53 protein-coding genes (2 of these 53 cut by a window edge) are annotated in these 56,159 nt (G+C 72.9%); 25 read left to right on the top strand and 28 right to left on the bottom strand.

The annotated features are described in order from the left end of the window. Positions 1–242: the 5' portion of a GlxA family transcriptional regulator gene (locus tag ACFSL2_RS00510; RefSeq protein ID WP_377195994.1), read on the bottom strand. It extends 715 nt beyond the left edge of the window; 242 of the gene's 957 nt are visible here — the first part of the coding sequence; the start codon lies at positions 240–242; its stop codon lies beyond the left edge, outside the window. Between the two features lie 140 nt (positions 243–382). On the opposite strand from ACFSL2_RS00510, the gene ACFSL2_RS00505 reads away from it, so the two are divergent. Next, a complete protein-coding gene (locus ACFSL2_RS00505; protein ID WP_377195993.1) occupies positions 383–838 on the top strand; it encodes a GNAT family N-acetyltransferase in 456 nt (151 codons plus the stop codon). A gap of 98 nt (positions 839–936) precedes the next feature. Next, positions 937–2,127, top strand: coding sequence for an exo-alpha-sialidase (locus ACFSL2_RS00500; protein ID WP_377195992.1), 1,191 nt, complete (start codon positions 937–939; stop codon positions 2,125–2,127). Positions 2,128–2,211: 84 nt separating this feature from the next. Here ACFSL2_RS00500 and ACFSL2_RS00495 read toward each other — a convergent pair whose 3' ends face one another. The 5 genes from ACFSL2_RS00495 to ACFSL2_RS00475 all read right to left on the bottom strand — a co-directional run bounded on the left by ACFSL2_RS00495 (position 2,212) and on the right by ACFSL2_RS00475 (position 7,242). After that, positions 2,212–2,934, bottom strand: coding sequence for a DUF1361 domain-containing protein (locus ACFSL2_RS00495; RefSeq protein WP_377195991.1), 723 nt, complete (start codon positions 2,932–2,934; stop codon positions 2,212–2,214). A 67-nt stretch (positions 2,935–3,001) separates the two neighbouring features. After that, positions 3,002–4,564 carry an AbgT family transporter gene (locus ACFSL2_RS00490; RefSeq protein WP_377195990.1) on the bottom strand — a complete coding sequence of 521 codons (1,563 nt, stop codon included), beginning with the start codon at positions 4,562–4,564 and terminating at the stop codon, positions 3,002–3,004. Next, positions 4,561–5,682: a CE1 family esterase gene (locus tag ACFSL2_RS00485; protein WP_377195989.1), complete on the bottom strand. Its 1,122-nt coding sequence runs from the start codon at positions 5,680–5,682 to the stop codon at positions 4,561–4,563. The genes ACFSL2_RS00490 and ACFSL2_RS00485 overlap by 4 nt, the downstream gene beginning before the upstream one ends. A 106-nt stretch (positions 5,683–5,788) precedes the next feature. Continuing rightward, positions 5,789–6,556, bottom strand: coding sequence for a creatininase family protein (locus tag ACFSL2_RS00480; RefSeq protein WP_377195988.1), 768 nt, complete (start codon positions 6,554–6,556; stop codon positions 5,789–5,791). Continuing rightward, complete coding sequence (locus ACFSL2_RS00475; protein WP_377195987.1) at positions 6,553–7,242, bottom strand: FadR/GntR family transcriptional regulator; 690 nt, start codon at positions 7,240–7,242, stop codon at positions 6,553–6,555. The genes ACFSL2_RS00480 and ACFSL2_RS00475 overlap by 4 nt, the downstream gene beginning before the upstream one ends. 136 nt (positions 7,243–7,378) lie before the next feature. Between ACFSL2_RS00475 and ACFSL2_RS00470 the strand changes: the two genes are divergently transcribed. Further along, complete coding sequence (locus ACFSL2_RS00470; RefSeq protein ID WP_377200748.1) at positions 7,379–7,768, top strand: helix-turn-helix domain-containing protein; 390 nt, start codon at positions 7,379–7,381, stop codon at positions 7,766–7,768. 65 nt (positions 7,769–7,833) lie between these two features. Continuing rightward, positions 7,834–8,304, top strand: a complete 471-nt coding sequence (locus ACFSL2_RS00465) for a VOC family protein (RefSeq protein ID WP_377195986.1) — start codon at positions 7,834–7,836, stop codon at positions 8,302–8,304. Positions 8,305–8,307: 3 nt separating this feature from the next. Here ACFSL2_RS00465 and ACFSL2_RS00460 read toward each other — a convergent pair whose 3' ends face one another. Beyond that, the gene (locus ACFSL2_RS00460) at positions 8,308–9,162 is read right to left on the bottom strand and encodes an LLM class flavin-dependent oxidoreductase (RefSeq protein ID WP_377195985.1); all 855 of its coding nucleotides are present in this window, start codon (positions 9,160–9,162) and stop codon (positions 8,308–8,310) included. 154 nt (positions 9,163–9,316) lie between these two features. On the opposite strand from ACFSL2_RS00460, the gene ACFSL2_RS00455 reads away from it, so the two are divergent. After that, positions 9,317–9,640, top strand: a complete 324-nt coding sequence (locus ACFSL2_RS00455; RefSeq protein ID WP_377195984.1) for a DUF2277 domain-containing protein — start codon at positions 9,317–9,319, stop codon at positions 9,638–9,640. A gap of 22 nt (positions 9,641–9,662) precedes the next feature. Beyond that, positions 9,663–9,938, top strand: coding sequence for a hypothetical protein (locus tag ACFSL2_RS00450; protein ID WP_377195983.1), 276 nt, complete (start codon positions 9,663–9,665; stop codon positions 9,936–9,938). Between the two features lie 126 nt (positions 9,939–10,064). On the opposite strand, the gene ACFSL2_RS00445 is transcribed toward ACFSL2_RS00450, so the two are convergent. Then, on the bottom strand, positions 10,065–10,310 hold the full coding sequence (locus ACFSL2_RS00445; RefSeq protein WP_377195982.1) for a hypothetical protein: 246 nt from the start codon (positions 10,308–10,310) through the stop codon (positions 10,065–10,067). Positions 10,311–10,451: 141 nt separating this feature from the next. Between ACFSL2_RS00445 and glgX the strand changes: the two genes are divergently transcribed. The 3 genes from glgX to ACFSL2_RS00430 all read left to right on the top strand — a co-directional run bounded on the left by glgX (position 10,452) and on the right by ACFSL2_RS00430 (position 15,332). Further along, positions 10,452–12,584 (top strand): glycogen debranching protein GlgX, encoded by a 2,133-nt coding sequence (gene glgX, locus ACFSL2_RS00440; protein WP_377195981.1) that lies wholly within the window; start codon positions 10,452–10,454, stop codon positions 12,582–12,584. A gap of 70 nt (positions 12,585–12,654) precedes the next feature. Next, the gene (locus tag ACFSL2_RS00435) at positions 12,655–14,415 is read left to right on the top strand and encodes a hypothetical protein (RefSeq protein WP_377195980.1); all 1,761 of its coding nucleotides are present in this window, start codon (positions 12,655–12,657) and stop codon (positions 14,413–14,415) included. Positions 14,416–14,471: 56 nt separating this feature from the next. Continuing rightward, positions 14,472–15,332: a PPK2 family polyphosphate kinase gene (locus tag ACFSL2_RS00430; protein ID WP_377195979.1), complete on the top strand. Its 861-nt coding sequence runs from the start codon at positions 14,472–14,474 to the stop codon at positions 15,330–15,332. 7 nt (positions 15,333–15,339) lie between these two features. Here the strand turns inward: ACFSL2_RS00430 and zapE are convergent, their stop codons facing one another. From zapE to gndA, 5 genes are all read right to left on the bottom strand, one after another. Further along, the gene (zapE, locus tag ACFSL2_RS00425; protein WP_377195978.1) at positions 15,340–16,386 is read right to left on the bottom strand and encodes a cell division protein ZapE; all 1,047 of its coding nucleotides are present in this window, start codon (positions 16,384–16,386) and stop codon (positions 15,340–15,342) included. A 53-nt stretch (positions 16,387–16,439) separates the two neighbouring features. Next, the gene (locus ACFSL2_RS00420) at positions 16,440–17,087 is read right to left on the bottom strand and encodes a hypothetical protein (protein ID WP_377195977.1); all 648 of its coding nucleotides are present in this window, start codon (positions 17,085–17,087) and stop codon (positions 16,440–16,442) included. 14 nt (positions 17,088–17,101) lie between these two features. Further along, entirely contained in the window at positions 17,102–17,554 is a 453-nt protein-coding gene (locus tag ACFSL2_RS00415; RefSeq protein ID WP_377195976.1) for a DUF805 domain-containing protein, read from the bottom strand. A 177-nt stretch (positions 17,555–17,731) separates the two neighbouring features. Continuing rightward, complete coding sequence (locus tag ACFSL2_RS00410; protein ID WP_377195975.1) at positions 17,732–19,039, bottom strand: carboxylate--amine ligase; 1,308 nt, start codon at positions 19,037–19,039, stop codon at positions 17,732–17,734. Beyond that, positions 19,036–20,472, bottom strand: coding sequence for an NADP-dependent phosphogluconate dehydrogenase (gene gndA, locus ACFSL2_RS00405; RefSeq protein WP_377195974.1), 1,437 nt, complete (start codon positions 20,470–20,472; stop codon positions 19,036–19,038). Before gndA ends, ACFSL2_RS00410 begins: the two co-directional genes overlap by 4 nt. A 183-nt stretch (positions 20,473–20,655) precedes the next feature. Between gndA and ACFSL2_RS00400 the strand changes: the two genes are divergently transcribed. The 7 genes from ACFSL2_RS00400 (at position 20,656) to ACFSL2_RS00370 (ending at position 30,651) form a co-directional block, all read left to right on the top strand. Then, on the top strand, positions 20,656–21,324 hold the full coding sequence (locus ACFSL2_RS00400) for a DUF3000 domain-containing protein (protein ID WP_377195973.1): 669 nt from the start codon (positions 20,656–20,658) through the stop codon (positions 21,322–21,324). Continuing rightward, a complete protein-coding gene (locus ACFSL2_RS00395) occupies positions 21,321–22,586 on the top strand; it encodes an HRDC domain-containing protein (RefSeq protein ID WP_377195972.1) in 1,266 nt (421 codons plus the stop codon). Before ACFSL2_RS00400 ends, ACFSL2_RS00395 begins: the two co-directional genes overlap by 4 nt. 33 nt (positions 22,587–22,619) lie before the next feature. Further along, positions 22,620–23,675, top strand: coding sequence for a lipid II:glycine glycyltransferase FemX (locus ACFSL2_RS00390; protein ID WP_377195971.1), 1,056 nt, complete (start codon positions 22,620–22,622; stop codon positions 23,673–23,675). A gap of 346 nt (positions 23,676–24,021) precedes the next feature. Next, positions 24,022–25,272, top strand: a complete 1,251-nt coding sequence (locus ACFSL2_RS00385; protein WP_377195970.1) for a thiolase family protein — start codon at positions 24,022–24,024, stop codon at positions 25,270–25,272. 72 nt (positions 25,273–25,344) lie between these two features. Then, the gene (locus ACFSL2_RS00380) at positions 25,345–27,426 is read left to right on the top strand and encodes a 3-hydroxyacyl-CoA dehydrogenase NAD-binding domain-containing protein (protein WP_377200747.1); all 2,082 of its coding nucleotides are present in this window, start codon (positions 25,345–25,347) and stop codon (positions 27,424–27,426) included. A gap of 96 nt (positions 27,427–27,522) precedes the next feature. Beyond that, positions 27,523–29,304 (top strand): NAD-binding protein, encoded by a 1,782-nt coding sequence (locus tag ACFSL2_RS00375; RefSeq protein ID WP_377195969.1) that lies wholly within the window; start codon positions 27,523–27,525, stop codon positions 29,302–29,304. A 48-nt stretch (positions 29,305–29,352) separates the two neighbouring features. Next, complete coding sequence (locus ACFSL2_RS00370) at positions 29,353–30,651, top strand: APC family permease (protein WP_377195968.1); 1,299 nt, start codon at positions 29,353–29,355, stop codon at positions 30,649–30,651. Here the strand turns inward: ACFSL2_RS00370 and pdxR are convergent. After that, a complete protein-coding gene (gene pdxR / locus ACFSL2_RS00365; protein ID WP_377195967.1) occupies positions 30,596–32,026 on the bottom strand; it encodes a MocR-like pyridoxine biosynthesis transcription factor PdxR in 1,431 nt (476 codons plus the stop codon). The two genes, ACFSL2_RS00370 and pdxR, sit on opposite strands and share 56 nt — an antisense overlap. A 73-nt stretch (positions 32,027–32,099) precedes the next feature. On the opposite strand from pdxR, the gene ACFSL2_RS00360 reads away from it, so the two are divergent. Then, positions 32,100–32,732 carry a metallophosphoesterase gene (locus tag ACFSL2_RS00360; protein WP_377195966.1) on the top strand — a complete coding sequence of 211 codons (633 nt, stop codon included), beginning with the start codon at positions 32,100–32,102 and terminating at the stop codon, positions 32,730–32,732. 142 nt (positions 32,733–32,874) lie between these two features. Here ACFSL2_RS00360 and ACFSL2_RS00355 read toward each other — a convergent pair whose 3' ends face one another. Further along, the gene (locus ACFSL2_RS00355; protein WP_377195965.1) at positions 32,875–33,105 is read right to left on the bottom strand and encodes a helix-turn-helix domain-containing protein; all 231 of its coding nucleotides are present in this window, start codon (positions 33,103–33,105) and stop codon (positions 32,875–32,877) included. A 247-nt stretch (positions 33,106–33,352) separates the two neighbouring features. Between ACFSL2_RS00355 and ACFSL2_RS00350 the strand changes: the two genes are divergently transcribed. After that, positions 33,353–34,123: a class I SAM-dependent methyltransferase gene (locus tag ACFSL2_RS00350; RefSeq protein ID WP_377195964.1), complete on the top strand. Its 771-nt coding sequence runs from the start codon at positions 33,353–33,355 to the stop codon at positions 34,121–34,123. Here ACFSL2_RS00350 and ACFSL2_RS00345 read toward each other — a convergent pair whose 3' ends face one another. The 4 genes from ACFSL2_RS00345 to ACFSL2_RS00330 form a co-directional block, all read right to left on the bottom strand. Continuing rightward, on the bottom strand, positions 34,124–34,870 hold the full coding sequence (locus ACFSL2_RS00345) for a metallophosphoesterase family protein (RefSeq protein ID WP_377195963.1): 747 nt from the start codon (positions 34,868–34,870) through the stop codon (positions 34,124–34,126). It lies immediately after the preceding gene. Positions 34,871–34,921: 51 nt separating this feature from the next. After that, positions 34,922–35,755 (bottom strand): hypothetical protein, encoded by an 834-nt coding sequence (locus ACFSL2_RS00340; protein WP_377195962.1) that lies wholly within the window; start codon positions 35,753–35,755, stop codon positions 34,922–34,924. 113 nt (positions 35,756–35,868) lie between these two features. Next, positions 35,869–38,412 (bottom strand): tetratricopeptide repeat protein, encoded by a 2,544-nt coding sequence (locus ACFSL2_RS00335; RefSeq protein ID WP_377195961.1) that lies wholly within the window; start codon positions 38,410–38,412, stop codon positions 35,869–35,871. A 66-nt stretch (positions 38,413–38,478) separates the two neighbouring features. Beyond that, the gene (locus ACFSL2_RS00330) at positions 38,479–40,680 is read right to left on the bottom strand and encodes a DEAD/DEAH box helicase (protein ID WP_377195960.1); all 2,202 of its coding nucleotides are present in this window, start codon (positions 40,678–40,680) and stop codon (positions 38,479–38,481) included. A gap of 97 nt (positions 40,681–40,777) precedes the next feature. On the opposite strand from ACFSL2_RS00330, the gene ACFSL2_RS00325 reads away from it, so the two are divergent. Next, positions 40,778–41,434, top strand: a complete 657-nt coding sequence (locus ACFSL2_RS00325; protein WP_377195959.1) for an MSMEG_1061 family FMN-dependent PPOX-type flavoprotein — start codon at positions 40,778–40,780, stop codon at positions 41,432–41,434. On the opposite strand, the gene ACFSL2_RS00320 is transcribed toward ACFSL2_RS00325, so the two are convergent. Next, on the bottom strand, positions 41,425–41,574 hold the full coding sequence (locus ACFSL2_RS00320; protein WP_377195958.1) for a hypothetical protein: 150 nt from the start codon (positions 41,572–41,574) through the stop codon (positions 41,425–41,427). The two genes, ACFSL2_RS00325 and ACFSL2_RS00320, sit on opposite strands and share 10 nt — an antisense overlap. A 230-nt stretch (positions 41,575–41,804) precedes the next feature. On the opposite strand from ACFSL2_RS00320, the gene ACFSL2_RS00315 reads away from it, so the two are divergent. Further along, positions 41,805–42,170 carry a helix-turn-helix domain-containing protein gene (locus ACFSL2_RS00315; protein ID WP_377195957.1) on the top strand — a complete coding sequence of 122 codons (366 nt, stop codon included), beginning with the start codon at positions 41,805–41,807 and terminating at the stop codon, positions 42,168–42,170. A 31-nt stretch (positions 42,171–42,201) separates the two neighbouring features. Here the strand turns inward: ACFSL2_RS00315 and ACFSL2_RS00310 are convergent, their stop codons facing one another. Next, positions 42,202–43,311 (bottom strand): carboxylate-amine ligase, encoded by a 1,110-nt coding sequence (locus ACFSL2_RS00310; RefSeq protein ID WP_377195956.1) that lies wholly within the window; start codon positions 43,309–43,311, stop codon positions 42,202–42,204. A gap of 36 nt (positions 43,312–43,347) precedes the next feature. Next, complete coding sequence (dxs, locus tag ACFSL2_RS00305) at positions 43,348–45,243, bottom strand: 1-deoxy-D-xylulose-5-phosphate synthase (protein ID WP_377195955.1); 1,896 nt, start codon at positions 45,241–45,243, stop codon at positions 43,348–43,350. A 172-nt stretch (positions 45,244–45,415) separates the two neighbouring features. Here dxs and ACFSL2_RS00300 point away from each other — a divergent pair, with 172 nt between their 5' ends. Further along, a complete protein-coding gene (locus tag ACFSL2_RS00300; RefSeq protein ID WP_377195954.1) occupies positions 45,416–46,867 on the top strand; it encodes a GuaB1 family IMP dehydrogenase-related protein in 1,452 nt (483 codons plus the stop codon). Positions 46,868–46,880: 13 nt separating this feature from the next. On the opposite strand, the gene ACFSL2_RS00295 is transcribed toward ACFSL2_RS00300, so the two are convergent. Beyond that, a complete protein-coding gene (locus ACFSL2_RS00295; RefSeq protein ID WP_377195953.1) occupies positions 46,881–48,920 on the bottom strand; it encodes a HelD family protein in 2,040 nt (679 codons plus the stop codon). A gap of 91 nt (positions 48,921–49,011) precedes the next feature. Continuing rightward, a complete protein-coding gene (locus tag ACFSL2_RS00290) occupies positions 49,012–49,176 on the bottom strand; it encodes a hypothetical protein (RefSeq protein WP_377195952.1) in 165 nt (54 codons plus the stop codon). Positions 49,177–49,293: 117 nt separating this feature from the next. Here ACFSL2_RS00290 and ACFSL2_RS00285 point away from each other — a divergent pair, with 117 nt between their 5' ends. After that, positions 49,294–50,205, top strand: coding sequence for an aminoglycoside phosphotransferase family protein (locus ACFSL2_RS00285; RefSeq protein WP_377195951.1), 912 nt, complete (start codon positions 49,294–49,296; stop codon positions 50,203–50,205). 473 nt (positions 50,206–50,678) lie between these two features. Here ACFSL2_RS00285 and ACFSL2_RS00280 read toward each other — a convergent pair whose 3' ends face one another. From ACFSL2_RS00280 to ACFSL2_RS00265, 4 genes are all read right to left on the bottom strand, one after another. Next, positions 50,679–51,617, bottom strand: coding sequence for a threonine/serine dehydratase (locus ACFSL2_RS00280; RefSeq protein WP_377195950.1), 939 nt, complete (start codon positions 51,615–51,617; stop codon positions 50,679–50,681). Between the two features lie 25 nt (positions 51,618–51,642). Beyond that, positions 51,643–52,329, bottom strand: a complete 687-nt coding sequence (locus tag ACFSL2_RS00275; RefSeq protein WP_377195949.1) for an NUDIX hydrolase — start codon at positions 52,327–52,329, stop codon at positions 51,643–51,645. Between the two features lie 32 nt (positions 52,330–52,361). After that, positions 52,362–53,141 (bottom strand): alpha/beta fold hydrolase, encoded by a 780-nt coding sequence (locus ACFSL2_RS00270; RefSeq protein ID WP_377195948.1) that lies wholly within the window; start codon positions 53,139–53,141, stop codon positions 52,362–52,364. A 66-nt stretch (positions 53,142–53,207) separates the two neighbouring features. Next, positions 53,208–53,840, bottom strand: coding sequence for a TetR/AcrR family transcriptional regulator (locus ACFSL2_RS00265; protein WP_377195947.1), 633 nt, complete (start codon positions 53,838–53,840; stop codon positions 53,208–53,210). Between the two features lie 82 nt (positions 53,841–53,922). Here ACFSL2_RS00265 and ACFSL2_RS00260 point away from each other — a divergent pair, with 82 nt between their 5' ends. From ACFSL2_RS00260 to ACFSL2_RS00250, 3 genes are all read left to right on the top strand, one after another. Continuing rightward, entirely contained in the window at positions 53,923–54,831 is a 909-nt protein-coding gene (locus ACFSL2_RS00260) for an alpha/beta hydrolase (RefSeq protein ID WP_377195946.1), read from the top strand. A gap of 100 nt (positions 54,832–54,931) precedes the next feature. Next, entirely contained in the window at positions 54,932–55,549 is a 618-nt protein-coding gene (locus tag ACFSL2_RS00255; RefSeq protein ID WP_377195945.1) for a hypothetical protein, read from the top strand. Between the two features lie 425 nt (positions 55,550–55,974). After that, positions 55,975–56,159, top strand: the 5' portion of a protein-coding gene (locus ACFSL2_RS00250) for a multicopper oxidase domain-containing protein (protein WP_377195944.1). Its footprint extends 877 nt past the window's final position; only the first 185 of its 1,062 coding nucleotides appear in the window; the start codon lies at positions 55,975–55,977; its stop codon lies off the right edge, out of view.

Here is a 56,159-nt window from a genome sequence, read left to right as displayed (position 1 = left end):
GTCCGGTAGCCGGGGACGAACACCGTGTCGGCGCGCTCCAGCGCGTCGAGCCCCTCCGCCACGTGGTACGAGAGGCCGTCGCCGCCGGTCACTAGCCCCGGCGCGGCACCGCAGACGCGCACCTCGTAGGGCATGCTCGGGCGGTTGGAGAACACCTGCGCGGGGATGCCGACGTCGAGCGGCTTGGCGCCCTCGAGGACCAGCACGGCGATCTGGTGGTTCCTGCGGCGCGACGCGGTCACGCTCACGATCCTATGTGCGCGGCAGAGCCGGAGGTCCGCGCCGGGAACGCGGTGCGGGCTGGACCCCGCGGCGCCGCGACCAGGCCGGATCGCGTGTTCGCACCGGATCTGCGCGCGCGGGCCCGTGCCAGGCTGGCGCCATGCCGACAGACCTCGTGATCAGGACCGCGACGCCCGACGACGCCCGTGCGCTGTCCGCTCTGCGCTGGCGCTGGGCGGTCCCCGACCGGCCGCCGAGCGCGGCGGAGGCCCAGGAGTTCGCCGGTGCGCTGCGGCAGTGGATGGAGGAGCGCGGCGACCGGTCGGTCTGCACGATCGCGGTCCTGGACGCGGAGCTGGTCGGCATGGCCTGGCTGGCGGTGTTCGAGCGGGCGCCCAACCCCGGCGACCTCGTGCGCCGCTCGGGTGACGTGCAGAGCGTCTTCGTGCTCCCGGAGCACCAGGGCAGGGGCATCGGCCGGCGCCTGATGGAGGCGGTCTGCGCCACCGCCGACGCGCTGGGCGTGCGCAAGCTGACGCTGGACGCCAGGGAGACGGCGGTGCCGTTCTACGAGCGCCTGGGGTTCTCGGCCCGGAACACCTTGATGCAACGTTGACTCAACCGTCCGTGGGTCACTACGGTGACGGGCGGTCGGCCGTCACCGCGGCGACCCACCACTGTCCGAGATCAGAGTCGATCCGAGAGGTGATAGGCATGTCCGCTGCACGACGCTTGTTCACGGCCCTCGCACTCGCCGCCCTCACACTGACCACCGCCGTCGTCCCGGCGACCGCCACCGGCGGTGCCGCGCCTCCGCCGGGCGGCGCGGAGAACGGGACCCGGCTGATGGAGGGGCCGGCCCTCTATCCGCGCGCCATCCGGCTGGAGCACTCCGGCGAGGCGAACGGCACCATCATCGCGAGCGCCGTCACCTTCGCCGGCGGCGCCGGGCACGGCGCGATCTTCTCCAGCACCGACGACGGCCGCACGTTCGACCGGGTCGGCACCATCTCCGACCCGGGCGCGGCCGAGGGTCTGTGCTGCTCGACGCTGTACGAGCTGCCGCGCCGGGTGGGCGACCTCGCGGCCGGCACGCTGCTCTGGTCGGCGTCGGTGGGCCAGGAGGCAGACCCGGCCACCCGCCGGATGACGCTGCCGGTCTGGGCCAGCACCGACCAGGGCCGCACCTGGGAGCACGTGTCCACGGCGGCCACCGCCGCGGGCAGCAAGGGGTTGTGGGAGCCGGAGTTCGCCGTCTCCCCCGACGGCGACCTCGTGCTCTACGTCTCGGACGAGAACCAGCAGCCGGTGCACAGCCAGACGATCGTCCAGACGACGTCGGCGGACGGGGTGAACTGGTCCCCACTGGAGAACGTCGTGGCGGCCAAGGACCCGGCGCTGCGCCCCGGGATGCCGGTGGTGCGCCGCCTGCCTGGCGGTACGTACCTGATGAGCTACGAGATCTGCGGCCCGGGCCAGAACTGCCGACACCTGACCCGCCGGTCGCCCGACGCGGTCAGCTGGGGACCGGTCGAGCACCTCGGCAAGCCGGTACGCACCGTCGACGGCACCCACTTCCGGCACGCCCCCACGATCAGCTGGTACAACGATGGCACCGACGACGGGCGGCTGCTCGGCGTCGGGCAGATGCTGTACGGCGCGGACGGGACGGTACAGCCGGGCAACGGGTCGACGATCATGACCAACGACGCGGCGCCGGAGTCCCCCTGGCGCACGGCCGACGCCCCGGTCCGGATCTTCGAGCCGTGGAACAACTACTGCCCCAACTACAGCTCGAGCCTGCTGGCCATGCCCGAGCGGGATGAGCTGCTGGAGCTGGCGACCGGGTACGACGCGGTGGGCGGCACCTGCACCACCTACTTCGCGGTGGGCGACCTGCCTTAAGCCCTGCGGACCGCGCGGACTGCGGCCCTGACTCGGTGTACCCGGTACGCCGGGTCAGGGCCGCAGTCCTCGCACGCCGTCGGCTCACCGGCTCACCGCGGCCGCCGCGGCCACCGCTACCAGCACGGGCGCGACCAGGACCAGGTACAGCAGACCGAAGAACATGGTGTGCACCACGACGAACCCGGCCAGGGTCCGCCGGTGTGCCGCCACCCGGAAGTGTTCGACCAGCTTGCGCACGAACGACCCCGGGTGCAGCAGGTCCCAGGAGTTGAACCGGACGTACCGGCCCAGGTAGATGCCGACCGCCACCAGCACGAGGGTGACCGCCACCAGCAGCCAGGAATCGGGCTGCCGGTACGGGTCGTCGGCGTTGGGCCGGGCGACCAGCACGTACACGAGCTGCACCAGCAGCACGTTGAGCAGCGTGTTCAGCACGCCGGACAGTGCCAGGGCCAGCACCATCACGATGTCGTACCACAGGGGTGCGGGGTCGTCCCGGCGGCGGTGGGAGAAGTTCAGCTCGGTCACCAGGTACGCCGCGTTCGGCAGCAGCAGCACCCAGACCAGGGCCACCAGAGCGGCCACCCCGAGGACGGCGAACCGGGGTGCGGGCACCGTGACGAGTGCCGTCAGCAGTGCCAGACCGATCGCGAGCACCACGGCCGGGGCCACGGACAGCCCCATGTTCAGCACCATCGGCCAGTACACCGGGAGCCGGAACATCGGTGCGCGCAGCAGCACCAGGGCCAGCGCGTAGACGTTGAGCAGGACGATGCCGAGCGGCAGCAGCAGGATGGCGGTCATCACCGCTCATCCTCGCCGGGACCCCGCCGTCACGCGCGACGACGGGGTCCCGGGCGGGGCGGCCAGGTCACCGCACGGGCGCACCCGGGCCGAGCGGGATGCCGAGCCACCACCACGCGAAGAACAGGCACGTCCACGCGATCGTCATGCACACGGCCAGCGGGAGGGTGTACGAGGCGAGCGTGCCGATGCCCGCGTCCTTGCGGTACCGCTGCAGGAAGCCGAGCGCCATGATGAAGTACGGGCTCATCGGCGTGATGGCCGTGGACCCGGAGTCGGCGATGCGGAACAGGGCCTGCGTGGTCTCCGCGGGCACGTCCAGCAGCATGAGCATCGGCACCACGACGGGCGCCGCCATGGCCCACATCGCCGAACCGCTGGTCACCAGCACGTTCACCAGGGACAGCAGCGCCAGGATCCCGAGGAACACGAGCCAGATGGGCACGCCGGTGGTCTCCAGGGCGTTGGCCGAGTTCACGGCGATGACGTCGCCGATGCGGGTCCACTTGAAGTACTGCAGGAACTGGGCGATCGCGAAGAACAGCACCAGGACGGGCGCCATCTGGCGCACGCCCTCGGCCATCAGCCTCGGCACGTCGGCGGCCTGCGCGATCGACCCGGAGCGGACCCCGTAGACCGTACCCACCAGGGCGAACATGACGGCCACGACCGCCGCGATCCCGCCGAGGAACGGTGACTCGGTGAGGCTGCCGTCCTCTCCGCGCAGCGGGGACGACGACGGCAGCACCGCCGCGACGACGGCCGCCAGCGCCACCACACCGGCCAGCACGGCCAGGCGCAGCGCGGACCGGTCACGCGGCGTGAGCTCGAGGCTCGCGACATCGTCCAGGTCGGCGTCCGGGTCGGCGTCGAGATCGGGACGCTTGGCCAGCACCAGGTTGGTGACCAGCGTGATCACCGTCGCCAGCACCAGCGACGACGCGATGTTGAAGAACCAGTTGCTGACCGGCGAGACGTAGGCGCTCGGGTCGATGATCTGCGCGGCCTCCGTGGTGATGCCCGCGAAGATCGCGTCGTTCGGCGTCGGGACCGGGCTCGCGTCGTACCCCGACGCGATGGACGTGTACGCCACGACGACGCCGAGGATCGGCGACTTGCCCACGGCCCGGAACGCGAGCCCGCCCAGCGGCACCAGGATGATGTACGCGGCGGCGCTCGCGACGTGCGACACGGTGCCCGCGAACGCGACGGCGAACACCACCCACGACACGGGGACCCGGGAGACGGAGACCTTCATCGCCGCCGACAGGAAGCCGGTGCGCTCCGCGATCGCGACCCCCATGATGACCGCGACGATGGTGCCCATCGGGCCGAACCCGGCGAAGTTGTCGATGGCCGTCTCCACGGCCATCGCGAGCCCCTCGCCGCTGAGCAGGTTCTCGACCACCACCTCCTCGCCGTCGGCGGGCGAGATCACGGAGACACCGGCGGCCGAGAGGGCGGCGCTGGTCATGCCGAGGATCGCCGCCAGGATCCAGAACAGCCAGAACGGGTGCGGCAGCGCGTTACCCAGGCGTTCGACGACGGCCAGGGCACGCAGGACGCGTGGCAGACGGTCCGGTTCGGTCCCGGCGGCGCCGCCCGTGCCGCGTGCGGAGGTGGCGGTCATGACGTCGCCCCCTGCTCACGCTCGTCGAGGAACCGGACCGGGAGCCGCTCGTTCCGCAGGAACTCCCACATCACCTCGTGGGCCTCGATGCTGTGCGTCGCGTACCCACCGCCGGAATAGCTGTCCTCCCCGGGCCAGGTGTGGCCGCCGCCGAGCACCGCCACGTGCGTGACCTCGGCGCCCGCCGCACAGCCGGTCCACCGGTAGGTGGTCACATCGTCCGCCGTCTCCTCGACGCGTGGCCCGGCGGCGCAGCCGTTGCGGTCCACCCAGCCGCCGGTCCAGTCCAGGATCGCCGGCAGGCCCCGGTCCGTGCTGCCGCCGTACGGGATGGTGGCGTCGGCCGTGCCGTGGAACTCGATGACCGGCACCGGCCGCCGGGGCGCGCAGTCCGGGTGGCCGGTGCCGTAGAACGCTGCGGCGACCGGCGCCACCGCCGCGACCCGGTCCGACAGCTCGCACGCCAGGATGCCGGTGAAGCCCCCGCCGTTGGACTTGCCGGTGGCGTACACGCGCTGCCGGTCCACGCACAGGTCCGACTCCAGCGTGTCCAGCAGATCGTTCGTGTAGGCCACGTCGTCGACCCCCGGCGCGGAGTACGGGGCGCCCTCCCAGGCCTGCCGGTCCCGGTCGCCGGTACCGATCACGCCGTTGCCGTAGGCCACGACCGCCGGCAGCGCGTCCAGCCCCGCGAACGCCTCGGTACCCGCGCCCGTGTTGCCGCGACCGTGGAAGACCAGCACGACCGGCCAGGCGCGGTCGCTGCGGTACTCGTCGGGCAGGTGCAGCTGCACGGTCCGTTCCCGGCCGTCGCTGGTCAGCGTGCGCAGCACGCTGCTCCCGGGCTCCTGGCCCGGATCCGTACCGCACCCGGCGGAATGCCCGGGACGGGCGGCGGCGGGGAGCACGCCGTCGGACGGCGACATGGCGGCAGCGGCCGGCACGGGTACGGGTGCGGCCGGCGCGGGTGCGGCGGACACCGGGGTGGCGCCGAGGGGCCCGGCCAGGCCCGAGACAGCGAGCGCCAGCGCCGTCAGGAGCGCCGCGCGGCGGCCGGGCCGCCGTCGGGCACCCCGGGCGAGAGTGTGGTCAGGAGGTGGTGCTGTCGTCGTTGACATGCGAGTCCTTTCTGCGTGCCTGCCCGCGAAACGGGCATGACGGGATGGACACCTGGCGGGCCAGGTGCGTCGAGTGGTGCGGTATGGGTCGTGGGCGAGGGCCGGCCTAGGCGGCCAGCCACTCCTCGAGGAAGGTCGTGATCCGGCCGACGACGGCCGCCACGATCGCGGCACCGTCCTCGGCGGTGACGCGCCGCGGGTCGCCGAGCACGCCGTTGGGGCTGAGCCGGTCGTACGGCAGGGTGAGCGCCGGCTGCGCGTGGTGGCGCGCGACCCGCGAGACGTCGTCGAGCTGGTCCGGGGTGGTGGTGCCCGGCTCGAGACGGTCGGTGTGCACCAGGTGCGGTGCGAGGTGCAGCATCTGCGCGGTCTCGGCCTCGCCCGAGTGACCATGGACGGCGCTCGGTTCCAGCGCCCCGACGGCGTCGCCCGCCAGCGCGGTCAGGGGCGACCAGGCGAGCTGGATCCCCGGGTGCGAGACGAGCAGGTCCTGCGCCACCGTGGTCAGCGTCGCGTTGTTGCCACCGTGCCCCGTGACGACCAGGAACCGCGTCCAGCCGTGGCTGTGCAGGCTCGTCACGTACTCGCGCACAACGGCGGCGAACGTGCCCGTCGTCAGCGTCACCGTGCCCGGGAACGCCATGTGGTGCGGCGACACCCCGACCGGGATCGACGGTCCGACGACGACCCGCCCGGACAGGCGGGCGGCGACCTGCGCCACCACGGCCTCCGCCCGCACCAGGTCGGTCCCGAGCGCCATGCCCGGGCCGTGCTGCTCCAGCGCACCGGCCGGGATCACCACGATCGTGCCGCGGGCCACCGCCTCGGCAGCCTCCACGGTGGTCATCTCCGCGAGCCGGTCCGGCACGCTCATGGCGTCACCTCGCCGAAGTCCGCGGCCTCCAGCGACTCCCAGATGGTCGTCAGGTGCGCCCGGGTGAGGCGCTCGGCCGCACCCCCGTCGCCGTCACGCACCGCCTCGAGGATCTCGAGGTGCTCGGCGTGGTCCCGGTTGCGGTCGTCGTAGCGGAACCGGATCTCGGTCTGCTCCGACGCCCGCACGTGCAGCAGCGCCTCCACGGTCTCGCGCAGCAGGTTGTTGCCCGACGCCCCCGCCAGCTCCACGTGGAAGTTGAGCGCCGGCCGGAACCCGTGCACCGGCGGCTGCAGCGCCGTGGCCGTCGCGGCCTCCAGGCGCTGCAGCGCCGCGGTGTCGCGGGCGCTCGCGGCCAGCGCGGCGATGCCCGGTTCGATCACCAGACGGGCCTGGACGAGCTCGATCACCGAGGAGCGCGTGATGTGCGGACGGTGCGGGTTGGCGAGCACCGAGCGCTCGATGCCCGGGCCGATGTACGTGCCGGACCCGTGCCGCAGCTCGACCACGCCGGTGGCCTCGAGACGCCGCAGGGCTTCCCGGACGGTCGGGGTGGTGACGGCGAAGCGCTTGGCCAGGTCGCGGGAGGACTCGAGCACGTCGCCCGGTCCGAGGCTCTCGGAGCGGATCAGCTGGACGATGTCGTCTGCGAGCTGTTCCGAGAACGAGGCTCTACCTTGAGTCATGGAAGTGACTAAATCACTTAGTGATTACTCCGTCAAGGCCGCGGGCGCCACCGGCCACGGGCGTCACCCGCCCCGGGCGCCGTAGGCTGGCCGCGTGACTGCCAGCACGGCGAGCCGCCCGAGGGTGGGCCAGGCGATGTCTCCCCGCGAGCGCGACAACCGTCTGCTGCTGCGGGCCCGGGACGCCATCGACCGGGACTACGCCCACCCGCTGGACGTGCCGGCGCTCGCCCGCATCGCGCACGTCTCGCCGTCCCACTTCAGCCGCACCTTCCGGGCCGTCTTCGGGGAGACACCGCACCGCTACCTGCAGCGGCGCCGGATCGAGCGCGCGATGGCGCTGCTGCGCGACACCGCCCACCCGGTGACCGAGGTGGCACTGCTGGTCGGGTCCAACAGCCTCGGCACGTTCAGCCGCACCTTCCGCGACGTCGTCGGCCTCTCGCCGAGCGAGTACCGGCGCCGGTCGCGCCAGTTCTCCGCCCCCGTCTGCTTCACGAAGAGCTGGATGCGACCCGCGAGCTGAGCGGCTCCAGGGCCGAGCAGTTTCGGAGAAGCACGCCGCGCCGGTGCCGCCGTAGCGTGACCAGCATGTTCCAGAACATCTCCATCACCGCCGTCAACGTCATCGACCAGGACGAAGCCCTCGACTTCTACGTCGGCAAGCTCGGGTTCACCGTGAGCAACGACGTCGACCTGGGCTTCATGCGCTGGCTGACCGTCGCCCTCCCGGCCGACCCCGACCGCCACCTGCTCCTCGAGGTACCGGGTCCACCGGCGCTCAGCGAAGACGTCGCAGCCCAGGTCAGGGACCTGCTGACCAAGGGAGCGCTCGGGGTCGCGTGCATCCTCACCACCGACGACTGCCGCCGCACCTACGCCGAGCTGAGCGCCAAGGGCGTCGAGTTCACCGAGGAGCCGGTCGAGCAGCCGTACGGGATCGACTGCGCACTGCGCGACCCGTTCGGCAACCACATCCGGATCACCCAGCCGGCCACCGGCCCGGTGGAGGTGACCGACGAGGACATCGCACGCTGGGGCGGCGCCCCGCAGGACGGCTGAGGCTCACGGCCGCGGCGGTCCGGCCTCGACCCGGCGGAGCACCGGTCCCAGCGAGTGCAGGTCCGGCGACGTGTACAGCCCGCGCTCGTCCCACCAGGTCGCCCCGGCCTCGGCCAGCGGGCCCACGACGTCGTCCGCCAGCTGCGGCGTCGTGGATCCGCCGGCCACGACGTCGAACGGACCGTCGGCCACCCGGTGCTCGGCCACGTACGCCGTGACCTGACGCATCTCGTCCGGCGTCGGCGGCACGCCGTGCTCCGAGGCGAACAGCGGCACCACGCCGTCCCAGCGCGCCGCGCGCCGGAACGGCCGACGGTTGGGCCAGAACCCGCCCACCCACACCGGCGGCCGCGGCCGTTGCACGGTCGCCGGGAGGAGCTCCACGTCGTGCACCCGGTAGTGCGGCCCGTCATGGTCGACGCGCTCCCCCGCCCAGTACCGGGCGAGCAGGCCGAGGCCCTCGTCGAGCCTCGCCGCCAGCACCACCGGGTCGGTCGCGTCGCCGAAGCTGCCGAACTCGTCCTCGACCGGCCCACCGAGCCCCGCACCGAAGGTCACTCGGCCACCGCTGAGCACGTCGAGCGTCGCCACCTGGCGGGCGAGCTGTTCCGGACGCCGCCGGGCCACCGGGGTGACCAGGGTGCCCAGCCGGATCCGGGACGTGGCGAGGGCCGCCGCGGTCAGCAGCATCCACGGGTCACCGAACGGCAGGCCACGGCGCATCGTCTTGCTGTGCACCACGTGGTCCCAGACGAAGAGGCCGTCCCACCCGGCCTCCTCGGCCGCACGGGCCACCCGCGCAACGGTGCGCGGGTCGGCGAAGTCGCCGAAGTTGGGCACGTTCACCGAGTACCGCATCAGGCACCGGGCAGGGCGTCGACAGGTGTGTCCATGTGCCTACCCTGCCGCACGGGCGGGGGCGCCCGCCAAGGCTTTGCCGGCACGCCGACGGACGGGCACGACGGCGGCGGTCCCCCTCCCGCACGGCCGCCGCCCGGCGTACGGTCGGAACATGTGCCGAAACATCACGACGCTCCGCGGGCTCGAACCGCCCGCCACCGACGAGGAGATCACGGCCGCCGCCCTGCAGTTCGTGCGCAAGGTGACCGGCGTGACGAAGGTCAGCGACGCCACCCGTGAACCGGTGGAGCAGGCCACGCAGGAGATCGCCGACATCGTGACGCGCCTGCTCGACACGCTGCCGGAACGGCGCCAGCCACCGAAGACGGTGCCCCCGCTGCGTCGCGCGGAGGTGCAGGAGCGCATCGCGCAGCGCATGAAGGAGCGCGAGGAGCACGAGCGGATGCACGAGCTGGGCATCGCGCACACGCACTGACCGGGCGGCTAACCTGGCCCGCGTGACCGAACATGCTCCCGTGAGCGCCGCGATGCACCGCGCCAAGGCCGATGCCCGCGCCTCCCACGTCACCGTGGGCCTGGCGCGGAACCTCCCGGGCGACCGCGAGGAGATCGACTGCTCGTGCGGCATGACACTGACCAACGGGCCGCAGTGGTCGCTCGACGAGCACATCCGCCTGCACCGGGCCGAGGCCCGCTACCTGGCGCTGAGCCAGGTGGCCCCCGCGGGCATGCCGCGGATCATCCCCGTGGACCCGGGGCGGCTGCCCCGCTGACGAGGCCGGTCGTCGCGCCTGCCCCGTCGTCGCGCCTGCCCCTTCGAGGCCTAACCTAGTTCGCTTTGAGCGGGCTGAAAGCGAATTGGCTTAGGCCTCGAAAGGGGAGCGCGAACCGGTCTGTCGTCAGAGCTCCTCCGGGTCGTCCCACGACACGCCGCTCGAGGCTCCCGAGATGGGGTCGAGCTCGCAGCCGGCAAGGTTGCGCGGTGCCTTGGAGACGTCTCCACCGCCGAGCAGGCCACGGCGGGTCGCGACGCGGCGGACCGCCGGCGGCGCGATGTGGGCGTAAGAAGCATTCGACTCGTCGACCAGATCGGTCGGACCGGAATCGACAGGGTCGCTGGCGGGCTGGGGTTCCCCCGTGATCATGGTCTCATTCTCGCAGAAGTCCGGGGATCGGCACATCCGCTTGGCACATTATTTCTAATCCCCTCGAACCCTCCACGACGACGGCACGCCCAGCACGCAGATCTCCCCCCACCTACCCCGCCGGGGTGTGATGATCGTGCGATGCAGACCTGGCCAGGGCGTCCCTACCCGCTCGGTGCGACCTTCGACGGTACGGGCACCAACTTCACCCTCTACTCCTCGGTGGCCCAACGGGTCGAGCTGTGCCTGGTGGCCGACGACAACAGCGAGACCCGCATCGAGGTGACCGAGACCGACGCGCACGTGTGGCACGTCTATCTGCCCGGCGTCGGCCCCGGCACCCGGTACGGGTACCGCGTGCACGGCCCGTACGACCCGGCGGCCGGCCACCGCTGCAACCCGGCCAAGCTCCTGCTGGACCCCTACGCCAAGGCCGTGGACGGCGAACTCGACGGGGACCCGTCGCTGTTCTCCTACCCGTTCTCGGACGCGGAGCAGGCCACCACCGGCACGACGCCGGACCCCGCCGACTCCCTCGGCCACACCATGGTCTCCGTGGTGGTCAACCCGTTCTTCGACTGGGGCCACGACCGCCCGCCGGCCACGCCGTACCACGAGACCGTGATCTACGAGGCGCACGTCAAGGGCCTCACCATGCGCCACCCGGACGTCCCCGACGAGCTGCGCGGCACCTACGCGGGGCTGGCCCACCCGGCCGTGATCGAGCACCTGACCACGCTGGGCGTCACGGCGATCGAGCTGATGCCGGTGCACCAGTTCGTCACCGACCCGTCGCTGGCGGCCAAGGGCCTGAGCAACTACTGGGGCTACAACACGATCGGGTTCTTCGCCCCGCACAACGGGTACGCCGGGTACGGCAAGCGCGGCGAGCAGGTCATGGAGTTCAAGGCCATGGTCAAGGCGCTGCACCAGGCGGGCATCGAGGTGCTGCTCGACGTGGTCTACAACCACACCGCCGAGGGCAACCACCTGGGCCCCACGCTGGGTTTTCGCGGCATCGACAACGCCGCCTACTACCGGCTGGTCGACGGCGACGAGGCGCACTACTTCGACACCACCGGCACCGGCAACTCGCTGCTCATGCGCTCCCCCGCGGTGCTCCAGCTCATCATGGACTCGCTGCGGTACTGGGTCGAGGAGATGCACGTCGACGGTTTCCGGTTCGATCTGGCGGCCACCCTGGCCCGGCAGTTCCACGAGGTCGACCGGCTGAGCGCCTTCTTCGACATCGTGCACCAGGACCCGGTGATCTCCCAGGTGAAGCTGATCGCGGAGCCGTGGGACCTGGGCGACGGCGGGTACCAGGTGGGCGGGTTCCCGCCGCTGTGGACCGAGTGGAACGGCCGGTACCGGGACACGGTGCGCGACTTCTGGCGGGGCGAGCCGGCCACGCTGCCGGAGTTCGCCTCGCGGCTGACCGGCTCCAGCGACCTGTACGAGGACAGCGGCCGGCTGCCCAGCGCGTCCATCAACTTCGTGACGGCCCACGACGGCTTCACGCTCGCCGACCTGACGACGTACGACGAGAAGCACAACGACGCCAACGGCGAGGACAACAAGGACGGCGAGAGCCACAACCGGTCCTGGAACTGCGGCGTCGAGGGCCCCACCGACGACCCGGAGATCGCCGAGCTGCGCGCCCGGCAGCGCCGCAATCTCCTGGTCACGCTGCTGGTCAGCCAGGGCGTACCGATGATCGCGCACGGCGACGAGCTCGGGCGCACGCAGGACGGCAACAACAACGTCTACTGCCAGGACAACGAGCTCGCCTGGATGGACTGGGAGCTGGACGACGAGCGCACGGCACTGCTGGAGTTCGCCCGCCACGCGGTCCGGCTGCGCCGCGACCACCCGATCCTCCACCGCCGCCGATTCTTCGACGGGCAGATCGACGCCACGGACGGACCGGCCGACATCGAGTGGCTCGATCTCACGGGCGCCCGGATGGACGACACCGACTGGCACCAGTCCTACGCCCGGACGGTGGCGGTCTTCCTCAACGGGGACGCGATCACGGAGACCGACGCGCGGGGCGAGGCGGTGGTCGACGACTCGTTCCTGCTGCTGCTCAACGCCCATTCCGGGGCGCTGGACTTCACTCTGCCACCCGGTGCCTACGGGGAGGCCTGGACCGTGGTGCTCGACACCGACGGCAGCGCCGAGCCGGGAACCGTGCTCGATGCCGGCACCAGCCTCGCCGTGACGGCGCACAGCGTCGTGGTGCTGACTCGCCCATCCGGAACACCGGGCTAGGCTGTCCGCCGTGACCGGACCGAGGAGTGGAACCGGGGGAACCACACCACCGCCCCGACCAGGGCCTGACATGCCTGTTCCAGGGCCCAGACCCGTGGTGTGGGCCCCGCGCGCCCGCATCATCGAAGTACTCGTGCCCTACGACCCGTACGAGGAGCCGGAGCACATGCCGCTGCGCCTCGTGGGCGCGGGCGAGCCCGGGTACTGGGGGGCCGACCGGGTGCTCGGGCACGGCACCGACTACGGCTACTCGATCGACGGTGGTCCCCTGCTGCCCGACCCGCGCAGCGTCTGGCTGCCGCAGGGCATCCACGGCCCCACCCGGGTGTTCGACCCGGCGTTCGAGTGGACCGACGGCTCGTGGTCCCCGCCCGATCTCTCGACGAGCGTCCTCATGCACGTCGACGTCGAGACGTTCACCCCGGCGGGCACGCTCGACGCCGCCGCGGAGCTGCTGCCCACCGTGGCCGGGCTCGGGGTGCACGGCGTCGAGCTCGCCCCCGTCGCCGCGTTCGACCCGGCACTCGGTCCGGCACAGGGTGTGCGCCTGTACTCCGTGCACGAGCCGTACGGCGGCCCGCGCGCGCTCCAGCGCTTCATCGACGCGGCGCACGCCCTGGGCCTCGCCGTCGTGCTGGACATCCCCTACCGCTGGGCGGTGGCCGACGAGCTCGGCCTGGAGGCCTACGGGCCGTACCTCACGGGCGGGAGCGGCCGCACCCGTGCACCGCGTCCGGACGTCGGCGACGCCGGTGAGCACGCGCTGCAGGCCATGCGGCCCCGGACCGGGCAGGTGCCGCTCGACCGGCCTCGCACCGGACCCATCCAGCTCCGCACCGGACAGGTGCCGTCGATCGGTACGCGAGCGGGCAAGGTGCCGTCCGCGCCGACGGTCCGCACCGACTTCGTGGGCGACCGCATCAACCTCGACGGCAGCGGCTCCCGCGGACCCCGCGACTTTCTCGTCGACGACGCGCGCCACTGGCTGCGCGAGTACCACGTGGACGGCCTCGTGCTCGACGTCGACGCGCTCGTGGACCGCTCGCCCACCCCGTTCCTGGGCGAGCTCGCGGACTACGTGGTCGGCATGGGCGAGCAGCTCGACCGGCGGTTCAGCCTGCTGGTCGACGGGCCGGGCAGGAGCGACCGTCTGACGACCATCCTGCTCCGCATCCTGTCCGGCCCCGGCCGGTCGGAGGACATCCAGGCCCTGCAGATGCTCGCCGACCTGGTGCACCCGTCGGTGCGCCGGGCGACCCGCCAGAACAGCGGGCGCCGCAACCGCGTCCGGGCCGGTGCGAGCGTCGTCGAGGACATCACCCGGCTGCCCGCCGCCCAGCTCACGACCCCGTGGTCGGGCGAGGAGAGCCCCGCGACGGCCCTCCTCGGCGTGGACGACGTCGACATCCGGGCCAGCGTGCTCGCCACCGTCCTGCTCGCGGGCAACGCCCTCGTGCTCGACACCGTGCACGTGCCGGTGGTCCCGCGGAACGAGAACGAGCAGCGGCTGGTCCGCTGGGCACGCGACCTCGTGGCGATCCGGCACGCGGTGGCCGACGAGCTGGACCTGCCGCTGGAGATCCGGTCCACGGCCGACCGCTCGGTCATCGCCGTGCTGCGGGGCAGCCTGGCGTTCGTGCTCAACACGGGCCACGGCCTCGCCGCCCTGCGCCTGGGCAGCCTGCTGCGGCCCGCCGAGGGCGCCGGCAAGGCGCCGCTGCCCGCGGCGTTCCGGCTCGCGGCTGCCTGGGAGCCGGGCGCCACCCGCCTGGTCGGCGACACTCTCACGGTGCCGCCGCGGATGACCGCCGTGCTGCGCGCGGACCGCTGACCTGGGAGCCTGGGGCCCTGGGACCGGCGCGTGCCGGTCACCCGAGGGAGGCACCGATGGCGAAGAAGCCTGAGCAGCTGTGGACCACTCCGCCGGAGGACGCCCTGCGCTGGGTGCGCGGCACCGACCTGAGTGCCCTGGACGAGTCCGCCACGCCCGGCTGGGCCGGCAAGCGGCGCGACGGCGAGAAGGCGATGGCCGCCCGCGCCCCGGAGCTCGCCGACCTCCAGGAACGGCTCTTCGCGCACGGCCGCACCGGCGGTGACCGGTCGGTGCTGCTCGTGCTGCAGGGCCTCGACACGGCCGGCAAGGGCGGGATCGTCCGGCACGTCGTCGGCATGGTGGACCCGCAGGGTGTGCAGCACACGGGGTTCGGCGTGCCGACCGAGGAGGAGCGGGAGCACGGGTACCTCTGGCGGATCCGCAACGCCCTCCCCCGCCCCGGCTACCTCGGCGTCTTCGACCGGTCACACCACGAGCAGGTGCTCGTCGTCCGGGTGAACCGCCTCGAACCGCAGAAGACCTGGCGCAAGCACTACCGCGAGCTGAACGAGTTCGAGGCCGAGGTCGCGGCGTCGGGCACCCTGATCGTCAAGGTGGCGCTCTTCGTGTCGGCCGAGGAGCAGAAGGAGCGCCTCGCCGAACGGCTCGACCGGCCGGACAAGCACTGGAAGTACGACCCGGGCGACATCGACGTCCGGTCGAAGCTCCCCGAGTACATCGCGGCGTACCAGGAGATGCTGGACCGCACCTCCACCGACGTGGCGCCCTGGCACGTCGTGCCGGCGAACCGGAAGTGGTACGCGCGCCTGGCGGTCACGGAGCTGCTGACGGGCGCGCTGCGGTCGCTGGACCTGGGCTGGCCCCCGGCCACCTTCGACGTGGAGACGGAAAAGGCCCGCCTGGCGGCGAGCTGACCCCCTGTCAGATGAGCTTGCGGCCCTCTTCCGCCAGGGCGCCCAGGCGGGACAGTGCGCGGTAGTACTTCTTGCGGTAGCCGCCGGCGAGCATCTCGTCCGTGAACAGGCCGCGGGTGTCGCCCGAGCCGCCGAGCAGCACCGGCACGTCCCGGTCGTACAGGCGGTCCACGAGGACCACGAGCCGCAGCGCCACCTCCTGCGCCGTCACGGGGTGCACGCCCGTCAGCGCGACCACGGAGACGCCGTCGAGCAGCGCGCCGTACCGGCTCGGGTGCACCGTGGCGAGGTGCGCCAGCAGGTCGTCGAACCCGTCGAGCGTGACACCGGGGCGGGCCGCCGCGGCGGCGACCTGGTCCTCGGTGAGGGGCTCGGACTCGGTGACGACGTCCCGGTGACGGTAGTCCTCGCCGTCGACCCGCAGGGTCTCGAACCGGTCGGAGAGGGCCTTGATCTCGCGCTGGAAGTCCTGGGCGGCGAAGCGGCCGTCACCGAGCGCGTCGGGCAGCGTGTTCGACGTCGCGGCGAGCGCGACGCCGCGGTCGGCGAGCTCGCGCATGAGGCGGGACATGATGGTCGTGTCGCCGGCGTCGTCGAGCTCGAACTCGTCGATGCAGACCAGCTTCTTCGCCGCCAGCGCCTCGACCGTCGGGAGGAACCCGAGCGCTCCCACGAGGTTCGTGTACTCGACGAACGTGCCGTACGCGGCCTTGTCCGCACCGAGCGCCTCGCCGACGGCGTGGGCGAGCGACGTGAGCAGGTGGGTCTTGCCGACGCCGAAGCCGCCGTCGAGGTAGACCGCGGGGGCCGCCCTGCGGCGGGCGAACAGGCCGCGCTTCGGGGCGACGATCTCCTGGGCGATCTCCTGCAGGCGGGCCAGGGCGCGGCCCTGGCTGGGATGCGCCGCGTTGGCGCGGTAGGTGGCGAACCGGGCGTTCGCGAAGTGGCGCGGCGGGACGAGATCGGTGACGAGCCGGTCGACAGGGACCTGGGGTCGGACGGCGCACAGGGCGGTCGTCACGGTCTGGCTGTCGGTGGTGGTCGCGGTCGTCACGTAGCAAGAGATTACCGGCGGGGCCGCTCAGCAGGGGTGCCGGGAGAGCAACGTCACACGTGCCGCACGGCGGGTGCGCGGGGGTCGTCGAGAAGTTCGCGGAGGGCGTGGACCACCTGGGCCGGGGTGCGGGTCTGTGCGGGGTCCTGGTTGCGGTCGTCGCCGGAGACGGCATGGTCGATGACCAGCTCGTGGAAGCGGGGACCCGTCGTCTCCAGGCGCAGCACCTGGACGAGCATCGCCAGCCCGGCGCCGGTCACGCTGATCGCGCCTGATCCCGCCATCGCCTCGCGGGACGCCGCCCCGTTGAGCACGACGTAGGGGTCGCCCGGCCCGAGCAGCGGGCCGAGGGCGCGTGCGGTGTCGAGGTGGGCGGTGAGGTGGGAGGCCAGCGTCGCGGCCCACTGGGCGGGGTCCGACTCCAGCAGCGGGGCGCCCTTGTGCCAGCCGCCGATCGAGGCGACGACGGCGCCGGGCAGCGGAACTCCGGCGTGGGTGCAGGCCGCGCGGACGGCGTCGGGCAGGGCGGCCTGCTCGGGGCTGCGGACGGGGACCACCCCGGCCTGGACCGTGACCCGGTCGGGCAGGTCGTGGCGGGCGGTCGCGACGACCGTCGTGCCGTCGGCAGCCAGGCCGCGTGCGACCCGGCTGCCGACGAACCCGCTCGCCCCGACGACGAGCACGGGGCGGGGGGTGTTCATGCGTTCAGATTAGGTCAGACCGCCTGCGCCTGCGCCACGGCCTTGGGGTCCGGGCCGTGCTGGTTGGGGCCGGGGGTGCCGTTCGTGGCGAGCCAGACGATCACCATGATCGGGCCGACGATCGGAACCAGGAGGAAGAAGACCCAGAAGCCGGACCGGCCGGTGTCGTGCAGACGACGGACCATGACGCCGAGACCCGGCAGGAGCAGCGCGAGGTTGATGAGCGACATGATCAGGTAGCCGGCCGTCAGGGAGCCCGGCATGGCGGGGGGCGTGGCGCCTGCGGCCGAGGCCTCCATGATGCTCGCCATGTACTCGCCGTAGCCCGGCGCGACAAGAGCCGCGTAGAGGACCGTGGAGACGATCGACACGGCCAGGGCGTACCACCAGTACTCCGAGCGACGAGCGCGCCCGTTGAAGACCGCGTACTTGGACAGCACGGTCTTGATCGACTCGATGAAGGACATCGGGTAAATACCTCTCTCACGTTTTGTGCCGGAAATCTCCAGCAAGTGCGCACATAGTGTCCCGACGAGTCGCCGAACGCACAAGGGCCGAAACGGGGCAGAACTACCCTTGACATGCCAGACGCTCAGGTCGCCGGAGCGACCTGAGCGTCTGACACCTCGGGGGGCGGGCCCGAGTCAGGTGCCCGTCGCCGTGGGCTCCGGGTAGTACTGCGCGTACTTGCGGCGGTAGTTCTGCGTGATCGCCTCGACGATGAGCCGGCGCTTGAGGCCGGAGTCACGGTCGTACTTCAGGGGGTTGATCACGTCGCCGCTCGCCTTGAGCGCCTTGAGCCGGGACTTGAGCTCCGGGTCCAGGACGTACTTGGCCAGCAGGCCGAACGGCACCACCGTGTACAGCACGTCGCGCACGGCACGCACCGGGCGGATCGGCCGGTGCAGCACCCAGTCCTCCACCAGCACGCGGGCCACGTTCGCCCCGCCCGCCGTGACGTAGTAGTTGTTGCGCCCGATGCGTGGGTTCACCTCGAAGTACACGTGCTGCCCCGTGCGCGGGTCCAGCTTGTAGTCGAAGTTCGCGAACCCCACGTAGCCGGTCGCGTCGAGGAACCGGGTGGCCGCCTCCATGGCGTCGTCGTACGCCTCCACCAGGATGGCCGCCGGGATGCCCAGCGTGCCGGGCGTGTGCTCCTCCAGGAGCACCCGCCCGGTCGCCAGCAGCGTCACCTCGCCCGACGTGTCGCGGTAGGCGGTCAGGGACCGCATCTGCGTCTCGTCGCCGGGGATGAACTCCTGCACCAGGAACGTGCCGGGGAACTCCGCGTCGGCGAGGTTACCCAGCACCTCCTCGAGCTCTGCGCGCGAGTCGAGGTGATGGATCTTCGCCTTGCCCGGGAAGTCCACGTAGTACCACTCGGCGCTGTTCGACGGCTTGCCCACCACGGGGTACTGCAGGTCCACCTCGAGGGTGGGCACCGCCGCACGGCCGCCGTCGGCGACCAGCTTGGCGATGTCGACCGCCACGGTGCGCGGCGTCGGGATGCCGAGCTGGTCGCACACCTGCGCGAAGCCCTCCTTGCTGCTGACCTGCTCCAGCACCGGCAGCGACGGGTACGGCGCCACGTAGCCCGCCGCCTCCAGCCGCTCCCGGTTGAGGATGACCGTGCGCACGTGCCAGTCCGCGTTGGTCAGCAGGATCAGGACCTTGTCCCGGTGCTGCTGGGCGATGCCCTCGAGGGTCGAGAGGAAGACCTCCGTCTCGTCCAGGCCGGGCACCACCATGTTCTCGGCGATCGCCGAGTCCTGCATCGCACGGGTGGCGACCTTGGACAGCACCACGGAGCGCACGCCGTACTGCTCGTGGAACGCACGCACCAGGGCGTACATCCCGACGTCGCCGCCGACTCCCACCACCATCATGTCCGGGACGGGGACCTCTCCGCCGCCGCCGCCCGTCGCCCCCGGGTCCGCGGGGATACCCGTCACGCCTCGGCCTCCGTGCGGTCTCCCGACCACTCGGTGTGGAACGTGCCCTCGCGGTCGACGCGCTTGTAGGTGTGCGCCCCGAAGAAGTCGCGCTGCGCCTGCACCAGGGCGGCGGGGAGCCGCTCGGCGCGGACGCCGTCGTAGTACGCCAGCGACGACGAGAACGCCGGCGCGGGCACGCCGTTCTGGGCGGCACCGGCCACGATGCGGCGCCACGCGGGCAGGCCGCTCGCGACGGCGTCGGTGAAGTACGGGTCCGCCAGCAGCAGGGGGAGGTCGCCGTCGCGCTCGTACGCCTCGGTGATCCGGTCCAGGAACCGGGCGCGGATGATGCAGCCGCCGCGCCAGATGCGGGCCATCGCGCCGCGGTCGATCGCCCAGTCGTACTCCGCGGCGGCCGCCGCGATCTGGTCGAAGCCCTGCGAGTAGGCGACGACCTTCGAGGCGTACAGGGCCAGGCGGACGTCCTCGATGAAGGCGTCCCGGTCCTTGACCTCCCACTCCTGCGCGTGCGCGGGCAGCGCCGCACGGCCGGCCGCGCGCTGCGGCACCGAGCCGGACAGCGAGCGGGCGAACGTGGCCTCCGCGATCCCGGTGATCGGCACGCCCACGTCCAGGCCGTTCTGCACGGTCCAGCGGCCCGTGCCCTTCTGCTCCGCCTGGTCCAGCACGATGTCGACGAACGCCTTGCCGGTCTCGGCGTCCACGTGCTGCAGCACGTCGGCGGTGATCTCGATCAGGAACGACTCCAGGTCGCCCGTGTTCCACTGCGCGAAGATCTCGCCGATCTCAGCGGCCGTGGCACCCAGACCCTGGCGCAGCAGGTCGTACGCCTCGGCGATGAGCTGCATGTCCGCGTACTCGATGCCGTTGTGCACCATCTTGACGAAGTGCCCGGCGCCGTCGGAGCCCACGTACGTGCAGCAGGGCACGCCGTCGACCTTCGCGGAGATGTCCTCCAGGATGGGCCCGAGGGACTCGTACGACTCGGGCGTGCCGCCCGGCATGATGGACGGGCCGTTCAGCGCGCCCTCCTCGCCGCCGGACACACCGGTACCCACGAAGTGCAGGCCGTGCTCCTTGAGGGCGGCCTCGCGCCGGATCGTGTCCGGGAAGTGCGCGTTGCCGGCGTCGACGACGATGTCGCCCTCCTCCAGGAGGGGGATCAGCTCGTCGATGACGGCGTCCGTCGGACCGCCGGCCTTGACCATGACGACCACCTTGCGCGGCCGCTCGAGCGACGCGACGAAGTCGGCCATCGTCTCGCTCGGCACGAACTCGCCGTCGCTGCCGTGCTCGGTGACGAGCGACTCGGTCTTCGCGTACGAACGGTTGTGGACCGCCACCGTGTAGCCGTGGCGGGCGAAGTTACGCGCGAGGTTGCGCCCCATCACCGCCAGCCCGGTGACGCCGATCTGTGCTGTGCCTGACACGTTTCTTGCTCCTTCTGCCGTGGGAACAGGCCGGCGTACGCGCAGGGCGCGCCGTGACCCGCGGCCAGCCTAGTAGCCAGCGGTACCGGCAGGTCGGCGCCGTCCGGCGGGCGGGCAGGTCACGATCCGGCGACGGCCGCGCGCCTCCACCCCGCTGCAGCCACGCGGACGTACCGTGAAGTGATGACCAGCGGCCCGCCCACCGGCGTCCCCGTCGACTTCGCAGCAGCCCTCGCCGACCTGCGGCGTCAGGCCTTGCGCGCCGAGGTGCGCCTCACGGAGATCCCGGCCCCGCGCCGGGTGGCCCCGTTCAGCGTGGCGCTCTCGGGCGACGTGCTGCCCGGCACACCGCCGGGGCGAACCGACCAGGACAGACCCGACGACCACGACCACGCCGAGGAGCCGCTCGCCACCGGCCGCTTCGTCGTCCTGCACGACCCGGCGGGCCAGGAGGCCTGGCACGGCACCTTCCGCGTGGTGACGCTCGTGCGCGCGACGCTCGAGCCCGAGATGGCCGCCGACCCCATGCTGGCCGACGTCGCCTGGTCCTGGGTGGGCGAGTGCCTCGAGTCCGCGGGCCTCGTCCCGGGCACCGACACCGTGGCCGACGGCGGCACCGTCACCCGGGTGCTGTCGCAGAGCTACGGCGCGCTGGAGGGCACGCCCGGCGCGGTGGACCTCGAGATCCGCGCGTCGTGGACGCCGCTCGACACCCGGCTCGGCACCCACCTGAGCGCGTGGGCCGCCCTGCTCACCATGGCGGCGGGCGTACCCCCGCTGCCCGAGGGGGTCGCGGCGCTCACCAGGCGGTTTACCGACCGTTCGAGGCAACGCCATACGGTAGGTCCATGACCACCACGGAGCGAGGAGTCCCTGCGGAGACATCGACGCCCGTGCCGGCCCCCGTCACCCCCCTGACCGAGCCCGCCGACGGGCTGCCCGACGTGGTGGCGACCGACGGTGCGTTCGCGCGCGTCGTCGAGGCGTTCGCCGCCGGCTCGGGGCCGGTCGCCGCCGACGCCGAGCGCGCCTCCGGGTACCGGTACGGTCAGGCGACGTACCTGGTCCAGGTGCGACGTGCGGGCGCGGGCACGGCACTGATCGACCCGGTGGGTGTCCCGGACCTCTCGCCGCTGACCGAGGCCGTCGGGGACGCCGAGTTCGTGCTGCACGCCGCCTCCCAGGACCTGCCCGGGTTCGCCGAGCACGGCCTGCGCCCGGCGCGCGTCTTCGACACCGAGCTCGCCGCGCGGCTGCTCGGCATGGAGCGGGTGGGGCTGGCCGCGGTGGTGGCCGAGGTGCTGGGCCTGGGGCTGGCGAAGGAGCACTCGGCGGTCGACTGGTCCACGCGCCCCCTGCCGGAGGACTGGCTGCGGTACGCCGCCCTCGACGTCGAGGTGCTGGTGGAGCTGCGCGACCGGCTCGCCGAACGGCTCGAGGCGGCCGGCAAGACGGAGTGGGCGGCGCAGGAGTTCGAGGCGGTGCGCACCGCCGCCCCGCCGGCGCCGCGGGTCGACCCGTGGCGGCGCACGTCCGGCATGCACGTGCTGCGCAACCCGCGCCAGGTCGCCGCCGTCCGGGCGATGTGGATCGCCCGCGACGCCAGCGCCCAGGCGCGGGACATCTCGCCCGGCCGGGTGCTGCCCGACCGGGCGATCGTCGCGGCGGCCAAGGCCATGCCGAAGACCGCCGGCCAGCTCGTGGCCCTGCCGGAGTTCGCGGGCAAGGGCACCAAGCGCCGCGCGGCGTACTGGCAGAAGGCGATCGACGAGGCACGCGCCCTCCCCGACGCCGAGCTGCCCTCCGTCCGTGGCCCGCGCTCGGACGGTCCCCCACCGCCACGCACCTGGGGTGACCGGGACGCGGCCGCGGCCCGGCGCCTCACGGCGGCGCGCGAGCTCGTGACCTCGCTCTCCGAGGACCTGAACGTCCCCGTGGAGAACCTGCTCCAGCCCGACGCGCTGCGCCGCCTGTGCTGGACCCCGCCGGTCCCCGCCGACGCCGTCGGCATCGGCGAGTTCCTGCGGGGCCGTGGGGCTCGCGCCTGGCAGGTCGGCCTGCTGGCGGGCGGCCTGGAGCGGGTGTTCGCCGAGGCAGAGCGCGAACCGGTGTGAAGGTGGCACGCCCACCCCAGTAGAGTCGTCCCCATGCCAGCCCTGTCGGAGCCCATCACGCTCGCCGTCGACGTCGTCACCGATCCTTCGACCTGGGACCGCGAGGTCCTCGCCCTGGGCGGGCACCCGCTCCAGCTGTGGGGATGGGGCGAGGTCAAGGCGGCGGGCAACTGGCGGGCGCACCGGCTGCGCGTGACGGAGGACGGCACCACCGTCGGCCTGGCTCAGCTGCTCGTGCGGCCGCTGCCGGCGCAGTTCCGGGCCCTGTCGTACATACCGCGCGGCCCCGTCGTCGCGCACCACGACGGCGAGACGGCCCAGGCCGTGTTCGGCGTCGGCGACAGCGCCACCCGCAACGCCGTGACGAACACCGTCGTGGAGTGGGCGCGCGAGAACGTGGGCGGCGTCGGCATCACCATCGAGCCGGACTGGCCCGCGGGCACCCAGCTGGACCTGGCCGGGCGGCGGTACGCACCCAACCAGATCCTCATCCCGAGCACGCTGATCCTCGACCTGACCAAGTCGGGACCCGAGCTGCTGGCCGACATGCGCAAGTCCACGCGCTACGAGATCCGCAAGGGTGGCCGGTCCGGCCTCGACATCCGCCGGGTCACGGAGGAGAAGGAGGTGCTGCGCGTGCTCGACGTCTACAAGGAGACCGCCCAGCGTGCCGGCTTCGCCATCCACTCCGACGAGTACTACCTGGACATCCACCGCTCGCTGGGCGAGCAGTCGGTGCTGGTGGCCACGTACGTCGACGACGTGCCGGCCTGCTTCGCGTGGTGCGTCAACTCCGCCAGCACCTCGTTCCTGCTGTACGGCGGCGGCAACGACGCCGGGCGCAAGGCCACGGCCACCGCGCCGACCTACTGGCGCACCATCGAGATCGCCCAGGAGCAGGGCCTCGTGCGGTACGACATGAACGGCCTGCTCAACGACGGCATCAGCGACTTCAAGAAGAGTTTCGCCAAGCACACCGACGAGCTGGTCGGTTCGATCGACGTCGCGTTCTCCCGCTGGTACAACACGTGGAACACCGCACTGCCGACCGCCAAGCGCGTGGTCCGCAGGCTCCGCGGCAACGGCTGACCCCCGCGCCCGCCGGCGCCCCGCAGCCCGCCTCTACCCAGTGATTCGGCTCGAAAACCCGCACGTTCCGGGCCGAATCGCTGGGTAGGGGCGGGCTCCGTGCGTTCACCGCGAAGTTCGCGCGTACCCAGCGATTCCGCCCGTGGCCCCCGCCGAGTTCGGGCCGAATCGCAGGGTTGGCGCGCGCCGGGCCCCTCACCGCACGGGGCGAGACCGCGTTCCAATGGGACTCAGACCCGGTATCAGAACCTGCGTGCTTTTTACCGGTACTCGCGGTAGCGTGTATCTCGATCCAGCGGCGCCGCTCACCGGACGTCGCCGTCTTCGAAAACCAGGAGTTCTGCTGATGACCGCAGCCCCGGAAACACCGCGTGCCCGCCGTGCGGTACGTGACGTCGTCTTTGTCGACGGCGCCCGTACGCCCTTCGGCAAGGCCAAGCCCGACGGCCTCTACGCAGAGACGCGTGCCGACGACCTGATCGTGAAGGTGGTACGCGAGCTGCTGCGGCGCCACCCCGAGCTCCCCCCGGAGCGGATCGACGAGGTGGCCATCGCCGCCACCACCCAGCAGGGCGACCAGGGCCTCACGCTCGGCCGCACCGTCGGCATGCTCGCCGGTCTCCCCCAGTCCGTGCCGGGCTACGCGATCGACCGCATGTGCGCCGGCGCCATGACCGCCGCCACGACCACGGCCGCGGGCATAGCGATGGGCGCCGCCGACGTCGTGATCGCGGGTGGTGTCGAGCACATGGGCCGTCACCCGATGGGCTTCGACGCCGACGTCAACCCGCGGTTCGTCGCCGAGAAGCTCGTCGACCCGCAGGCCCTGAACATGGGCGTGACCGCGGAGAACCTGCACGACAAGTTCCCGCACCTCACCAAGGAGCGCGCCGACCGGTTCGCCGTCGAGTCGCAGGCCAAGTACGCCAAGGCGCTGGCCAACGGCAACATCGACGCCGACCTGGTACCGGTCGCGGTCCGCTCCGCCGAGCAGGGCTGGGGCCTGGCGACCACCGACGAGCTGCCGCGCCCGGAGACCACCTTCGAGTCCATCCAGGGCCTCAAGACGCCGTTCCGGGCGGGCGGCCGGGTCACCCCGGCGACGTCGTCCCCCCTGACCGACGGCGCCACCGGCGCCATCCTCGCGGCCGGCGACGTCGTCGCCGAGCTGGGCCTGCCCGCCCGGATGCGCATGGTGTCGTACGGTTTCGCCGGCGTACCACCCGAGATCATGGGCTACGGCCCCGTGCCCTCCACCGAGAAGGCGCTCAGGACCGCGGGCCTCACGATCGACGACATCGGCCTGTTCGAGCTGAACGAGGCCTTCGCGGTGCAGGTGCTGTCCTTCCTGGACCACTACGGCATCGCGGACGACGACCCGCGCGTGAACCCGTACGGCGGCGCCATCGCCATGGGCCACCCGCTGGCCAGCTCGGGCGTGCGCCTGATGACGCAGCTCGCCCGGCAGTTCGAGCAGCACCCCGAGGTCCGCTACGGGCTCACCGCGATGTGCGTGGGCCTGGGCCAGGGTGGCAGCGTCATCTGGGAGAACCCGCACCACGCCGACTACTCCGGCCACACGGACGAGGAGAACTGACCCGTGTCTGAGACCCCCACCCCCGCTGCTCCCACCGAGCGCGTCACCCACTCCCTGGTCCGCGACGTGCGGATGCCCGGCGGCGCCGGCACCCTCGCGCTGGTCACGCTCGACAACGGCCTCGACCACACGAAGCCGAACACCCTCGGGCCGGCCGGCATGGCCGAGCTCAAGGCAGCCCTCGAGGTGGTCCGCACACGCGCCGAGGCCGGCGAGATCGCGGCCGTCGGCGTCACGGGCAAGCCCTACTTCGTCGCGGCCGGCGCGGACCTCAAGGGCATCACCTCCGTGGGCAACCACGACGAGGCCCTCGAGCTGGGCCGCATGGGCCACGCCGCCTACACGATCCTCGGCGACCTGCGCGCGACGACCGGTGTGCCGACCTTCGCGTTCGTCAACGGCCTGGCGCTGGGCGGCGGCCTCGAGGTCGCGCTGAACTGCGACTACCGCACCGTGGCGTCCGACGCCGCCGCGCTCGGACTCCCCGAGACCGGCATCGGCCTCATCCCGGGCTGGGGCGGCGCCTACCTGGTGCCCCGCCTCGTCGGCATCGAGAAGGCGGTCGAGGTCATCCTCACGCGGCCGGCGGCGAACAAGCCGTACAAGCCCGCCGAGGCCCTGCAGATCGGCCTGGTCGACGAGCTGTTCGAGGCCGCCGACTTCCTGGAGCAGTCCATCGTCTGGGCCGCCAAGGTGGTCACGGGCGAGGTCGAGGTCCCGCGCCGCGAGCTCGACCCGCAGCCCGTGTGGGACGCGGTCGTCTCCGCGACGAAGGACCGGCTCGACGCCGTCGTCGGCACCTCGCGCCCCGCCCCGCACCGCGCGCTGGAGCTCCTCGCCGGCGCCCGGAACGCGACCAGGGCGGACGCGTTCACCGCGGAGGACCAGGCCCTCGCGGACCTGATCATGTCCGACGAGATGCGTGCCAGCATCTACGCGTTCAACCTCGTCGGTGGCGGCAAGAAGCCGCAGGGCGCGCCGGACCCGAAGCTGGCCCGGCCCGTCACGCGCGTCGGCGTCGTCGGTGCCGGCCTGATGGCCGCGCAGATGGCGTTCCTCTTCGCGCAGCGCCTCGGCGTCCCGGTCGTGATGCGCGACCTGGACCAGGAGCGCGTGGACAAGGGCCTGGCGTTCGTGCGTGAGACCGCCGAGAAGCTGGCCTCCCGTGGGCGGCTGGCGCCCGACGCGGCCCACCGCATCGTCGCGTCGGTGACCGGCACCACGGACATCGACGAGTTCGCCTCGTGCGACTTCGTGATCGAGGCCGTCACCGAGGTCATGGCGCTCAAGAAGAAGGTGTTCGCCGAGCTGGAGGGCATCCTCGACCCCGAGGCGATCCTGGCGACCAACACCTCCGCGCTGTCGGTCAGCGAGATGGCCGCCGACCTGGCGCACCCCGAGCGCGTGGTCGGCATCCACTTCTTCAACCCGGTGGCCCAGATGCCGCTGGTCGAGGTGATCAACGCCGAGCAGACCTCCGACGAGGCGCTCGCCACCGCGTTCGCGATCACCAAGAAGCTCCGCAAGACGGCGATCATGTCGGCCGACCGCCCCGGCTTCATCGTCAACCGCCTGCTGCTCCTCGTGATGGGCCAGGTCCTGGACGCCATCGAGGGTGGGACGCCCGTCGAGGTGGCCGACCGGGCGCTCGCGCCGCTCGGCTTCCCGATGCCGACCTTCGAGCTGACCGACCTGGTCGGTCCCGCGGTCGCGCACCACGTGCTCACCTCGCTGCGGGAGAACCTCGGCGAGCGCATCCCGGAGTCGCCGGGCCTGGCCAAGATCGTCGAGGACGGCACCCGGGTCGTGCTGGACGCCCCCGCCAAGGGCCTGCCCAAGCCGGTCGATCCCGCCATCCAGGCGTACTTCGGCGAGGCGCTGAGCCCGGGCGAGCCCGGCCGGCGCGGCGAGAGCGTGCTCGACGCCGACGGCGTGCTCGACTCGGTGCTCACGGCGCTGACCACCGAGATCGGTCTCATGCTGGACGAGGGCGTCGTGCCCGGCCCGGAGCAGATCGACCTCGCGATGATCCTCGGCGCCGGCTGGGGATTCCACACGGGCGGCATCACGCCGTACCTGGACCGCACGGGCTACAGCGAGAAGGTGCTGGGCAAGCGGTTCCTGCCCGACGGCGTGGCGAACGTCCCCGCCTGACGAGCCGGAGCAGCTGAGCTCCACCCGGGACCCTCCGGCGACGAGCACGCAAACTCGCGTGCTCGTTGTCGGGGGGTCCCGCTACGCTCTTCGAACATGACAGACGCCGGGCAAGGCACCCACGCGCACTACGTCGTCATCGGCGACAACCCTCTTGCCTACCGCCTGACGCGTGCGCTCAGCACGCGGTTCAAGGGCACCGTGACCGTGATCGTCCCGGACGCCACCTCCCGGTACGCGCAGGAGATGAGCGCCGTCGACGGGGTCACCCTGCTCGAGGCGGGACGCATCGACGAGGAGGTCCTCACCGACGCGGGTGCGGACCGCGCGGCGGCCGCGGCGCTCGTGCACCAGGACGACGGCGGCAACGTCGCCCTCGCCCTGCTGCTCCGCGAGGCCTGGCCGGAGCTGCACGTCGTGGTCCGGATCTTCGACGGGTCGCTCGGCCGGCACCTGGAGCGCGACCACTGCACCGTCCTATCCGCCTCGGCGTTCGCGGCCCCCGAGATCGTCGGCGCGGCGCTGCGGCGCCTCATCCGTCTCCCCGTGCAGCACCGCCGCCTGGTCGCCGTCGCGGACGGCGAGACCGAGCTGTCGACCCGCATGGTCCTGTTCGCGACCGCGAAGGACGGCACCGTCACGGCGCTGCCGAGCGCGGAGGACCTGAAGGACCTCCGGCCGAAGGTGCATCTCGCGGACGCCGCCGAGGAGGACGTGCTGCCGGAGATCAAGGCCGACCTCGAGCCCGACGAGGACGAGGTGGACCCCCACCGTCGGCGCCGGTTCGGCGAGTACCTCCGCACCCTCGCGATCACCTCGGGCTGGAACCTGCTGCTCGCGGCGGGCGTCCTGCTCGTGGTCGTCCTGATCGGTGCCGTGACGATCCGGCTCGCCACCGGCTCGTCGTGGGCCGGCGCGCTGTACGAGGCGGTGCTGCCGTCCCTGGCCGGCAGCGACCCGGACCACGAGGCGAACCCGGTGGTCAAGGTCACCCAGGTCGCCCTGACGATCGTGAGCGTCGCCGTCATCCCCTGGGTCGCCGGTGTGGTGGTCGACGGCGTGGTGCGCACCCAGCGGCTGCTCGACACGGGGTCTCCGCTGCACCCCATGGCCGACCACGTGGTGGTCGTGGGGCTCGGCGACCTCGGCACCCGCATCGTGCGGTCCCTGGACCGGCGCGGCGTGCCGGTGGTCGCCGTGGACTTCGACGAGTCGGCGCGCGGCATAGCGGTCGCCCGCGCCCGCGACGTCCCCGTCGTGATCGGTGACGCCCGCCGGGCGGCGACCCTGCGCGCCGCGTACGTGGATGCTGCCCAGGCCATCGTGGTGGTCACGAGCGGCGGCGCCACGACCATCGGTATCGGCTTCGCCGCCCGGTCGATCCCCCGGTCCAAGGACGGGCCGCGCCGGCTGCGGACGGTCCTGCGCGTCTTCGACAAGGACCTGTCCCGGCGTATCCGGCGCGAGATCCCCGACTCGGTGGGGCTCAGCTCCTCGTTCCTCGCCGCGCCGTCGTTCGCCGCCGCGATGATCGGCCAGGAGGTCAAGGCGACGGTGCCGTACCTGGACCGGGTGCTGGTGCTCGCCGAGATCATGATCATGGAGGGCAGCGAGCTCGCCACCATGCACCCGACCGCCGTCGACTTCGACGGCGCCCAGGAGAACGGCGACGAGGTGAAGAGCCGGCTGCTGGCGATCCGCACCAAGCACCTCGGGGGCGGGGGCGGCGGCCGCACGATCGAGCCGTCGGAGGGGTGGTACCTGACCGGCGGGACCACGATCGTGGTCGTCGCGACCACCGCAGGGCTCCGGCGCCTGCGGGAGCTGGCCCGCGTTCCCGTCCCGCGGGCACAGGTCGCCACCGGCCTGAACGGCTGACCCGAGATCGGCCCGTTCGCCGGTCCACCGGGCGCATAGCCTCGAGCCATGCAGAACGGTCTCAGCGTGCCGCAGGGCGCCGCGCTCACGCTCGGCGCCATGCTCGGCACCGGTGTCATCTCGCTCCCCGCCCTCGCCGCCGACGTCGCCGGCCCGGCCTCCCTGGTGGCGTGGGCGGCACTCGTCCTCCTGTCGATCCCGCTCGCCACGACGTTCGCGGCCCTCGGAGCACGGCACCCCGACGGCGGCGGCGTGGCCACGTACGCCCGCCTCGCGTTCGGCGAGCGGGCGTCCACCATGGTCGGCTGGGCCTTCTACGCGACCATCGCGGCCGGTGCCCCCGCCGCCGCGGGCTTCGCCGGTGCCTACGTCGCCGACGCCACCGGCGGCGGGCCGGCCACCGCACTGGCCACCACCCTCGCCATCATCGCTGCGTGCGCCACGATGAACTGGTTCGACCTGCGGGTCTCCGGCACCGTGCAGCTCGCGATCGCGGGCGCGGTAGCGCTGCTGCTGGCCGTTGCCGTCGTGGTGTCGCTGCCCCACGCGCAGCCCGCCCACCTGACGCCGTTCGCGCCGCACGGCTGGGGCGCCGTCGGCGCGGCGGCTGCACTGCTGGTCTGGGCCTTCGCCGGGTGGGAGATCCTGGGCTCGCTGTCGGCCGAGTACCGCCGGCCCGCCCGCGACATCCCCCGCGCCACGGCGATCGCCGTGGCCGTCGTGGGCGCGCTCTACCTGGGGGTCGCCTTCGCCACGGTCACGGCGCTCGGTCCCGCTCCGGGGCCCGCACCGCTCTCTGACCTGCTCGTGCTCGGGTTCGGCGAGCCCGCCCGGCCCGTGACCACGGTGCTGGCCGTGCTGCTGACCGTCGGCGCGATCAACGTCTACTTCGCGGGCGGCAGCCGGATCGGCGCCGCGCTCGCCCGGGACGGCGGCCTTCCCCGGTGGCTCGCCGCCCGGCCGGACCGGCCGCCCCGCCGGTCGCTGGCCCTGCTCACCACGCTGGCCGTCGGTACGACCGCGGTGCTGGCCGCCCTGCGCCTGCCCACCGACGCAGTGGTCCCCATGGCCTCCGCCACGTTCTCGCTGCTCTACCTGGTGGGTGCGGCCGCGGCCCTGCGCCTCCTGCCTCGCGGGGGCATCGCCTGGTGGTGCGCGGCCGTGTCGCTGCTGGCCGCGCTCGGCCTGCTCGTCATGACGGGACCGCACATGACGGGTCCGCTGCTCGCCGCACTGGGCGGACTCGCCTGGTCGACCTGGCGCCGGCGCCGGGCCCGGACCGCGACCCCCGTCACGGTGCCAGCAGACGACCCAGCGCCTGAATGCCTGGCCGGATCGAGCTCGTGACCGCACCACCGATCCCGAGCACCACCCCGTCACGGTGGGCACCGACCGCGAAGGCGGCAAGGGGCTCGACGGCGACCGACCGGCGTCGGGCGCGGTTCGCCAGCGTCCGCGCGCCGACCGGGGCGTCGTCCGGCAGATGGGCCGCGACGTGCAGCCCTGCCGCCGTCGGGACGGGTTCGACCGGGAGCCCGCCCAGGGCGTCCAGCAGGATGTCGTGCCGCTCCGCGTAGTGCGCGGACGCCTTCCGGACGTGCCGGGCCAGCAGGCCGTCGTCGATGAAGCGGGCGAGCGCGCCCTGCACGTGCACGGCCCCGTGGCCGTCGGTGAGCTGCCGGGCCGCGAGCAGGGCGTCGCGCAGCGACGCCGGCGCCACCAGGTACCCCACCCGCAGGCCTGGCAGCAGCGACTTCGAGAACGTGCCGACGTAGACCACGTGCCCCTCCCGGTCGAGAGCCTGCAACGACTCCAGCGGACGGCGGGCACGGCGGAACTCGCTGTCGTAGTCGTCCTCGACCACCGCAGCCCCGTGCCGCGCCGCGTGCGCCAGGAGCGCACGGCGCCGGGCGAGCGACAGCGGCATCCCCAGGGGGAACTGGTGCGACGGGGTCGTGTACACGAGCCGGGCCTGGGTCGGGATCCGGTCGACGACGATGCCTTCCGCGTCGACCGGCACCGGCACCACGCGCGCGCCGTGCAGCGCGAAGAGCTCACGCGCGTCCGGGTAGCCAGGGTCCTCCATCGCCACGACGTCCCCGGGCTCGAGCAGCACCCGCGCCACGAGGTCGAGCGCCTGCTGCGCGCCGGTCGTCGCGATCACGTCGTCGGGCCCCGCGTGGACGCCGCGGGAGCCGGCCACGTAGCGGGCGACCGCCGCCCGGAACCGCGGCAGTCCCGCCGGGCCGCCATAGGCGCCGGCGGCGGGTCCGCCCGAGCGCGACTCCGCGGCCAGCAGGCGGCGCCAGGTGTCGAACGGAAAGAGGCTCGCGTCCGGGATGCCCACCCGGAAGTCGTACGTGGGGACGGGCACGTCGCCGCTCGTCGGGCGAGCGGTCCAGCGCCAGCCCGCGCGCGGGCGCAGAGCGCTCGGCCCCCGACGCGGTGCGGGGGGCGTGTCGCTCGCGGCTGCCGTGGCGAACGTGCCGGATCCGGTCCGCGCCTCCAGGAAGCCCTCCGCGACGAGCCGCTCGTAGGCGGTGGCGACGCTCGCGCGCGAGACGCCGAGGTCGTCGGCGAGCACCCGGGTCGAGGGGAGCTGCTCCCCCGCCCGCACCCTGCCCGAGGTCAGTGCCGTGTGCAGCGCGCGATAGATGGCGTCGGTACGCCCGGTGCGCTGACTCAGATCCACGGCGAGGTCCACCCGCCGATCATGGCCCATCCCACCCTCCGCCGTCCGCCCGCGCCGAATTCCCTTTCCTCGGCCGGGCGGAGCCGCTTGAATACCTTCCGACATGACTACGTACTACACGTCCGACCAACATTTCGGACACCTGAACATCATTCGGTTCTGCGACCGCCCGTTCCCCGGCGTCCCCGCGATGAACGCCCGGCTCGTGCAGCTCTGGAACGACACGGTCACCGACGACGACACCGTCTGGGTGCTGGGCGACGTGGCCCTCGGCGCCCTCGGCGAGTCGCTGGCCGGCATCGGCCGGCTGGCCGGGCGCAAGATCCTGGTGCCGGGCAACCACGACCGCTGCTGGGAGGGCGATCGCGCCCTGCGCAAGGGCGATCCGGAGGCCCGCGAGCGGCGTCGGACGGCAGCTCGGCAGCGGTACCTGGCCGCAGGCTTCGCGGAGATCAACGACCGGCCCGGTCCGGTGTCCGTGGGCGGGCAGCGCGCCGCGCTGTCGCACTTCCCGTTCGAGGGCGACTCGCACGGGGCGGACCGGTTCGTCGAGTACCGGCCGGTGGACGACGGCGGGTGGGTGGTGCACGGCCACGTGCACGACACGTGGCGGCAGCGCGGGCGCCAGATCAACGTCGGCGTCGATGCCTGGGGCGGGCGGCCTGTTGCCGCCGAGACCATCGAGAGGCTGATCGCCGACGGCCCTCGCGACCTGGCGCCGCTGGGCTGGGTCTGACCCGGCTGAAGCCCGGACATGACAAGAGCGCACGTTCTCCGGTGACGAACGTGCGCTCAGGCATCAGGGTGCGCGGCGCCGCCGGTACGCGAAGCACACGCACTGCGTCAGCGGAAGCGCCAGGGCGCCCGCCGCGCGGGGGTCATGCGGATACGAGGGACTCCGAGTCGCGGTGCTCACGGTCCGACTTGTAGGACGCGATCTCTGCTGCGTTGAACATGAGGTCCGCCCCGACCATGTGATAGTCGATCTCACCTGCCTCGAGAAGATCGATGACGTGCAGCTTCGACACCCCCAGCAACCGCGCCGCTTCGAGCGCGGTCAGATCGTGGTCCGGGCTGCTGACTCCTGCTTCCAATGTGATTTCGTTCACACGCTCAGTCTTGCGCGTCGACGCGGCCGGAGTCCAGTCGAATCGGTGCGAGTTTTGATATCCGACGGTGATTCTTTTCTCCGTGACAACGTCCGTCGCGGTAATTGATCTCGCACACCCGGAGAGCGTGAACGCGCGGGCGGGCAAGGTGTGACACGATTGGTGCCATTCCGCCGGCCCATCTGGGCGCGGCGGTTTTCCTGTCAATTGGCGGATCGAAACGATCCATCGCGCGCGAGGGGGATGGATGGCCACGCCGTCCGCAGAGCCCGTACTGATTCCAGCCGGCAGTGCCACCTCTCCTGACCTGCAGTCCATTCTTGACATCAATCGCGCCGCATATGATGCCCTTGCCAGCACCTACAAGGGCACCGCAGAGGTTCGTCAAGAGAACGCCAAAAAATGGCTGCTCCAGCGACTTCCGCGGACGAGTGCCGGCGCTCGTCCCACGGCGCTGGACATCGGCTGCGCGGACGGCACCCACTCCCGGGTCCTGTCCGCGCTGGGCTACGTCGTCACCGGCGTCGACTTCTCCGCGTCCATGATCGCTGCCGCCCGGCAGCTGACGGAGGACCCGACCCTGCCGAACAAGCCGGCGCTGCTGCACGGCGAGTTCTTGGCGGGCCGGTACGTCGACGAGGCCGGGACGGACGTGCCGCTCGACGGCACGTCGTTCGACCTCGTGCTTGCCACCGCGTTCGTCCACCTCTTCCCGCCCGAGGCGGACGACGAGGCCGTGCACAAGGTCCTCGCCCACGTCGCCCCGGGCGGGACCGCACTGATCTCCACCACCGCCGCGCTCTCGAACCGGCAGGGCCTCGAGATCAAGGCGGGCCTGGACGGCCGGGTGACGCGCCGGTGGCGGAACCACTACACGCTCGAGTACTTCGTCTGGCTCGTCGGCGAAGCCGCACGCGACGTCTACGGTGCCAGGGTTCCGGTACAGCCCTGGGTCGTCGTCGACCCGGACTCGGACGGGAAGCTCTGGATCGACGTCGTCGTGCGCCGGCCGGACTGATCACACCCTCTGGAACCCCCGGTACACGGCAGTACGCAGCTCGACCGCGTACGGCTCCAGAGCCGGCATCCGGAGCCGTTCCGCCGCCTCGATCTCCGCCTCGACGTCATAGGGCACCCGGATGAGCTGCAGCCCGAACGGAGCGGGTCCCGGCTCGTCGACGACGCCCTCCAGGATCGCGTAGCTGGGAACCGGCTCGTCCAACGGGTTGCCCACGCTGCCGACGTTGAACAGGGTGCGCCCACGCTCGACGTGGACGAAGGCGTCGTGGATGTCGCCGTAGCCGACCATCGACGGCACCGGGCCCGCACCCGTCATCGCGGTGTTGCGGAACATGCCCGCGAACTCCTCGGCCGCGTGCCTGGCATGCACGCGCACGTGCGGGCTCGTCGCGGAAGCGTGGAACAGCCGGATCCGCCGTCCGCTGACCAGGAGGTCGTGGCTCAGCGGCAGCGCCTTCAGCCAGTCCCGCTGGTCCTGGCGCAGCTCGTTGCGCCACCAGATCATCTCGGTCGCCGACTCGTCGCTCCACACCGGCAGATGATCGTCCCAGTTGCCGCGGATGTTGACGTCGCACTCGGCGCCGCACCGATCGACCGCAGCGCTGCCTCGCGGTCCCTTTCCGACGAAGTCGCCGAGGTTGATGATCTGATCGACCCCACGCGACCCGATGTCGTCGAGTACCGCGTCGAGCGCGGTGAGGTTACCGTGCACGTCGCTGATCAGGGCAATGCGCTCCAGGGACACGCACTGGATCGTGCCACACCTCGCGGTGGACGGGCGAAGCCCGCCGGCCCGTCACGCGGTGGGCCCCGGACGCTCGGCGTCCCCGCCCAGCGCCTGCCGCTCGTCACCGCGGGTCAGGGCCGGCGGGCGGCGCTGAGCCGGCACCGGGTGCCCGACGGCGAGGGAGAGCGAGTGCAGGACGTGGTGCAGGATCGGTGGGTTGAGGTCGTCACCGTCCTCGTACTGCGTCAGCCCGATACCGAGCCGCTCGATGGACTTGCGGTAGAGGTGGAACTCCACGTAACCGGACGCCTCGGCGGTACCGGGGTCCCGGATCGAGCCGCTGTACTGGACGGTGGTCCGGTACATATGAATGTTCAGCTGCCCCCGGCCTTCCGCGTTGATCTGGCGGGCCAGCCCCTCCAGCCGGTCGTGCGCCTGGCGGACCTGTCCGATGAACGCCTCGTCCCGGTCGTAGTACCCGTCGATGGTCGCGGCGATCGCGGGGTGGTCGACGAGCCACTCCGGGTCGACCTTGATGACGTCGACGTCCACGCCCCGGTTCACCATGGCCCAGATCAGGTTGGGGTCACGCGCGACGCTCGTCATGCCGAACCCGAAGACGACCACCTGGCGCCGAGCAGCCCGCCAGATGTCGAGCGACGCGTTCCGGTGCTCGCGGTCGGCGCTCACCCACTCGATGCCCCGGTACTGGCGCAGCTCGTTCAGCAGCCGTGCCCGCTCCAGCTCGGCCTCCCGTTCGACCCGCTGGCGGGCTGCGATCGTCTGCTCGAACAGATAGACGACGGCGATGACCACGGTCGCCACGGCCGTGCACCAGACGATCGGGACCGTCACCCGCTGCGGCATCACGTCGGGAATGAATGTCAGGACAAGATTCGACATCGCACCGAGCGCGACGACCAAGAGACTTCCCCGAGCCCAACCCTGCATACGAACCACCCCCAGGACTCGCGCACAACGACCTGGTATCTGCAACTCGATGCTAAAGCAATAAATCAGTCAAGTCTAGATAATGTCGAAGCATCGGTCTCCCGCTCGTCCGCCTCCGACCTGGCCTGCCGCGCCTCGTCGAACCGCTCCCGGTCGTGGAGCACGAGCGCGAGGGCGCGCAGCGCCTCCACCAGCTGTGGGCGGTACGTCGCCGGGCGCTCCGCGGCAAGGCTCCGGAGGAGCACCACCGCCTCGCTCGCGGGTGCCACCGCCTCCTCGCCCAGCTTGAGGGCCGCGAGGATCGCACTCAGGTTCCGCAGCGACCGTGCCAGCGGCAGTCGGTAGCGGCGCGGGTCCGTGCCGACGAGCTCACGCCAGGTCCGCACCGCCTCCCGTTCCGCGGCGAGGGCGTCCTCCGGCCGGTCCAGCCCGGAGCAGGTGGCACCGAGCGCCGACAACGCTCCCGCCAGCACGGCGGCGTGCCGTCGAGGGTCGTCGGCGGCGAGTCGCCGGCACACGTCCACCGCCTCGTGCTGCAGGCCGAGGCTCTCGTCCCACCTCCCGAGATCCGCGAGCCGGGTACCCAGCGCCTGGAGCGAGCACGCGAGGTCCGCCAGGTACCGGCCCGGGTTCTCCTGGGCGATCCGGCGCCTGATCGCGACGGCCTCTTCGAGACACCGCAACGCCTCCGCGGCCCGACTCTGGTCGGTGAGCACGTCGCCCAGAAGGCGCAGCGCGGCACCGAGGCCCGGCAGGTGTGCGTCCGGATCGGCGGCGGCGAGCCGCCGCCGGATCTCCAGGGCCTCCGCGGCGGCCGGCAGCGCCTCTGCGCCACGGCCCAGCACCAGGAGGCGCCGCGCCCCGTTCGTCAGGACCACGGCCAGCCCGTGGGCGAACCGGTCCGGATGACGGCCGGCGGCCGCGCACCACAGCGTCTCCGCCGCCGCACCCGGTGCGGGCAGGTCCGGCGGCAGCCCCAGCTCGGCGTGCCGCACGGCCAGCGTCGAGGCCGCCGTCGCCAGGTCGAGCGTGACCACGCCGGGGCGGTCCGCGTCGAGGAGCCGCAGCAGACCGACGGCCTCCTCCTCGTACCGCAGCGCCTCGTGCGGCCGGGCCAGGGCGGACACGGTGGCGCCGAGGCGCGCGAGCAGAGCGGCCAGCTGCGGACGGAACCGGTGCGGATCCGACTCGGCCAGCGTCCGCAGCAGTGCGACGGCCTGCTGCTCGTACTGCTCCGCCTCGGCGGTGCGGCCCACGTCGCCGAGCGCTGCACCGGCGTCGCACAGGGCCTCGGCCCGGCGTGCGGCCTGGTCGGCCGATGTGGTGGCGAGGGTGCGCAACGTCAGCTCGACCCGCAGCTCGCCCAGCGCGAGCGACGGGTGCGGAAGGGCTCCGGAGACGGAACGCAGCAGGTCGTGGTCCTCCGGGAGAGCGCCGACCACTGCGCCGAGCCGGTCGAGGGCGGGACTGTAAGTTTCCGACCGTTCGTCGGGCCCCGCCACGACGAGCCCCGCGGCGCGCAGGGCGGCCCGGCGCGCCGAGGCCGCACCGGCGTCGGCCAGGCATGCGCCGAGCAGCCGCGGAGCGCCGGTGAGCTCCGCCAGCAGATGGGGGTCCACCAGCCGTCCCGGCAGCGCCCGCTGCGGGTCGAGGTCGAGCAGCCATCGCCCGACCTCCGCCTCCGCACCCGGCCGCACACCGGGCAGCACCGCCGCGACGCCGCGCACGAGGCGCTCCGCGGCGTCCGGCGTACGCACCCCCGTGAGGGTCGCCGCCGCGACCAGCCCGTCCAGCGCCTCGGGAAGGAACCCGGCCTCGCCGAGCACGCCGGCGTGCTCCGCCGAGCGGAACCACGTCCAGCGCTCGTGCTCGAGCAGCTCGTCGAGCGCGTCGGACACGTCGACGGGCACCACGGCGTCCTGGCGCCGCGCCGGCGCGCGCAGCACCGCGCAGAGTGCTGCCGCGTGGAGGTCGAGCATCCGTGCGCCGCCGCCCGGCAGCGACGCCACGGCCACCCGCGGCGGCGCGAGCCCGAGCACCCGCGCGTAGTGCTCCGCGAACCCCGCCACCAGCCGCGCGTCCACCTGCCCAGGAACCACCTCGGCCCGCAGGTCCTCCCCGGCCAGCGCGGGCTCGAGCAGCGCGCGCACGGCCAGGTCGACGGCGGTGAGCCGGCTGAACCACTGGCCGGCACCGCGCGCGACCAGGAGTACGCGCAGCACTCCGCCCCGGGCTCGTGCCACCGTGCGCAGCAGCTCCGCGAGCGCCGGGCCGCGCGTCTCGGCGTCGTCGATCACCAGGAGCGCGGGGGCGCCGTCGGGCACGGCGGTCAGCGCGGTGGGCTCGGCACCGTCGGGCACGTCGAGGCAGGTCCAGCCGGTCCGTGCCAGCCTTTGGGCCACCTCGCGGGCGAGACGCGTCCTTCCGACGCCGCGCGGGCCGCTGATCAGCCGGACCGCTACCGCCTCCGGACCGGTGCACCAGTCGAGGAGCGATGCCAGCTCGGCGGTCCGTCCGATGAACGGGACGATGCGTCGTGCCGGTGCGAGCAGCCGCCCGGGCGACACGGCGTGTGTGACGGCGGCACCGGGTGACATGGACCTGGACACGACGTCAGTGAACCGCAGTCCCGATCGAACCGGCTATCACAGCCATACGGGTTGCCGCCGCCCCGGTCATGGTGTGCGGCTGAGGCGTTCCTGCTCCTCGGCGAGGATCGTCCGGGACAGCGAGGTCTCGGACGGTGCGGCGACGTCCACGGCCGACGGCGACGCGTCGGTGATCTCGGACTGGCGGGCGAACTCCTCGAACAGCGCCGACTTGGAGCCGAGGATCTCCATCATCCGCTGGTCCACGGAGTGCTCGACCAGGAGCCGGTGCACCTGGACGGTGCGGGTCTGGCCCATGCGGTGGGCGCGCGCGACGGCTTGCGCCTCGATGGTGGGCTTGACCTGTGGCTCGCAGAAGACGACGACGCTGGCGGCCTGCACGTTGAGCCCGACACCCCCGGCGGTGATCTGGCTGACCAGCACCGACGGGCCGCCGGGTTCGGAGAGGGCGTCCACCATGGTCTGTCGTTCGGGTACGGGTACCGATCCGGTCAGGGGTCCGACTGCCAGGTCGCCGAGCAGGTCCATGACCTGCTCCAGGACGGACAGGAAGTAGGAGAAGACGATGACGCGGCGGCCGCCGTCGACCGCCTCCGTGACGAGCTCGCGCAGGCGGACCAGCTTCGCGGACTCCGCGGCGTCGGACACGGCGAACGCGGCCCGCCGCATCGCCATGAAGTTTCCGGCCAGGACGGCGTCGCGGTAGGCCGCGCCGTCGGCCGGGCCGAACTGCTCCCACTCCTCGACCTGCACCATCTCGGGCAGCTCGGTGAGCACGTCCTCCTGGTTGCGGCGCAGGTAGGCCGGCGCGACGATCCGGCGGAAGGCCTTCGCACCGGACAGGCCGGCGTGCGGGTCGAGCTGCCCGGCGACCTCGGGCTGCAGGTAGCCGACCATGTTCTTGAACTCGGCGACCTTGTTCTCCATCGGTGTGCCGGACAGGAACAGGACGCGGTCCGACCGGTCGGCCCAGCGGCGCACCTCGCGGCCGCGGATGGTCTCGGGGTTCTTCACGTAGTGCGCCTCGTCCACGACCAGGAGCGCCGGGGTCAGGTCGTACGGGAGGTCGAGCCGCCCGAGCACCTCGAAGGTCGTGATCGCCACGCCTCCGCCGGCGAGCCAGGCGGAGGCGGCGTGTTCACGGTCGGTGCCGTGCATCACCACCGCGGTGAGGCCGGAGTGCTGCTCCACCTCGCGCTTCCAGTTGGTGACGACGCTCGCCGGGCAGACCACCAGCACGTGCGTGCCGCCGGTGGCCACGAGGTGCGCGGCCACGGCTATGGACTGCATGGTCTTGCCGAGCCCCATCTCGTCGCCGAGGATCGTGCGGCGCTGGACCAGTGCGTACTTCGCGCCGAACTGCTGGTAGCCGCGCAGGTTGGCGCGCAGCAGGCTGCGGTCCAGCGGCTGCGCCTCGACCCGCCGCACGACGTCGGCGGGCAGGCCGCCCTCGGCGGCCTCGTGGTCGTCGCCCAGGTCCACGACCTGCGACAGCAGGCCGTAGTACTCGGCAGACCGGGCCTCGAAGTCCGTCCACACCTCGGCGGGCTCCGGCGGCTGCCCGACGGCGGCGCGCACCGCCCGTGCGTCGTCCGTCAGCCGCGCGCCCGCCAGCTGCTCGGCGAGCGCGGAGACCGCCTCGAGGGCCGCTGCCCGGCGGTCGGCGGACGCCACGAGGCGCCGCCAGACGCTCGTCGCGACACCGGCGGGCTCCAGCTCGCCGGGCACGGCGGCGGTGAGGCGGCGCGCCTCGTCGAGGTGCCGGTGGCGGGCGTCGGTGGCCAGCCCGAAGGCGTACAGGGCCTGGACGAGCACGGTGGCGTACGGGTCGCCCGGGTCGACGTCGATGCGGAACCGCAGGTCGGCGTCGACCTCGTCGGCCAGCTCGCGGGCCGCGGAGGTGGCGAGCTTCGCGGTCCCGGCGCCGATGCCCGCCTCGACGAGCCGGTCGGTGCCCGCGACGAGCACCTGCGTGACGTTCTTGAACCCGGCCTTCTCCAGCACGGCCACCCGCAGCTTCTTGCGCCGGTCCTCCAGCGCCGGGACGCCGACGGTGCGGAGATCGGCGTGGACGCGCACCTCGCGCGTGGCCGTGTATGCGTCCCGGACGCGTTCGCGCAGACCGGTGTCGGCGGTGGTGAGGAGCCGTGCGTCGTCGAGCAGGGCCTGTGCCCGTTCCACGACGCGCCGGGCCGCGCGGGCCTTCCAGGGCCGCGACGAGCGGGCCGGGGCACCTGCTGGGCTGGGGAGGGTCGTCTGCTCGGTCATGGCGCTGCGAGCGTACCCGGATGGTCTGACATGCCCCATTCGCGGCGTACGCACCGTTCACTGGTCGGCGCGGTCGGCCCCGGTTTATGTTGGGGCCATGACCAACCAGCTGAGCAGCGAGCCGAGCAGGTTCGGCGGGACCCCGGTGACCACCGTCGAAGAGCTCCGCGAGATCATCCCGCCGCCGCTGAGCACGGCCGCGGGCAAGGTGCGCGCCGCGCTGCACGACCTCGACCGGCAGTGGCTCGAGGCGTCGCCGCTCTGCCTGGTCGCGACCTCGGACGGCGAGGGCAACCTCGACGTCTCCCCCAAGGGCGACCCGGCGGGGTCCCTGGTGCGCGTCCTGGACGAGCGCACCATCGCGATCCCCGAGCGTCCTGGCAACCGCCGCACGGACGGGTACCTCAACGTGCTCACCAACCCGCACGTGGGACTCATCTTCGTGATCCCCGGCCGCGGCGACACGCTGCGGGTCAACGGCTCCGCCCGGATCGTGCGCGACGCCCCGTACCTCGCCGAGCTCCAGGTACGCCGCAACCTCCCCGTGCTGGCGCTCGAGGTCGACATCCAGGAGGTCTTCCACCACTGCTCCAAGGCGTTCCTGCGCGCGAAGGCCTGGGACCCCGAGACCTGGGACACGGAGACGGTGCCCCGCCGCGCCGTGCTCGCCCACACCCTGGAGCGTCCGGAACACACCCTCGCAGAGGTCGAGGCACACTACGGCCCCCGGTACGCCGAGACCATCTACGGCTGACGGCCGGTTGCGCGGTGCGGCGCGCGGTCGACGGCGGGCAGCGACGCCATCGCTCTCGAGACGAGCACCGCGGTGACCGCGGAAGGGCCGAACGGTCCCCTGGCGATCGAGCCACCGGACCAGACGGGTGCGGTAGACACGGGGCGAGGGTGCCAGGTGAGGCCGATTTCGTTCACGTGAGCCCGGCGCAGTTCAGCACGGCTGACCAGTTCAGCCAGTGCGAACTTGCCAGGGCTCGGATGAACGAAATTCACGGCACCCGGCACCCGGCACCCGTCGCCCGGGTCTGGTCCACCCGCACGGTGGGCCAGACCTCCAGCCCTGTGGACGGCCGCGGACCGTCGGTCGCCGTAGATACCACGCTGGTCGCATGGCGCGCACCAACTACGACCCGCTGGATCCCGACCCGCTGTTCGACGGCACCATGGATCCCGACATCGACGACGACGGCACACCGATCCGGCCGCGGCCGGCCCCCACGCTGAAGCGCGACGGGCTCGCCCGTCTGTGCGCGGCGGCCATCCGGTTCGAGGCCGCCCGCCGGGGCCTCAGCCAGCAGCAGATCGCGGCCGAGGTCGGCCTGTCCAAAGCAGCGGTCTCCGACCGGTTCCGCGGCCGGACTCCCTGGACGCTGGATCAGGTCGGCGTGATCGCCGAGCTGTTCGGCTGCGACCCCGCCGTGCTCGTCAACGAGCCGCGCAGGCCCGCAAGGGACGTGGCCGGAAACTACTGGTGAGCGCTGCTTGCGGGGCCGCTCCGGCGCCGGTTCACTCCAGCGTCGCGTCCGCCGCGCGCCGTGCGACCGCAGCGAGGTCACCGTCCGTCTCGGCCGCCCAGGAACGCTGCCGCGACGCCCCGTCCCCACCGGACCAGAGCCCGCCCAGCAGGTCGGTGACGGCGTCCAGGTCGCCCGCGTCCACCAGCGCCTCGCGGACGTGGTCCACCAGCGCCCCGACGACGTCGTGCGCGGGAGCCGGCCGCCAGGTCCGGGGGTCGACGAGGTCGCCGCCGAGGCCGGAACGCCCGGCGCGCCAGAGCGCGGTGCGCAGGATCTCGGTGGGCACGTCGGGCGCCGGGGAGCCCGCAGCGCGTGCCGCCGTCTCCACGAGCCCGCGGGCCAGCGCGGCCAGCAGCGTGGCGGTGTCCGCGGAGAGGCACACGTCCGCGACCCGGATCTCCACGGTGGGATAGCGGGCCGACAGGCGGGCGTCGAAGTAGACCATCCCCTCGTCGAGGATGGTGCCGGTCGCGACCAGCGCCTCGACCGCCGCGTGATAGGCCTCCGGGGTGCCGAAGTGCCGCGTCGGGCCGGCCGTGTGCCAGCGCGACCAGACCTGGGACCGGAAGCTCGCGTACCCGGAGTCCACGCCCATCCAGTAGGGCGAGTTCACCGACAGCGCCAGCAGCGGCGCGAGCCACGGGCCGATGCGGTCCAGCACGGCGACGCCCTCGGCGTCGTCCGCGACCGCGACGTGCACGTGGCACCCGCTGGTGAGCTGCTCGCGGGCGGTCAGGCCGAACTCGGCCCGCGCGGCGAGGTAGCGGAGCTTGTCCACCGTCGTACCGTCGAAGGCCAGCGGCGACGTGGCGAGCGCCGCGACACGGGCGCCGTGCCGGTCGGCGGCGGCCTGCGCGCCGGCCCGGCCCTCCCGGATCGCCGCGGCGATCTCCTCGAGCGTGGACCGCGGTGGCGTGGCGGTCTCGAGCTGTTCCTCCATGAGCTCGTGCTCGAGCGGACCGTCCCCTGGCTCGGCGCTGCCGAGCACGGCGTGGGCTCGCGGGACCGCGGTCCCGTCCTGCCCCACCAGCATCAGCTCTTCCTCGACACCGACCGAGCGCGGCGCGCCGGTCCCTGCAGCAGTCCCTGTGCCCGTCACCCTCGCAGTCTCACACGCCTCGCCGGACGCGGACCGTCACAGCAGCGCGAGCGCCGCCAGCGCGTCGCGCGTGGCGTCCGCGGCGGTCATCCGCTGCGCCGTGACGATGTGGTCACGGCTCGCGTGGTCGAGGAAGGCCACCGGGAGGCCCATGTGCACCTGCGGCGTGGCGATGCCCTGCTCCCCCGCGCGCTGGGCCAGCATGTCGCCCACGCCGCCGTCGACCACGCCGTCCTCCAGCGTGACCACGACGTCGTGCTCCCCGCACAGCTTGACCAGGTTCTCCGGGACCGGCAGCACCCAGGTCGGCGACGCGACGGTGACCTCGACGCCGTGTGCCGCGAGCGCCGCGCCGGTCTCCATCGCGCAGCGGGCCATGGAGCCCACGCCGACCACGAGCACCCGCCGCGCGGCCCCGCCGGTCGAGCGGGTCAAGACCGCCTCGAACCGTCCCACGACGTCGACGCCGTCGAGCTCCTCGACGGCCGGGATGTCGTCGCCGAGCGCGCCCTTGGGGTAGCGGACCACCGTGGGCGCGTCGTCGACGTCGACCGCCGTGCGCAGGGCGGCGCGCAGGGTCGTCTCGTCGCGCGGGGCGGCGAGGCGCAGGCCTGGCACGATCCGCAGCATCGCCATGTCCCACATGCCGTTGTGGCTGGCGCCGTCGTCGCCGGTGATGCCGGCACGGTCCAGGACGAAGGTGACGCCTGCCTTGTGCAGCGCCACGTCCATGAGCACCTGGTCGAACGCCCGGTTCAGGAAGGTGGCGTAGACGGCGACGACGGGGTGCAGCCCGGCGTAGGCCATGCCGGCGGCCGACGTCGCGGCGTGCTGCTCGGCGATACCGACGTCGAAGGTGCGCTCCGGGAACTGCTGCTGGAACGGTGCGAGCCCCACGGGGTGCAGCATGGCGGCGGTGATGGCGACGACGTCGGACCGGCGGCGCCCGATCTGCACGATCTCGTCCGCGAAGACCTTGGTCCAGCCGAACCGGCTGGGGGCGACCGGCAGCCCGGTCTCCGGGTGGATCGCGCCGACGGAGTGGAACCGGTCCGCGATGTCCTCCTCCGCGGGGGTGTAGCCGCGGCCCTTCTCGGTGATCGCGTGCACGATCACGGGGCGGCCGAACGCCTTGGCGCGGCCGAGCGCCCGTTCGAGGGCCTCGGTGTCGTGGCCGTCGACGGGGCCGATGTACTTGATGCCCAGGTCCTCGAACAGGCCCTGCGGTGCCACGACGTCCTTGAGGCCCTTCTTCAGCCCGTGCAGCCAGCGCCACGCGAAGCGTCCGGGCGGGCCGGAGCGGTGCAGGGCACGCGTGCCCCAGCTGAGGAACGCCTCGTAGCCGCTGGTGGTGCGGAGCGTGTCGAGGTGGTTGGCGAGCCCGCCGATGGTCGGTGAGTACGACCTGCCGTTGTCGTTGACGACGACCACGAGCTTGCGGTCGCGGCTCTCGGCGATGTTGTTCAGCGCTTCCCAGGCCATGCCGCCGGTGAGGGCGCCGTCGCCGATGACGGCGACCACGTGGTCGTCCTTGCCGCGCACCTGGTTGGCCTTGGCGATGCCGTCGGCCCAGGACAGGGCGGTAGAGGCGTGGGAGTTCTCGACGATGTCGTGCGGGGACTCGACGCGGCTCGGGTAGCCCGACATGCCGCCACGCTTGCGCAGCTCGGAGAAGTCCTGGCGGCCGGTGAGCAGCTTGTGGACGTAGGCCTGGTGGCCGGTGTCGAACACGATGGAGTCGCGCGGCGAGTCGAAGACCCGGTGCATCGCGATCGTCAGCTCGACGACGCCGAGGTTGGGGCCGAGGTGGCCGCCCGTGCGCGAGACGCTCTCCACGAGGAATCCGCGGATCTCCTCGGCGAGCTCCGGCATCTGACCGGGCGTCATCGCCCGGACGTCCTTGGGCGAACGGATGTCGCTCAGCAGGCCCATGCTCGTCCTTTCGTCGTGCCCCCAGCGGGGGAATCGGGGCCCCACTCTAAGGGGCACCGACCTCTCCACTGTGCCACGAGAGCCTCGCCTCCCTCGCCTGTCTGCGATACCTCCACAACGATGTGGCCGGACTCATAGGCACGGCGGGAAGAACTCCATACCCTTGGTGAACGTGCGCTTCCTTCCCGAGCAGAGCCCTGCCACCGACCTCACCTACGGCGACGTCTTCCTCGTCCCGTCCCGCTCGGACGTCACGTCGCGGTTCGACGTGGACCTCGCGTCCGACGACGGCACGGGCACCACGATCCCGGTGGTCGTCGCCAACATGACCGCCGTGGCGGGCCGCCGCATGGCGGAGACCGTCGCCCGGCGGGGTGGTCTGGCGATCATCCCGCAGGACGTCCCGGCCGACGTCGTCGCGGGCGTGGTCGCGGACGTGAAGGCCAAGGACCCCGTGATCGAGACCCCGGTCGTGGTCTCGCCGCACGACACCGTGGCCAGCGTGCTGAACCTGCTCGGCAAGCGCTCGCACGGGGCCGCCGTCGTCGTCGAGGACGACCGGCCGGTCGGTGTCGTGACGGAGTCGGACTGCACCGACGTCGACCGGTTCACGCGCGTCGCCGAGGTGATGTCCGCGGAGCCCCGGCTGCTGGACGCCGCCCTCCTGGACGGTCCGGGCGGGCTGGAGGCGGCCTTCGACGTGCTGCACTCCGCACGCCTCGACCTGGCTCCCGTGGTGCGGGACGGCCGGCTCGCCGGGGTGCTGACCCGCAAGGGCGCGCTGCGCTCGTCGATCTACGGCCCGGCCCTCGACGCGTCGGGGTCGCTGCGGATCGGTGCGGCGGTCGGCATCAACGGTGACGTGGCCACGAAGGCCAAGGACCTGCTCGCGGCGGGCGTGGACGTGCTCGTGGTCGACACGGCGCACGGCCACCAGGCCAAGATGCTCGCCGCCCTGGAGGCCGTGCGGTCAGTGGACCCGACGGTGCCGGTGGTGGCGGGCAACGTCGTGACCGCCGACGGCGTGCGCGACCTGGTGGCGGCCGGCGCCGACATCCTCAAGGTCGGCGTGGGGCCCGGTGCGATGTGCACCACGCGCATGCAGACCGGCGTCGGACGGCCGCAGTTCTCCGCCGTCCTGGAGTGCGCCGCCGCGGCGCGCGAGCTCGGCAAGCACGTCTGGGCGGACGGCGGCGTGCGCCACCCCCGCGACGTCGCCCTGGCGCTGGCCGCCGGCGCGTCGCAGGTGATGGTCGGCTCCTGGTTCGCCGGCACGCACGAGTCGCCCGGCGACCTGAAGTCGGACGGTTCGGGCCGCCTCTACAAGGACTCGTTCGGCATGGCCTCGGCGCGTGCGGTCGCGGCCCGCAACTCCGGTGCGGGGACCGCGTTCGCGCGCGCCCGCAAGGCCCTGTACGAGGAGGGCATCTCCACCGGCAAGATGTACCTCGACCCGGCGCGGCCGGGTGTCGAGGACCTGCTCGACGAGATCACGTCCGGCCTGCGCTCCGCGTGCACCTACGCCGGGGCACGGTCGCTGACCGAGTTCTCCGAGCGTGCCGTGGTGGGCATCCAGTCGGCGGCCGGCTACCAGGAAGGGATGCCGGTCGCGACGAGCTGGTGACCCGTCCCGAGGATCACTCGACGATCACCAGGCGCCGGGTCGGGCGCGTCAGCGCGACGTAGAGGTCACGCTCACCGCCCGGCCGGGCAGCCGTGATCCCGGCGGGATCGGCGACCACGACGGCGTCGAACTCCAGCCCGCGCACCTGGGAGACCGGCACCACCCGGACGTCGGAGCCGGCCAGTGCCTCGGCGATGCCGGGCACCGCCGTGTCGGCCGCGAGCACGGCGACCAGCTCGTCCGGCGCGGTCGCCACCTCGGCCTCCGCCTCCTCGACGACGGCGCGCACGAGGTCACCGGTCACTGCGACCCGGCGAGGCGCGGCGCCGTGCCGTACCGCCACGGCGGGCGCCTGGTCCGGCGCGATCCGCTCGCGCAGCGGGGCGGCCTCCTCGAGCACCTCGGCGGTCGTGCGGTAGCACACGGTGAGGGTGCGCACGTCGGCGCGCTTCGCGAGGTCGCTGCCCAGCGCATCGGCCCAGGACCCGGCGCCGGTCGCCGGCCCGGCCTGGGCGAGGTCGCCGACCACGGTCATCGAGCGGCCGGGGCAGCGACGCAGCACCGCACGCCACTGCATCGGTGTCAGCTCCTGGGCCTCGTCCACGACCACGTGGCCGTAGATCGTGGCCGGCGGGCCGTTCAGCAGGTGCTCGGCCTCGTCGAGCAGCGGCAGGTGCGCGGAGGTCCAGGTTCCCTCGCCGTCGGTCCCGAGCGCCGGGTGCTCGTCGAGCACGTCCAGCACCACGTCGGCGGCGGAGAGCCGCGGCCACGCGGACTCGACGGCCTGCTCCAGGGCGAGGTCGCCGAGGAGCTCGGCCCGGAGCGCGCCGGGGTCGAGCTCCGCCACGGCCGCGGCGTGCCCGAAGGCGCCGCCCGCATCCGGTCCGAAGCCCAGCCTCTCCAGGTCCTTGGCCGCGGCCCGGTCGACGTCCACGCCGCCGGTGAGCACCTCGATGTCCTCGTCGAGCTTCGCGAGCAGCACACGGGCGCGCGCCTGCACCTCGTCGGCCACGAAGTCCACGACCAGGTCCTTGAACAGCGCCCTGGCCTGGTTGTGCGGCAGCCCGGCGCCGCCGGCGGACTCGCGGGCCTCGGCGAGGGTGTGCTCGTCGAGGGTGACGGCGTCGCCGTCGACGACCACGACGAGCGAGTCGGCCGGTGCCTGGTACTGCCGCACGGTCTCGGCCAGCTCGTCGGCCAGCCGGGCGTCGCCGGCGGCACGGCGCAGCTCGTGCCCCGCACCGGGCGGCGTGTCGAGCCCGAGGGCGTCGGCGACGACCCGGTCCGCGGTGCTCATCGCGACGTCGTTCTCGCCGAGGGACGGCAGGACCTCCGCGATGTAGTCGAGGAAGCGGGAACCCGGGCCGAGCACGAGCACGCCGTCGACCCGCGCCTCGTCGAAGCCGGCGAGGACGTACGCGGCACGGTGCAACGCCACCACCGTCTTGCCCGTGCCGGGTCCGCCCTCGACGACGGTGACGCCGCGGTGCGCGGAGCGGATGATCGCGTCCTGCTCGGACTGCAAGGTGGAGACGACGTCGCGCATGCGGCCGGTGCGCCGCGCGGTGATCGCCTCCAGGAGCGGACCGTCGCCGATGACGTCGTCGGGGCCGGGCTCCGCGCCGTCCAGGATCTCGTCGCTGACGCGCGCGACCCTGCGGCCGTCCAGGCCCAGGTGCCTGCGCCGGTGCAGCCCCATCGGGTGGGCCGCCGTGGCCGCGTAGAAGGGGCGCGCGGCGTCGGCACGCCAGTCGACGAGCAGCTGGTCGTCGTCGTCGCTCAGGCCGGTACGGCCGATGTGCAGCGAGCGGCCGTCGGCGTGGTCGATCCGGCCGAAGCACAGGTGGTGCTCGGCGGCGTCCAGGGTGCGTGCCCGGCGGGTGAGCATGCCGACGCGCACCTCGCGGGTGAACGCCTCCTCCGGGTCGGTCGACGAGGTACGGACCGCCTCGTCGAGGTCCGCGCGGACGCGCGCCACCTCGCCGTCGAGCCTGGCGTACAGTCCATCGACGTACTCCTGCTCGGCGAACTGCTCGGTCTGGCGTTGCTGCACCGGGTCTCCTCGTTGTCGGGCCTGACGTCAACGCGAACGGTTCCCGGAAGGTTCCCGGGCGAGCACCGCGCGCGGGCGCGCCGCTCGGCGCTCAGGACTCGCCGCAGCCGATCATCGACGTGCCGACCATGCGCGGTGCCTCGCCCGTGACGCGCGCCACGAGCTCGCACGGCGTCCGCGCGTCGCGCCGCCGGACGGCAGGCGCCACGGCGTCGAGGTAGGCGGCGGGGTCGCCGTCGGTCCACGTGGTGGCCATGCCCCAGTATGGGCACACCGGTACCGTTGACCGCCTGCCCGGGACCGGACGCCCCGCCGGACCACGGCACGGGACCCGCCGCAGAGAATCCTCGCCGCACAGGACAAGGAGGCCGCCGTGGTCGCCGCCGACCTCGACGTCACCGTCGACCTCGCCCGATCACTCCTGGAGGAGCAGCATCCCGACCTCGCCGACCGGCCGCTCGAGCTGGTGGCGAACGGTTGGGACAACGTGATGGTCCGCCTCGGCGACGACCTCGCCCTGCGCCTCCCCCGCCGCGAGCTCGGGGCGCAGCTCATGCGCAACGAGCACCACGTGCTCCCGCTGCTGGCCCCGCGGCTGCCCGTCCCCGTCCCGGTTCCCGTGCGCGTGGGCGCGCCGAGCACGGCGCTCGGCTACCCGTGGCCGTGGGGCATCGTGCGGTGGGCCGACGGCGTCCCCGCGGCGACCGTCCCACCGGCCCGACGCACCGCGTGGGCCGAGCACCTGGCGCGGGTGTTCGTCGCACTGCACCAGCCGGCCCCGGAGGACGCGCCCGGCAACAGGTTCCGCGGGATCCCCGTCGCGGAGCGGTCGGCGACCTTCGACGACCGCCTCGCCCTGCTCCCCGAGCGGCTGCACGCGCCCGCCCGCGACCTGTGGGCCGACGCGACGGACGCCCCGGGATACGACGGCGTCCCCGTGTGGCTGCACGGCGACCCGCACCCCGCCAACCTCGTGGCCGACGGCGACCGGCTGTCGGCGGTGATCGACTTCGGGGACGTGACCAGCGGCGACCCGGCGTCGGACCTCGGCGCGATGTGGCTGGTCTTCGACGCCGAGGGCCGCGACCGCTTCCGCCGCGCGGTCGACAGGCACGCACGGGACGGACGTGGCTGGGACGCCGGGATGTGGCGCAGGGCGCAGGGGTGGGCGCTGCTGTACACGACCATCTGCTTCTCCTACCCGGACACCCACCCGATCATGGTCGGGGTCGGGGAGCACGCGATCGAACAGCTCTTCGGCTGCCGGCGCCGAACCGCAGGTTGACGGTGTGGTCCGGTTGCCGAACCGCACGGTGACGGTCCGGTCCGGCTGCCGAACCGCACGGTGACGGTCCGGTCCGGCTGCCGAACCGCAGGTTGACGGTGTGGTCTCGTCTCGAGCCGCACGTTGACAGTGGGCCGACAGTGGGTCCGACACCGAGCCGCAGGTTGCTGGTCCACTCCAGCACCGAAACGCACGCCGAGAGTCTGGGCCGACGCCGAACCGCAGGTAAACAGTCCACCCCGGCGCCGAACCGCAACGACACGCCGGAACGGGTGTGCGATACCGGCGTGTCGTTGCGGTTCGGCGAACCAGGTCTGGGCAACTTGCGGTTCGGCAACCGCCCCAGACCAGCAACTTGCGGTTCGGCGCCACACCGCACCGCACCAGCAACCAGCAGCCAGCAGCCAGCACAGCAACCAGCAACCCGACACGGAACCGCAGCCCGGCGAACCAGGTCCGGGCACCCCGTCAGCTCAGCCGGTGAACCGCACGGCCGTCGTGTTCGCCCCGCACACCAGCACCGCCACCCGCTCCCCCGGCTCCGGCACGTAGGCACCGGACAGGAGCGCCGAGAGTGCGGTGGCACCGCCGGGCTCGGCCACCACCCGGGCCGTCTCCCACAGGGCGAGCTGGGCCGAGGCGATCGCGTCGTCGGTCACCAGCACCGACGCGGCGACGAACTGCTGGGCCAGCGGGAACATGAGCTGCCCCACCTGTTTGGGTGCGAGCGAGTCGGCGGCGATGCCCCCGGCGGGCGCGTCCACCGGCGCGCCCGCCGCGAGCGCCCGGTGCAGCGTCGGCGCGCCCTCGGGTTCGACGGCGACCATCTTGACGTCGCCGCGGAACCAGGCAGCGAGCCCGCCGATGAGGCCACCGCCGCCGACGGCGACGAGCAGCGTGTCGACGTCGGGCAGGTCCTGGCCCGTCTCGAGGCCGAGCGTGCCCTGTCCGATCAGCGTCTCGGGCTGGTCGTACGCGTGCACGGTGAGGGCGCCGGTGCTGGCGACGAACTCCTCGCTCGCGGCGAGCGCGTCGGCATACCGGTCGCCGCCCACGACGAGCTTGGCGCCGTACCCGCGGATCCGGTCGGCCTTGGCCGCCGAGGTCACGCTCGGCACGAAGACGGTCGCGGGGACGCCGAGCCGCGCGGCGGCGTAGGCGACCGCCGCGCCGTGGTTCCCGCCCGAGGCGGCGACCACCCCGGCGTCGGGTACGTCGCGGGTCAGGAGGCTCGTGAACGCGCCGCGTGCCTTGAAGGACCCGGAGTGCTGCAGGCACTCGAGCTTGAGCGCGACGGGGTGGGCGGCGCGGCCGAAGTCGGCGAGGTCGACGTCCAGCACGGGGGTGTGCCGTACGTGCGGGCGGATCAGGGCGGCCGCGGCGCGGATCGCGGTACGGGTCACCTCGGTCATCGGGCGCTCCTCAGGTCGTCGGACGTCACGTGATCCCCAGCTCCTTGGTGCGGTCCCAGCCCTCGGTCCAGCCGAGCTGGTCGAACATGGCGTCCAGGACGCCGGCGGTGAACCCCCACACCAGGTGGGTGAGGTCGCCGTCGTGCACGTGGAAGCCGGGGCCGCGCCAGGCCTGGTTGCCGCGGCGGGCGACGACGGTGAAGCGGTTGGCGGGGTCCAGGAGGTCGGCCACGGGGGCGCGGAACACGTGCGCGGACTCGGCGACGTCGACCACTCCGACGGGCGTGGGGCGGGACCACCACCCGAGCACCGGTGTGACCACGTGGTTGCTGACCGGCATGGGGAGCTCGTCGAACGCGCCGAGCACCTCGACGCCGGCCGGGTCCAGCCCGGTCTCCTCGACGGCCTCGCGCAGGGCGGCGGCCACGGCGTCCTCCCCGTCGTCGGCCCGGCCGCCGGGGAAGGCGACCTGGCCGGCGTGGCTGCGGAGCGTGGCCGCCCGGGCGAGCAGGAGCACGTCGAGGTCGGCGGGTACCGCCAGGTCGTGGTCGTCGCGGTGGGCCGCCAGGCCGTCCAGGACGCCGAACAGCACGAGCACCGACGCCGGGCGGGCGTCGCTCGTGAAGTCACCGCGTGCGTGCCGCCACGGCCCCTCGAAACCCCGTTCGGCGAGCGCGACCAGCTGCTTGCGTGCGGATGCGGAAGAGCTCACTGCCCGACCTTAACTCCGGTCCGGAGGCGCACTCACCAGAGGAAGGACCGGATGGCGGTCGCCACGGCCGCGGGCCGGTCGCGGTGGACCGCGTGGCCCGCACCCACCACGATGCGCACCCGCACGCTCGGGTTGCGGATCATGAGCTCGACGCCGGTGCGCGGCCGGAACAGGGCTTCGTGGGCGGGGTCGGCACCGAGCACGAGCGTGGGGACCACGAGGCGGGTGATGACGTCGGTGTGCCGCCACGGGGCGTTGTCGCGCAGGGTGCGTGCCACGGCGTCGGCGTCGGCGGCCTTCGCCGCGTCGGCGACGGCCGCGACGTCCCGCCGGTCCCATGCGGCGTGCGCGGCCCGCACCGCCTGGGCCGACGGCGGGTGGGCAGCCTCGGCGATCTCCTGGGCCGCGCCGGTCTCGAACCGGTCGTCCGGGATGTCGAGGGCGGGGTCGAGCAGCACGAGGCGGCGCGTGAACCGGCGGTCGGTGTCGGCGGCCAGGGCGCCGAGCAGGCCGCCGAGGCTGTGGCCCACCACGAGGTCCCAGCCGGTGCCGAGGCTGCGGACGTCGGCGACGTGGTCGGTGAGCCGGTAGGAGTCGGCGCGGGGGCTGGTGCCGTGGCCCCGCAGGTCGGGGGCGACCACCTCGAAGCCGTCCTCGGCGAGGGTCTCGGCGAGCTGCCACCATGTGGCGCCCGCCGACCCGATGCCGTGCAGGAGCAGCGCCCGGCCAGGTCCGGTGCCCCAGCGGGTCGTGGCGAGCACGAGCGCGGAATGTTCGGACGAGCCGTCTGGTACCTCACGCGACATCGCCATGAACAGAGGGTAACGAGGGCGTGTACACCCGTTGCCCACATCCGGGGCTCCGCGACGTCCGCCGGCTCACCGCAGGGCGACAGGGTCCGCACCGTGGGCCGCCAGCAGCGCTCGTACGGCCTGCTCGGCGCGACCGTACACGCCGTCGTCGGCGAGCAGGAGCGAGCGGTCGTTCGCGGCGTTCAGCAGCGCGTTGATCTCGAACTCGACCTGGGCGGGGTCGGTCCCGGGGTCAAGCTGGCCGGCGTCGACCGCCGTCCGCACCTGGTGCGCGACGTACGACTCCCAGGTCCGTTGCGCCGCGACGACGGCGTCCCGCACGGCGCCGCCGCGCATGTCGAACTCCACCTCGACGGTGCGGAAGAAGCAGCCGCCCCGGAACACGCGCGAGCGCGAGTACTCGATCCAGGCCTGCACCAGCGCCCACAGGCGCCCCAGCCCCCGCTCGGCGGAGCGCGCCGGCGCGATCACGTGCTCGGTGTAGATCTCGGTGGCGCGCTCCACCGCGGCGAGCTGGAGCTTCTCCTTGGATCCGAAGAGCCCGGCGATCGCGCTCTTGTTGACGGGTGCGGACGCGGCCAGCGCACCGAACGACAACGCGTCCAGACCGCTGACGGACGCCTCCTGCACCGCGCTGTCCAGCACGGCGCGTCGGGTGCGGTCGCCGCGGGCGCGGCGCAGGTCGGTGGACTCGTTCATCCAAAAGAGTGTACGACCGTTCGCACATCAGATAGTGTGCGAACGATCGCACAGATTGTCTACGCCCGCACCGGAGGCCCCCGTGTCCCAGACCCAGCGCGCGACCCGCGCCACGTTCCGCACCCTCGGCCGCGTCGCGCCACCGCTCGCCCTGGCGCTCGGCGCGGCCGCCTACTGGCGCGTCGGCACACCGGCGCCGGTCCGGGAGGCCGATCGCGCCGTCCACGACGCGGCGCGCCGCACCCGGCTCGCGCACCGCACCACGTTCGGCCGTGGCCGCGACGTCCGGGCCGGCAGCGGCCGGGAGGTCGCGGTGACCGCCTACACCTGGGGCGACCCCGACGCGCGCGGCGTGCTGCTGGTGCACGGCTGGCGCTCCCGCGCCTCGGCGTTCGGCCGGATCATCGAGGACCTCACCGGCGCCGGGCTCCGGGCCGTCGCCTACGACGCCCCGGGCCACGGCGCCTCCGGCGGGCGGCAGCGCACCGGCCTCGACGACCTCACCATCATCCGGCGGCTGTCCGACGCCGAGAGCGCCCCCTGGGCAGGCGTGATCGGACACTCGCTCGGCGTGCTCAGCGCGGGGATCGCCCTGCACGAGGGCATCCGGGCCGAACGCTTCACCGCGATCTCCGGGATCTCGTCGGTCCGGGTCACCACCGACGGGTTCGTCCGTGCGGCAGGGATCCCCTGGGCCCTGCGGGACCGGTTCGCGACGACCGCCCAGCGCTACGGACTGCCCGACCAGCCCGACGTCTACGCGCGCTTCGACCTGACCGCGCGCACCGTCCCGGCGACGGTGCCGGCCCTCTGGGTGCACGACGCGGGCGACCGCATGAACCCCCACGTCCTGTCGGAGCGGCTCCACGAGGCCCATGCGGCGTCGAGCGAGCTGTTCACGACCACCGGGCTGGGCCACAACCAGATCCTCGGCGATCTCGCGGTGCGGGCCCGGATCCTGGACCACCTGGCGGCACCCGCGTCCGCCTAGCCGGGACGATACCCAGCCGGATGCATGGATCCTTCCCTGACCTGCAAAAACACCCTATTCTAGCGTCCGGTGTGGGTCCGGTCCCGCGGAGGGGAAGACGATGGAGCACGCGAGCGACCACGCCCTGGCGGCGACCGCGGTCGGCATCCTGGCCGCGCTGTGGTTCGCCTGGACGGTCCGGCACGCCGGGCCCTGGACACGGCTCGTCCCCTACGTCGGTGTCGCGCTCTCCGTCGCCGTCGTGACCCTCGGCGTCCTTGCGGCGGTGCGCACCTGGTCCGAGGGCACCGTGGTGACCGGACCGGTGGTGAGCATCTACGCCGCCGCGCTGCTCGCCCATGCCGCCCTGACACGCTGGTGCACCGGGCTCGTCGCGAGCAGGTACCGCCGAGCGGTCGCGGCGGCCAAGGATGACGCCAAGGCCGGCGTCACCACGGGCAGGTCCCGGCTCCACCTGATCCCGACGATCGTCGCGGCGTCCACGGCGATCCAGGTGGGCATCGTCGCCAACACCCTCGACGTGCCCGCCCTCTACCTCGGCGGCGCTGCCGGGCTCCTTGCGGCCGCACTGGCCTGGCCGCTCGGCTGGACGCTCCGCGGGCTCACGCACCCCCGCGGCCACCGCTCGACGGCGGCACTCGCCCACCCCGTGACCGGCCTGCTCACCGGGGCGGTCCTGCTCGGCACCGCCGTATGGGTGCTCCTGCCGCCGCCGTAGCGCTGCCCCGCCGCCGCACCCTGGCGCCCCGTCCCGCACGCACGCGGGGTGGGGCGCCCCCTCTTTACCTGGACGGATAGAGGAAGTATGTCGAGAATAGTTCATCTTTTGCTTGACACTCGACAGAAGTCGCCATAGGTTCACAAAGCCACCTTGTGGTGCACAACACCCATGCGAGTCATCTAGGGTCTTACCGACCGAGACGGCTGTATGAGTCATGAGGGCGTGTCCGCCGCCGTTGACGGTCACGAGCCGACGTCCTTGGAGGGAACGACGATGTGGTCCACCTTCGTGATCATCGTGACACCGCTGTCATCCGCGGCGTCGCCGCCGACGGTTTCGCGCACCTGAACCCCCACCCCCTCCTGATCCCTGCCTCGTCGGGACGGCCCGTGGGCCTGCCCGGCGGTGTCGAACGGAGACGCATGTCTGAGAACGCCACCGACCACCGATCCGAGCGGGGCAACCTGTCCCGTCGCTCCATCCTCACCGGCACCCTCGCCGGGCTCGTCGCACCGACCGCGGTCCTGGCGCTCGGCGCCGACACCGCTGCCGCCGCCGGACCGGGGGCCATCCGCCCGCTGGGTACCACCCGGCACATCACGATCTT

This window comes from Promicromonospora aerolata, assembly GCF_042682255.1.
Classification (GTDB): Bacteria; Actinomycetota; Actinomycetes; order Actinomycetales; family Cellulomonadaceae; genus Promicromonospora; species Promicromonospora aerolata.
The sequence above is the reverse complement of the archived record's forward strand: the minus strand, read 5'-3'. Positions and strand labels throughout refer to the sequence as shown.

Excerpts from the sequence above, each read along its gene's own strand:
- ACFSL2_RS00280 (WP_377195950.1), bottom strand. The coding sequence starts at position 51,617 with ATGACCGAGGTGACCCGTACCGCGATCCGCGCCGCGGCCGCCCTGATC.
- ACFSL2_RS00265 (WP_377195947.1), bottom strand. The coding sequence starts at position 53,840 with ATGAACGAGTCCACCGACCTGCGCCGCGCCCGCGGCGACCGCACCCGA.
- ACFSL2_RS00490 (WP_377195990.1), bottom strand. The coding sequence starts at position 4,564 with ATGACCGCCACCTCCGCACGCGGCACGGGCGGCGCCGCCGGGACCGAA.
- ACFSL2_RS00445 (WP_377195982.1), bottom strand. The coding sequence starts at position 10,310 with ATGATCACGGGGGAACCCCAGCCCGCCAGCGACCCTGTCGATTCCGGT.
- ACFSL2_RS00495 (WP_377195991.1), bottom strand. The coding sequence starts at position 2,934 with ATGACCGCCATCCTGCTGCTGCCGCTCGGCATCGTCCTGCTCAACGTC.
- ACFSL2_RS00325 (WP_377195959.1), top strand. The coding sequence starts at position 40,778 with ATGACCAACCAGCTGAGCAGCGAGCCGAGCAGGTTCGGCGGGACCCCG.
- ACFSL2_RS00390 (WP_377195971.1), top strand. The coding sequence starts at position 22,620 with ATGCCAGCCCTGTCGGAGCCCATCACGCTCGCCGTCGACGTCGTCACC.
- ACFSL2_RS00315 (WP_377195957.1), top strand. The coding sequence starts at position 41,805 with ATGGCGCGCACCAACTACGACCCGCTGGATCCCGACCCGCTGTTCGAC.
- ACFSL2_RS00470 (WP_377200748.1), top strand. The coding sequence starts at position 7,379 with ATGTCTCCCCGCGAGCGCGACAACCGTCTGCTGCTGCGGGCCCGGGAC.
- ACFSL2_RS00430 (WP_377195979.1), top strand. The coding sequence starts at position 14,472 with ATGGCGAAGAAGCCTGAGCAGCTGTGGACCACTCCGCCGGAGGACGCC.
- ACFSL2_RS00270 (WP_377195948.1), bottom strand. The coding sequence starts at position 53,141 with ATGGCGATGTCGCGTGAGGTACCAGACGGCTCGTCCGAACATTCCGCG.
- ACFSL2_RS00290 (WP_377195952.1), bottom strand. The coding sequence starts at position 49,176 with ATGGCCACCACGTGGACCGACGGCGACCCCGCCGCCTACCTCGACGCC.
- dxs (WP_377195955.1), bottom strand. The coding sequence starts at position 45,243 with ATGGGCCTGCTGAGCGACATCCGTTCGCCCAAGGACGTCCGGGCGATG.
- ACFSL2_RS00455 (WP_377195984.1), top strand. The coding sequence starts at position 9,317 with ATGTGCCGAAACATCACGACGCTCCGCGGGCTCGAACCGCCCGCCACC.
- ACFSL2_RS00465 (WP_377195986.1), top strand. The coding sequence starts at position 7,834 with ATGTTCCAGAACATCTCCATCACCGCCGTCAACGTCATCGACCAGGAC.
- ACFSL2_RS00375 (WP_377195969.1), top strand. The coding sequence starts at position 27,523 with ATGACAGACGCCGGGCAAGGCACCCACGCGCACTACGTCGTCATCGGC.
- ACFSL2_RS00330 (WP_377195960.1), bottom strand. The coding sequence starts at position 40,680 with ATGACCGAGCAGACGACCCTCCCCAGCCCAGCAGGTGCCCCGGCCCGC.
- ACFSL2_RS00370 (WP_377195968.1), top strand. The coding sequence starts at position 29,353 with ATGCAGAACGGTCTCAGCGTGCCGCAGGGCGCCGCGCTCACGCTCGGC.
- ACFSL2_RS00400 (WP_377195973.1), top strand. The coding sequence starts at position 20,656 with ATGACCAGCGGCCCGCCCACCGGCGTCCCCGTCGACTTCGCAGCAGCC.
- ACFSL2_RS00460 (WP_377195985.1), bottom strand. The coding sequence starts at position 9,162 with ATGCGGTACTCGGTGAACGTGCCCAACTTCGGCGACTTCGCCGACCCG.
- pdxR (WP_377195967.1), bottom strand. The coding sequence starts at position 32,026 with ATGGGCCATGATCGGCGGGTGGACCTCGCCGTGGATCTGAGTCAGCGC.
- ACFSL2_RS00360 (WP_377195966.1), top strand. The coding sequence starts at position 32,100 with ATGACTACGTACTACACGTCCGACCAACATTTCGGACACCTGAACATC.
- ACFSL2_RS00500 (WP_377195992.1), top strand. The coding sequence starts at position 937 with ATGTCCGCTGCACGACGCTTGTTCACGGCCCTCGCACTCGCCGCCCTC.
- ACFSL2_RS00340 (WP_377195962.1), bottom strand. The coding sequence starts at position 35,755 with ATGTCGAATCTTGTCCTGACATTCATTCCCGACGTGATGCCGCAGCGG.
- ACFSL2_RS00475 (WP_377195987.1), bottom strand. The coding sequence starts at position 7,242 with ATGACTCAAGGTAGAGCCTCGTTCTCGGAACAGCTCGCAGACGACATC.
- ACFSL2_RS00380 (WP_377200747.1), top strand. The coding sequence starts at position 25,345 with ATGCCCGGCGGCGCCGGCACCCTCGCGCTGGTCACGCTCGACAACGGC.
- ACFSL2_RS00350 (WP_377195964.1), top strand. The coding sequence starts at position 33,353 with ATGGCCACGCCGTCCGCAGAGCCCGTACTGATTCCAGCCGGCAGTGCC.
- ACFSL2_RS00480 (WP_377195988.1), bottom strand. The coding sequence starts at position 6,556 with ATGAGCGTGCCGGACCGGCTCGCGGAGATGACCACCGTGGAGGCTGCC.
- glgX (WP_377195981.1), top strand. The coding sequence starts at position 10,452 with ATGCAGACCTGGCCAGGGCGTCCCTACCCGCTCGGTGCGACCTTCGAC.
- ACFSL2_RS00385 (WP_377195970.1), top strand. The coding sequence starts at position 24,022 with ATGACCGCAGCCCCGGAAACACCGCGTGCCCGCCGTGCGGTACGTGAC.
- ACFSL2_RS00420 (WP_377195977.1), bottom strand. The coding sequence starts at position 17,087 with ATGAACACCCCCCGCCCCGTGCTCGTCGTCGGGGCGAGCGGGTTCGTC.
- ACFSL2_RS00395 (WP_377195972.1), top strand. The coding sequence starts at position 21,321 with ATGACCACCACGGAGCGAGGAGTCCCTGCGGAGACATCGACGCCCGTG.
- ACFSL2_RS00255 (WP_377195945.1), top strand. The coding sequence starts at position 54,932 with ATGGAGCACGCGAGCGACCACGCCCTGGCGGCGACCGCGGTCGGCATC.
- ACFSL2_RS00415 (WP_377195976.1), bottom strand. The coding sequence starts at position 17,554 with ATGTCCTTCATCGAGTCGATCAAGACCGTGCTGTCCAAGTACGCGGTC.
- ACFSL2_RS00485 (WP_377195989.1), bottom strand. The coding sequence starts at position 5,682 with ATGTCAACGACGACAGCACCACCTCCTGACCACACTCTCGCCCGGGGT.
- ACFSL2_RS00505 (WP_377195993.1), top strand. The coding sequence starts at position 383 with ATGCCGACAGACCTCGTGATCAGGACCGCGACGCCCGACGACGCCCGT.
- ACFSL2_RS00435 (WP_377195980.1), top strand. The coding sequence starts at position 12,655 with ATGCCTGTTCCAGGGCCCAGACCCGTGGTGTGGGCCCCGCGCGCCCGC.